Below are 57,671 nucleotides of genomic sequence, written 5' to 3' on the forward strand. Positions count from 1 at the left end.
AGGCGGGTGATCACGTGGCGCAGGTGCTGCGGGATCTGGAACGTGAACGTGAACCGGAACGGAACCCCGCATGACTGAGCCATCCACCCCCCTTTACGGCGACGAGGCCCGCATCGTCGCCATCGTGGTCACGCACAAACGCCGGGAACTGCTCGCCGAATCGCTGAAGGTGCTGAGCAGCCAGACCCGTCCGGTCGACCATCTGATCGTGGTCGACAACGGCAACGAGGCCGAGGTGGGCGAGCTGGTGAAGCAGCAGCCCATCGAATCCACCTACCTGGGTTCGGAACACAATCTGGGCGGCGCGGGCGGTTTCGCGCTCGGCATGCTGCACGCGCTCACCATGGGCGCGGACTGGGTGTGGCTGGCCGACGACGACGGCCGGCCCGAGGGCCCCGACGTGCTCGCCACCCTCTTCGACTGCGCCGAACGGCACTCGCTGGTCGAGGTGTCGCCGGTGGTCGCCGATATCGACGACCCGGACCGGCTGGCGTTCCCGCTGCGCCGCGGCGTGGTGTGGCGGCGACTGCGGTCCGAACTGGGCGACGAGGACTTCCTGCCCGGCATCGCCTCGCTGTTCAACGGCGCGCTGGTGTCCGCGACCGCCGTGGACAAGATCGGCGTCCCCGACCTGCGGCTGTTCGTGCGTGGTGACGAGGTGGAGGTGCACCGCCGGCTGGTGCGGTCCGGGCTGCCCTTCGGCACCTGCCTGCAGACCGCCTACCTGCACCCGAACGGGTCGGCCGAGTTCAAGCCGATCCTGGGCGGGCGCATGCACACCCAGTACCCGGACGATCCGGTCAAGCGGCACTTCACCTATCGCAACCGCGGCTACCTGATGGCTCAGCCGGGCATGCGCAAGCTGTTGCCGCAGGAGGTCGCCCGCTTCGGCTGGTTCTTCCTGGTGCAGCAGAAGGACCCGGCCGGGCTGATGGAGTGGCTACGCCTGCAGCGGATGGGCCGCCGGGAGCAGTTCGACAAGCCCTCGTCGTAGGGCTCGGAAAATACGTTGCGCGGACGGGGACGGCCTGACAAGGTTGTCCCCGTTCTTGTTGGGAGCCCTCGCCTCGGCGACGGCATGAGGAGAGATGGGAGGTGGAGTTACGTGACGACGGCTGTGCGGATTGCCGCGCCCGCGTTCACTCGCGCGGTGTGCGCCTCCACCTCGAATTCCCCTCGCTGAGTCCGTGATCCGGGCTCGGCCCGTCAAAGGACTCCCCCATGTCTTCGGTCGATCTCGACCTGCTCTCCCCCTACGGCTGGAACTCCGCTCTCGCCACCGACTACCGGCCGCTGCTGGGCGAAGGCCTGATTCCCGCCCGCGTGATCCGCATGGATCGCAGCGAATGCGATATCGCCGCGCCACTGCCCACCGCCGACTACCAGAGCCGTTTGACGGCCGCGGTGGTCCGCGCACAACTCCCGCGCTCGGATTCCGAGGTCAGCGGACTGTGCACCGGCGACTGGGTGGCCATCGATCGCACCCGGACCGTGCGGGCCCTGCTGCCGCGCCGGACCGCCATCGTCCGGGCGGCCGTCTCCGGACAGCCCGATTCGCGCGCCAAATCCGCGCATCAGGTGCTGGCCGCCAATGTGGACACGGTGCTGGTGTGCACCCCCGGTGACGGGGACGTCGACCTCGGGCGGATCGAGCGGCTGCTCGCGCTGGCCTGGGAATCCGGCGCTCAGCCGATCGTGGTGCTCACCAAAGCCGATCTGGCGCACGATATTCCGCTCGAGGACGTCCGGGCCGCCGCGCCCGGGGTGACCGTGCTGGCGGTCAGCGCCGCCGGTGGGGTCGGCATGGACGTGCTCGGTTCCCTGCTGACCGGCACCGTCGCGCTGATCGGGCCGTCGGGCGCGGGCAAGTCCACGCTCGCCAACGCGCTGCTCGGCGCGGAGGTCTTCGCCACCCAGGCGGTGCGCGAGGGCGACAAGCGCGGCCGGCACACCACCGTGCATCGCGAACTGCGACCGCTGCCCGGCGGCGGCACGCTCATCGATACGCCCGGACTGCGTTCGGTCGGTCTCTGGGATGCCGCGGAGGGGCTGGGCCGCGCCTTCAGCGATGTCGAATCCCTGTCCGCCGAATGCCGTTTCGCCGACTGCGAGCACCGGACCGAACCCGGTTGCGCGGTACTCGCGGCCATCGACTCGGGTGCGCTGCCGCAGCGCCGGCTCGACAGCTACCGCAAGCTGAGCCGCGAGAACGACTGGCTGGCCTCCCGCACCGACGCCCGGCTGCAGGCCGAGCGCAAGAAGGTGTGGAAGGACATCAACAAGAGCCAGCGGCGGATGTACAAGGAACGCGGCGGCAAGCAGCGCTGAGGATTCGCCCTGCCCGGCCACGACCGACATCGAGGCCGGGCGGCGCCCGCACGTCGGCTCTCGCGACCGACCTCATCGAGCCGGCATCCGGTCGATCAGTAGGTTGGTGGTGTGAGTGCCGACCCGTTGCCGACGCGCGGCCCGGCGGCCGTGCGCCGGTGGGCCGGAAGTCGGCTGCGGGCGCTCCCGGGGAGCATCGGCTATCTGCTGGTCGGTGGCGTTTCCGGGGCCGCGGCCACGGTGGCCCTGGTCGGCCTGGTGTTGGTCGCGGCAACCAGCCTCCTGGGCGTGGGCATTCCGGCGATCCCCGAATTCCTGCGACTGATCCGGCCGCTGACCGGATTCGAACGGCGGCGGGCGGGGAAACGGCTGGGCGAGCCGATCCGGGTGGCGTATCGGCCGATGACCGGCGGTTTGCGGGAGCGGCTGACGGCTGCCCTGCGGGATCCGGCGAACGGCCGGGATATCGCGTGGCTGTGGCTGCACGGGGTGCCCGGCATGGTGGTGGCGCTGCTGGCGGTCGGGCTGCCGTGGGGCGCACTGAATCAGCTCGCGATTCCGGTGTATTGGCGGATCGTGCCGCCGGGCACGGTCGAGAGCTTCGGTTTCGTCGTCGATTCGTGGCCGCTGGCGGCGCTCAGCGCCCTGATCGCGATTCCGCTGGCGGCCTTGGTTCTTCAGTTGCCGACCGTGGCCCGGTGGCAGGCGCTGCTGGCGCGGGCGCTGCTCGGACCGGCGCCGGGCGCCGAGCTCGCGGTCCGGGTGGCGGAACTGACCGCGACGCGCGCGGACGCGCTGGACGCCCACGGGGCCGAGCTGCGACGCATCGAACGGGATCTGCACGACGGCGCGCAGGCGCGGATCGCGGCGGTCATCATGCAGCTCGGTCTGGCCGATCAACTGCGGCAACGGGATCCGCACGCGGCGGACGAGCTGGTGCGCAAGGCCCAGGACACGGCCGAGGCCGCGCTCGCCGAATTGCGGGACGCGGTGCGCGGCATCTACCCGCCGGTGCTCGCGGATCGTGGCCTGACGAGCGCCATTTCGGCCCTGGCCGCCCGCTCGCCGATCCCGTGCACCCTCGATGTCGACGGGGAGGCGAGCGCCCCGATCGGGCGAAGGCCGGCGGCGGTGGAGGCGGCCGCGTATTTCGTGATCGCCGAAGCGCTGACCAATGCGACCAAACATTCCGGGGCGCGACAGCTTCGAGTCGGCCTCGGGGGTACCGCCGAGGTCCTGACCGTGGAAGTCCACGACGACGGTGTCGGAGCGGCGGTCGAAGCCGAGGGCGGCGGACTGGCCGGAATCCGGCGGCGGGCCCAAGCGCTGGACGGCCGGATGCTGCTCAGCAGCCCGCCCGGCGGACCTACCGTGGTGCGGGTGGAGCTGCCATGTTGATCATGAGGGAAGCGGTGAGCGGGTGATGGCGTCATGCGCGTGGTGATCGCCGAGGACGACGCGCTGCTGCGCGAGGGACTGGCGCTGCTGTTGAAGACCGCCGGTATCGACGTGGTCGCGGCGGTCGACAATGCCGACGACTTCCTGCGGGTGGTCACCGCCGACCGGCCCGACGCGGTGGTGGTGGATGTGCGAATGCCTCCCACCTACACCGACGACGGGCTACGGGCGGCGGTGCGCGCCAGGCAGATTCATCCCGGCTTGCCGGTGCTGGTGCTCTCGGCCTGGGTCGAGGACAGCTACGCCGCCGAACTGCTCGGCGACGGGGCGGGCGGGATCGGATATCTCCTCAAGGAGCGGGTCGGGAAGGTGGATCGCTTCCTGGATTCGCTGCGCCGGGTCGCCGAGGGCGGAACCGCCATGGATCCCGAGGTGATCTCGCAACTGCTGGTGCGGCGCAGGACCGACGATCCGCTGGCGGGCCTCACCCCGCGCGAGCGGGAGGTGCTGGCGCTCATGGCCGAGGGGCTCGACAATGCCACGATCGCCGAGCGCCTCGTGGTCACCGAAGGCGCTGTGCTCAAACACATTCGGAGCATCTTCGCCAAGCTGGGGCTGTTCGCCGACGAGGTGGGGCACCGGCGGGTGCTGGCCGTCCTCGCCTATCTGAACGCCGGCTGATCACTCGTCGCGGCAGGTGAGGTCGCCGGCGGGCAGGACGCCGTCCGCCAGGTAGGTGTTCACGGCGTCGTAGACGCAGGCGTTCGGGTAGCGGCCCAGGATCGAATGGATGCCGACGTCCTGCAGTGTCACCATGCGGGAGCCGGTCAGCGCCCGGTGCATGGCGAGCGCGCCGCCGTAGCTGGTGCGGGTATCGCCGGTGGCCTGGATGATCAGGCTGGGCACCGAATTGGCGATGGCCGTGGGTGATTCGGCGGGCGGGGCCCAGAACGCGCACGGCGTGATGTTGTCGGCCAGCGCCCCGAAGACCGGCTGGGTGGCGCGGGAGGCCTCGAGGTTGCGCCAGTACCAGGCCGGATCGCGGGGCGCGCCGACATCTCCGCAGAGCACCGCCATCGACGGGGACATGTCGCGCGGCTGGGCGCGCAGTATCACCGCCAGGCTGCCCGCCAGGTTCTCGTCCGGTTCGACCGGCTTCCCGTCGGCGGCGTCGGCCAGTTCCCGGATCTGTTGCGCGGCGCGGCCGTAGTTCCGCGGGGAGTCGAAGGCGATGTAGAGCACCAGGGGCAGAGAGTGCGCGTCGACGTCGAAGTCGCCGATCCGGATCGGTTGGGCGGCAGCGCGTTCGATGAGCCGCTGGACCAGGGCGCGGACGGCGGTCGCGGACGCGCCGAGGTGGTATTCACCGTCGCGTTCGGCGGTCCAGGCCGCCCAGGCGTCGAGCGCGGCCTCATTGGGCGCGCCCATGTCGTGCACCATGCCGACCACGCCGTAGCGGTCGGGGTCGACGCTGCTGTCGAGCACCATGCGGTCGGATCGGTCGGGGAACATCTGCATGTACACCGCACCCAGGTAGGTGCCGTACGAGGTGCCCAGGTAGCTGATCTTGTCCTCGCCGAGCACGGTGCGGATGACATCCATGTCCCTGGCGGTATTGCGAGTCGTCATGTGCGGCAGCCGATCTCCCTCCGAGGTCGCGCACCGCGCCGACAGGTCGGCCTGGGTGGCGACGGATTCGGCGAAACCCTTGGCGTCGACGCCCGCGAATTGCAGTCCGAAGCCGGTCGGCCAGTGGCAGTTCACGGCGGCGGACCGCCCGACGCCCCGGGGATCCATGCCGATGAGGTCGTAGCGGGCGCGGACCTCGGGCGTCATGGCCTTGCTGGTGTCCACGAAGTAGTCCAGGCCCGCGCCGCCGGGACCGCCCGGGTTGGAGAGCAGGACGCCGCGCCGGTGCGCCGAGTCGGCGGCGGGGATGCGGGAGATGGCGACGGTGGTCGTAAGGCCCTGCGGCTCAGCGTAATTCAGCGGCACGGTGATGTCGGCGCACTGCCCGCCCATACCGTCGAGTTCCGGAATGTCGCAGGAGTTCCAGTCGAGCTGCTGGTGGTAGTAGCGGTCCAGAGGCGCCGCGGCGGCGGGAGGCTCGGTGACGGCGGCCGTGGTGAGCGCGGCTCCCGCCGCCAGACCGGTCACCGCCAGCGCGGCCAAGCCCCGTCGAGTGCGGGCGATCTCGCGAAAACGCACGGAGGTTCCTCTCACGAGCAGAAGGCGGAGTCGAAGACCTTGGTCACGACCTCGGACGCGGCCCGGTCGGCCAGGAGCTGATTGACGGTGACCACCACGGCGGTGCCGTCGGCGGCCACACCGGTGTGGGTGCCGAAGCCGGGAATGCTGCCGCCGTGACCCCACACCTCCTTGCCGCACGAGCTCGCGTGGTGGATCAGTCCGAGCCCGTAGCCGGATCCGGGTTCGCCGCGATCCCAGGGGACCGTCCGCTTCATCTCCGCCAATTGGGCGGCGGGCAGCAGTTTCCCGGCGAGCAGGGCGGTGAAGAAGCGGTTCAGGTCGGCGGGGGTGGCGATCATCGCGCCCGCGGTGTCGGCCCAGGACGGGTCCAGCTCGGTGTAGTCCTCGCGGCGGCCGTCGATTTCATGGTATCCACGCGGATGCGGCCCCCGGATCCCGGTCTCGCGCGAGTTCGGGAAGTAGGTGTCGCGCAGGCCCAGCGGCTCCAGGATGCGGCGCTCGACCTCGGCGGCCGCCGGGCGGCCGGTGACCTGCTGGATCAACATGCCGAGCAGGATGTAGTTGGTGTTCGTGTAGACCGAACGCGCGCCGGGCTCGAATTGCGGTGGCATGGCCATGGCGATGCGGACCAGGTCCGCCGGTTCGTAGTGGGACCGGCGGAGTTGATCGGAATCGGCGGTCAACTGCCCGGAACCGGGCGCGGCGGGGTCGCGGCCCGCCAGGTATTCGGGCAGACCGCTGGTGTGCTGCAGCAGCTGCCGGACCGTGACGCGGTTGCCGTCATTGCCGTTACCGCGCACCACGCCCGGCAGATAGCGCTCGATCGGAGCGTCCAGTTCGATCTTGCCCTCGCCGACCAACTGCAGCACCACGGTGGCGACGAAGGTCTTGGTATTGCTGCCGATCCGCACCCGCGCATCCTCGGGGATGGGTGCGCCGGTGCTCAGGTCACCCACGCCCGCGGTGAGCACGTGATGACCGTCCGGTCCGTCGAACACGACCTGCGCGCCCGGGAAGCCGCCGCGGACCACGCCGTCGAGGGCCTGGGTGATGGTGCGGTAGAGCTCCTTGCGAGCGGGTTCGCCGCTCCCGGGGTCGGTGCCGCACGCCTGGGCCGCGAGGACGGCCAGAACCCCGACACCGGCCAGCAGAACCCGCCCGCGGGGCCGCCGCAATATGCTCATGGAAGACATTCCTCCTGTTCAGGCCGGGTTTTCCGGCCCTTTCGAGGGTAGGGACGCGCACGGCTGCGGCCCATGCCCCGAGCACCCGGATCGCGGTCGTGTCGGCGGCCGGGTGCTCGGTAGTGCCAGCGCTACTGCCCGGGATGCGAGAGTTCCGGCCCGCCGGCCCGGTGAGGCGCGGATGATCGGATTCAGGGCGACAACAGCAGAAGAGGAGTGGATCCATGACCGGAGCACAGAAGCCGCTGGCGGGTCGGACCATGATCATGTCGGGTGGCAGTCGCGGAATCGGGCTCGAGATCGCCAAGCGGGCGGCCGCGGACGGCGCGAACATCACCCTCATCGCGAAAACCGATGTGCCGCACCCGAAGCTGCCCGGCACTATTCACACCGCGGCCGCCGAGCTGGAGACCGTGGGCGGCACCGTCCTCAAATACCTCGGCGACGTGCGCGATGACGAGGCCGTCGCGGACGCGGTACGGCAGACGCGGGAGCGGTTCGGCGGCATCGACATGGTGGTGAACAACGCCTCGGCCATCGACATCTCCCCCACCGAGCTCCTGCCCATGAAGAAGTACGACCTCATGCAGGACATCAACTGCCGCGGCAGCTTCCTGCTGTCCAAGCTCAGCATCCCGGCGCTGAAGGACTCCGCCCAGTCCGGGCGCAATCCGCACATCCTGACGCTGTCCCCACCCCTGAACCTGGACCCCAAGTGGGCGGGCATGGCCCTGGGCTACACCATCGCCAAGTACGGAATGTCGCTCACCACACTGGGTTTGAGCGAGGAGCTACGCAAGTACGGCATCGGCGTGAACTCCCTGTGGCCGCGCACCACCATCGCCACCGCGGCCGTCAAGAACCTGCTCGGCGGCGAGGAGATGATCTCCACCTCCCGCACCCCCGACATCTACGCCGACGCCGCCTACCTGGTCCTCACCTCCCCGGCCAAGGACACCACCGGGAACTTCTTCATCGACGACGAAGTCCTTGCGGCACACGGCATCACCGACCTCGACAAGTACCGCGTCACTCCCGGCGACGGCCCCCTCACCACCGACCTGTTCCTCTGACCTCAGCCGAGCGCGACGGCCTCACGCTCGGCGAATTCCTTCAGCGTGAGCAATTGCTTGCGCATCATGAGGAAATCGCCGAAGACCGGTAGCGCCAGCAGCCAGGCGGGACCCCGGAATCGGACGCGCGCGTGCAGACGACTGCCCGCACCGGTTTCGGGGCGCACCGCGTAGGTGACCGCTACGCCCTTGGCCCGCAACGTGATCTGCTCGCCCCGTGTGAAATCGGCCAGTTCGAAGACCGACATGACACGCTGGCCGACCGCGAGGTCGGTGAGTTCCGGATCGCGCAGCCGCGGGCTGCGGCGGCCGAAGTTGTCGAGCAGGTCGTAGCTGTACGGGGCGGCGCGCAGCTGACAGAGCCAGGCGAAGACCAGGGGTGCGGGCGCGTCCACCGGAACGGCCCGATCACAGATCACCACGGAGCCGGAAAGCGCTGCGTCACAGGGCATGCGCGCGGACAGTTCGACGTCGGTCACGCCCCACCGCTGACCGGGGAGACTCATGCGGGCCTCCCCGCGGCGACCGAGATCCGGCGCAACATGTCGCGGACCACCAGGCGATGCATGCGGGAGTCGATGACCAGGGCCCGATAGATCCGGCCGTGGATGCCGGGGAAGGCGGCGTGACTGATCGCGGTGAGACGGGTGTGGGTGGGGTCGACCTCGTCGAGCACGAAGGTCAGGCGGTAGCGGGAGAACCAGTGGCGGCCCTTGGCGGCCAATCGGTGCGGCGGGTCGGCCTCGTCGAGCACGAAACCGCGGGGCAGTGTGTTGAGATCGTCAGGGTTTTCGCAGGTCGTGCGCAGTAGTGCGGTCCACGTTGCGGCGCGATCGGCATTGATTACCCTGGAATGCTCATCGATATAGGGCAAACGCTCCATATAGAAGGAACGTACTAGTTCATGGCGGCTCCCCGCAAGCACGACACCGACGTGATCCTCGACGCAGCGCGCGCACTGGTGCTGCGCGACGGCCCTCGCGCGGCGAGCGTCGCCGCCATCGCCGAGGCCAGCGGTGCCCCCGTGGGCACGCTCTACCACCGGTTCGGCAACCGCAACGGCGTGCTCACCGAGGCATGGATCCGGGCGCTGGACCGGTTCCAGTCCCGGGTGCTGGCCGCCGCGGCGGCGGAGGATCCGCTGGCGGCGGCGGTCGGTATGACCTCCGCCGCGGTGGGCTTCGGCCGGGACTGCCCCGACGACGCCAAGCTGCTGCTCAACCTGCGGCCCCGGGACCTGCTCGACGGCGCGCCCGACACCGAGTTCCGCGATCGCCTGGCCCGGATGAACGAACCCCTGTTCGCGCAGCTGGATCGCATCGCGAACGGCCTCTACGGCAGCGCCGGGCCCCGCGAGATCGACGCCGTCAGCCGCGCGGTCGTGGACCTCCCCTACGCCGCGCTGCGCCGCCACGCCCACGCCCCCGAACTCCCGGAGTGGCTGGAAGCCGACCTCGCCGCCGCCGCCCGCACACTGCTCACCGCGCCCTGACCGGCGAGCCGGATGGGCGGACAGGCGTAATACCCGCAGCAGAATGAAACATGGCCCGGGACAGGATGTCCCGGGCCATGTTCAGCCGAATATCAAGCAGTCTTGTCGATTCCGTAGAGGCGTTCCCAGTTCTCTCGACTGGTCAGCTCCGGCATCGCGCCCCGCCAGCGGCGCTGCAGGTCCGGCAGCTCCTTGCGGAGCTGACGCAGCACCCGGTAGGTGCGGATCAGCAGACGACGGGCGGTTTCCTTGTCGCGCACGCGAACTCGGACACCGGACTGCGAGGCGTCGGTGACGACCACGTGGTTGAACAGGCCGACGTGCCACCAGTGGGCGTCCTCGCGGGTGACCGCGACGGGGCCGGGGATGACGCGGCCGGTCCACTGGTTGAGCGCGCGCTTGTAGAGCACCATCAGCGGGTGGCTGGGCTCGCCGCCCGCACGGCGAACGTGCAGGTGGGCGTTGGGGATCCCGGAGGCGGTCGCCGCGTGCTTGGCGGTCTCCGGGTAGTCGGAGCGGGAGCCGCGGGCCTTGGCCAGCGCCTCGATGCCGCCGTCGCGCAGCGTCTCCGGGCCCTTCAGGTAGTCCTCGATGCCCTGCAGGGTGGTGTGCGCCAGGCCGTACTGCATGCCGACCAGGTACTCGGCGATCTCCCGGAACAGCTGGCGGGTGATCGCCTTGCCGTCCAGGTCGTGGTGCAGGGAGGACACGATGAGCGAGTTGCGCGAGGAGAAGTAACGCGCCCAGTCGTCGAAGTCCTTCCAGTAGAAGTCGGCGTGCCACACAGCGGCATTGGGCAGGGTGACGGTGACGAAACCGTTCTCCCGCGCGCGCAGGCCGTATTCCACGTCGTCCCACTGGAAGAAGATCGGCACCGGCAGCCCGATCTTCTTGACCACCTCGGCCGGGATCAGGCAGGTCCACCAGGCCTGGTAGCCGGCGTCGACGCGGCGTTCCTGGTGCTTCTTCAGCATGGAGGTGTTGCGCAGCGCCTTGGCCACCTTCTGGCCGTGGCGCAGCTTGCCCAGATTCGTCTCTTCCGCACCGACATTCAGATAGTCGGGGTTGAACAGGAACAGCATCTGCGCGCCCACCAGGGTGGGTTCCACGGTCAGATTGGCGAAGGCGTTGAGCCGCAACACCGTTTCCGGCTCGCACAGGATGTCGTCGTCCATGAGGATGACGTCGGCGTGCTCGTTGGCGCCCGACACCTCGTAGAGGCCGCGGGTGAAGCCACCCGCGCCGCCGAGGTTGGGCTGCCGGATGTAGCGCAGCTTGTCGCCGAACTTCGGCTGGGTCTCGGTGAACAGCGCCTGGTCCTGCACCAGGTCGGTGCCCTGGTCGACCACGTACACGGCGTCGATGAGCGACAGCACGGTGGCGTCGGAGGCCAGCGCCGCGACGGTGTTCGCGCAGTCCTGGGCCCGGTTGAAGGTGCAGATGGCGATGGCCACCGGGCGCACCTGCTCGGGCGCGGCGGTGGTCCACTCCAGATCGGTGATCACGGCCTCACCGCCGAGCGCCTCGATCTCCAGCCAGATCGCGCCGCCGTCGATATACATGTCCAGCGGGGCGACCAGCGTCACCCGGCCGGTCTCCTTCACCACGGCGGTGTCCACCACCCGGCGGTGTCCGGCGATGTCGGAGGCGGCCAGCCGCACCCGCACCTTGCCGGTCACCTCGAGGGTCAGGCCCACCTCGACCTCGGTGACCTTGGTCCAGCGCTGCCAGTAGGACGCGGCGAAGCGCCCGAAGTAGGTATTGGTATTGACCGACGCGCCCTTCTCCAGGCGCAGGGTCTGCCGTTCCCGGGTGACCTTGCCCTTGGCCACGGCGTACAGGTCGTCGCTGATCTTGGGGGCGGGACCGGTGAAGATGCCGCGGGCCAGCACCATCCGCTCCGGCGCGGCGTGTTCCGCGCGCAGGGTCGCGGGCGCTGCCACGCTCTCCTGGTCCTCGGTTTCGGTCACGGCCTGCCCAGCCGACGCATCCATGAATCCCTCGACATCCTTTGAATACTTAGACACCGGCTCATCCCGACGTGGTCGCACGGCCACTGTCACGCTCGGCGGCCCGACAATATCAGTGTCAGGCGTTATTCGTTCCCGAGGCCGGATTGGTGAAGACGAATTTCCCGTAGGCCCAGAATCGGAAGCCCATGGCCACGGCTTGGCCGATCAGCGTGCCGGAAACGTTGTCCGCCAACGGACTGTCCAGTCCCAGCACATAGCGCGAGAAGCCGAGACAGCTCAATTGCAGTCCGATGGCCATCACATTCAGCGCGGCATAGGTGAGGATGTGCCGGGCCCCGGTATCGCCGTCGTGATCGGAGTAGGTCCACCACTTGTTGCCGAAATAGGTGACCACCGTGGCCACCCCGATCGCGATGATCTTGGCGACCAGCGGGAGGCGGAACAACGGCCCCTCACCGCCCAGGAAGACCAGCAGGTTGTAGGTGCCCGCGTCGACGACGAAGCCGATCGCGCCGACCACCAGGAAGGCCCCGCCGCGCTGCAGCAGGGCCCGGACCTTCCCGGTCAGGGAAGTATTCGGCGACGATACGTTCACCGCCGTGGACTCGTTCGCAGACACCGGCCGACGGTACCCCAACCCCGCAGCACCCATATATCTGTGACGGTCGGGTACCCTCCCCCGTGTTCATATTCGCCTCCGATCAGAGGATTGACCGGGTGGACTCCACCGAGCTTCGTATAGCCGCCATCGTGCCGTGTCACAACGAAGAGGCCGCCGTCGCGAAGGTCGTCACCGACCTGCAGGCCGCCGTCCCGGGCATAGTCGTCTACGTCTACGACAACCTGAGCACCGACGCCACCGCCGACAAGGCGCGCGCGGCCGGGGCGATCGTGCGCACCGAGAACCGCAAGGGCAAGGGCAATGTGGTGCGCCGCGCTTTCGCCGATATCGAGGCCGATGTCTATCTGATGGTCGACGGCGACGACACCTACGACGCCGCCGCCGCGCCGGAGATGATCCGCACCCTGCTCGCGGGCCCCTACGACCACGTGCTGGGCGTGCGCCGCGAGGTCGAGGCCGGGTCGGCGTACCGGGCCGGGCACGAGACCGGCAACAAGGTGCTCAACGGCGTCGTCGGCAAGGTGTTCGGCGAGAACGTCGAGGACATGCTCAGCGGCTACCGGGTCTTCTCCCGCCGCTTCGTGAAGTCGTTCCCCGCGGTGTCGCGCGAGTTCGAGATCGAGACCGAACTGACCGTGCACTCGCAGCACCTGGGCGTCCCGCAGACCGCCGTGCCGGTCGGCTTCCGGGACCGGCCCGCGGGCAGCGAGTCCAAGCTGCGCACCTACAGCGACGGCTTCAAGATCCTGCGCCTGATCGTCGGCCTGGCGCGGCACGAGCGGCCGGTCGCCTTCTACGGCCTGTTCGGCACGCTGTCCTGGCTGGTCTCGCTGGTGCTCATCACGCCGATAGTGATCGAGTTCTACGAGACCCACCAGGTCCCGCGTTTCCCGACCCTGTTCCTCGGTTTCACGCTGCTGCTGCTCGGCAGCCTGGCCTGGACCGCCGGCCTGATCCTGGACGGCATCCGCCGCTCCCGGCACGAGGCGGCCCGCCTGATGTACCTGCGGTACGCGGCGGTCGGCGAGACCGAACCCGGCGGCCACTCCGGCGGTTCGGTTCGATGACGGAGAGCACCACCGTCGCGGCACCCGAGAAGATCCCGGCCGAACCCGAACCCACTGCCGCGCAGCCCGGCTCGAAGACCGCCGGGCTGCGTCGCGCCGCGATCGGCATCGAACGCCGATTCGGTTCGGCCGCCGTGGCTTTCGTGCTCATCGCGGGCGTCTTCGGCGCGGTGTGGTCGGTGCTCACGCCTCCGTTCTGGGGCCACGACGAGATCACCCAGTTCGGCCGCGCCTACCAGGTCGCGCACGGCGGCTTCCTGCCGCAGAAGATCCACGACGACCGCGGCCCGGCCTGGGGCGGCGACGTGCCCGTCAGCATCGACGCGCTGATGAGCTACGCCTTCGCCGACTACCAGGACAACCCGGACGAGCCGGAGCCCATGGTTCTGGACCCGCACGTCTACGACCAGCTCGGCGCGGCCGCCGTCTCGGCCGACACCACGCCGGTGTGGTTCACCAATACCGCGGCCTACTCCCCGATCCCGTACCTGCCGCCCGCGGCCGGGATCCGGATCGCCGAGGCCCTCGACCTGAACGTCGGCGGCATGGTGCTGGCCACCCGCTGGGCCGGACTGCTCGCCTACCTGCTGATCGTCGGATTCGCGCTGCGCGTGCTGCGCGGGCACCGGGTGCAGTGGCTGGCCTTCACCGTCGCGGTGCTGCCCATCGCGCTGTTCCAGGCGGGAACCGTCACCGCGGACACCGTCACCAACGCGCTCGCCCTGCTGGTGTCGGCGCTGGTGGTGAAGGGCCTGTTCCTCGGTGAGCGGCTGAGCAAGCCGGAGACGGTGGCCGCGCTGGCCACCACCGTGCTGCTGCCGGTCTGCAAGCCGACCTACGTGCTGATCGCCATGCTCACCGTGCTGATCCCGGCCCGCCGCTTCGGCTTCGGCGACGGCGAGCGGGTCGCGGTGTGGCAGCGGGTGCTGCCGTGGGCGGCCGCCGGGCTCGGCGCGGTGTCCTTCGCGGGCTGGATGAAGATCGCCGCCCCGACCGGTGACGGCATGAGCCTGATGCGGCCCGAGAAGCAGTGGGGCACGGTGCGCCCCGGCGACCAGCTGCACGGCATCCTCAGCGATCCGTTCCACTTCCTGCGGATCTTCGGCGACAGCATCGCCCGCCGCGACCAGCACTGGTTCACCCAGTTCTTCGGTGAGCTCGGCTTCTCCTACGTGGAGGTGCCCGCCCTCACCATCCTGGCGGCGCTGCTGGCCTTCGGCATGAGCCTCGGTGCGGCCGAGCGCTTCTCGCCGGCCGGCGCGGACCGCAAGCGGACCTGGCTGGTGCTGCTGACCATCGCGGCCAGCGTGGCCATGATCTACGTGACGCTGTACATGTCCTTCACGCCGGTCGGCTACTTCATCATCGACGGCGTACAGGGCCGCTACTTCGTGCCGCTGGCGGTGCTGGGCCTGGCGGTGCTGCTGCGCTGGGTGCCGCTGCGGCTCGCCGACGCCGCGGGCCGGGTGCCGGCGCGGGCGGCGGCGTTCACCGTGATGGCGGCGACCTCGGTGGCGCTGATCGCGGCCGTGGTGAAGTACTCCACTCTGGTCTGGGGCTGACCCGAAACATCCGTGACCTGCAACGATCAACGCCGGGGCGAATTGCCCCGGCGTTGCTGTTCAGGTCGGTCAGAACCGGTCTAGATCACCTTTTCGCCCGCGTCGGCGTACGCGGATTCGGTCGCGGCCTTCTGTGGCCGCCACCAGGATTCGTTGTCCCGATACCAGTCGACGGTGGCTGCCAGGCCCTTGCGGAAGTCCCGGTACTCGGGTTCCCAGCCCAGTTCGGTGCGTAGCAGCGAAGCGTCGATGGCGTAGCGCAGATCGTGACCCGGGCGATCGGTGACGTGGTCGAAATCGTCGGCGGCGCGGCCGAATGCCTCCAGGATCAACTCCACCACGGACTTGTTGTCGCGTTCGCCGTCGGCGCCGATCAGATAGGTCTGGCCGATTCGCCCGCGCTCCAGGATTTCCCAGACCGCGCTGTTGTGGTCGTCCACGTGGATCCAGTCCCGCACCTGATGTCCGGCGCCGTAGAGCCGGGGCCGGACGCCGTCGATCAGATTGGTGATCTGACGCGGGATGAACTTCTCCACATGCTGGTAGGGCCCATAGTTGTTGGAGCAGTTGGAGATTGTGGCCCGCACGCCGAAGGAACGCACCCAGGCGCGGACCAGCATGTCACTGGAGGCCTTGGTGGCCGAATAGGGACTCGACGGGTTGTACGGCGTGTTCTGATCGAATGCCGCCGGATCGTCGAGTTCCAGGTCGCCGTACACCTCGTCGGTCGAGATGTGGTGGTAGCGCACCTGGTGGCGGCGCACGGCCTGGAGCAGCGAATAGGTGCCGACGATATTGGTCTGGACAAAGGGCCACGGGTCGGCCAGCGAATTGTCGTTGTGTGATTCGGCGGCGAAATGCACCACCGCGTCCACACCCCCGACCAGGCGATCCACCAGAGCGGTATCGGCGATGTCGCCGTGCACGAACTCGATTCGGTCCGCGACCGGGTCGAGTGAGGCGCGGTTGCCCGCATAGGTGAGTTTGTCCAGCACGGTGACGTGGACACCCGCGCGCCGCGTCACCGTCTGGTGAACGAAGTTCGCGCCGATGAAGCCGGCCCCGCCGGTTACGAGCAATCGCACACCGAAACACTACGACGGCCGCGGCGAACCTCGGCGGTGGGTCCGGGAAGTTGCGATCCCATACACCTGTGGGGCGACCCGTGTGCGCGGAATCGGTCATCCAGTTGAAACAAATGCACTTAAATGAAAGGGGGCCGCTCGGTCTACATTTCGCAATTCGGTGCTCCGACCGTGACATTCGGGTGCGCAAGGTCACGACTTCGTCATTGGCGCGTGTGACCTTCGTCACAAGTATGCGGCGGAGTGACGGTTACGGCGATCGTATATCTGCGCGAAAACCTTTCCTACGCAGCACTTTTCCCCTACCTTACGAACCGCGCGATCGACTTGGTGAACAGAATTTGAACGAACGGTCACAACGGGTTCACCGCTCGTTAGCTGTCCTCCATTTCGATTCGTGTTGTCCCCCCGAGCTCTTCGATGAGGTTTCTACAAATGCTGATGAGGAAATTCGCCGCCACCGCGGCGCTGGTGTCCGCTGCCATGGCCGTCACCGCCGGCACCGTGAACGCCGCCCCCGCCGAGGAGGCCGGTGCGATCAACTACACCGCCACCACCTCCGAGACCAACACCGTCATCCGTACCGACGCGGGCTCGATGGTCGTCGAGAACGGCAACTTCGTTATCAAGGCCGCCAACGGCAACATCGTCGCCGGCATGCCGCTGAAGCTGCAGGTGGACGACTTCACCTTCCCGATCGCGGCGGAGATCTCCGACCACACCGCGACCCTCACCCCGCAGTACGACATGGACCACGCCACCTACACGCCGCAGAACGTGAAGGACGTCGCCCTGCCGTACGAGGACCAGGCTCCCTGGAAGTCGGACTACGACCGTGAGCAGGCCGCCTGGAACCGCATGAAGGACACCATCGCGCTGGGCGCCACCGTCGCGACCCTGGTCGGTGGCCTGGGCGCCGCGGCCGTCGGCTGCGCCCTCGGCTTCGGTGTCGCCGGTCTGGCCTCCGCCCCGCTGGCCGCCCTGTTCGGCGCCGGCCCGGTCATCGGCTGCCTCGTGGGCGCCGCCACCGTCGGCTTCCTGGGCACCATCGCGGGTCAGCTGCTGATCACCGCGCCGGTCGCCATCGCCGCCGCGATCCAGTACTTCACCACCATCAACGGCCCGCACATCTCCCCGGCTCCGGCCAAGTAATACTCCGGCTCCGGCCGAGTAACCGCGCGCTGTACGTCGAAACCCCCGCCCGGGTCATCCGGGCGGGGGTTTCGCGTTGTCCCGACTGTCGATGTGGGGCCCGAGGCCACGACCCCGAGCCCCACATCATCGAATCACGCTGTGCGGGCGATGCTTCCGGATTCGATGCGTTCGCGGACGAACCGCGCCACGTGCGCCAGGGCGGCCCGGCTCTCCGGCATGTTGGGGAAGATGGCCGGGAACGCGTGCACCTGGCCGCGCCAGATCTCCAGCGTGGCGGGCACACCCGACTGGGCCATCCGCTGCGCCATCACCTCGCTGTCGCGGCGCAGCACCTCGTCCTCGGCGATGATGAGCAGGGCGGGCGGCAGGCCCGCGAGCACATTGTTGACCGGCGACATCCGGGGATCCAGGCGGCCGTCGACCTCCGCGCCGATCTTCACCACGGATTCCAAGGCGGACAACGGGATCAGCGCGTCGCGATGGTAGTTGGGGTGGGCGCGCTTCTCGGCGCAGTCCAGGTCCAGCGCGGGGCTCAGCCCGACCAGACCGGCCGGGACCGGGAGTCCGGTGTCGCGGGCGCGCAGGGCGGTCGCGAAGGTCATGTAGCCGCCGGCGGAGTCGCCCGCGAACACCACGCGTCCGGCCGGAACCCCGTGTGCCAGCAGCCATTTGTAGGCGGTCAGGCAGTCGTCGACGGAGCCGGAGATGTCGGTCTTGGGCAGCTGCCGGTATTCCACGCTGACCACCGGCAGTCCGGTGCGCCGGGCGAGGGACGCGACCACCGGGCGGTGGGTGTCGAGGCCGCACAGGAAGAAGCCGCCGCCGTGCATGTACAGCACCGCGCCGTCGCGGAGTGACTTGCTGGCCCCGGCGGGCCGCACGATCTCGATGCGGAAGCCCTTGAGCCGCACTTCCTCCCGTTCCACGCCGCGCGGGTTGGGGCGCAGTTTGGCGAGGCTGTTGATCACGGTGCTGACGACCGGCATCGAGCCCACGGTGACCGTCGCGCGATCGCCGGCGGGCCGGATCACGGTTCGGGAGAAGGCGGTCAGGGTGCGCGCGGCGGCGCTGATTCGGTCCGGGTTCTCGACTTCGTCGCGGGCCACAGTCCCGTCATAGGGCAATGCCATCGCGCACCTACCTCGTTGTTGGCGCGCCGAGCCGTTCGACCGGAAGGGCCGATTGGTTGGCTCGGCACCCGGCGCGCGGAGAGTCGGCGCTGACATCTCACATAGCGTTATTTCAGAACACCATGGGAACGTGACCTACGCAACAGTTATCGCCGGATTCGTCCGCCGGTAAACGGGCGTGATCGATCTGAGGTCCAGTCGGAACCTGACCGCCACGGTTCGCGGCAGAACTGGCAGACTGTCGTGACATGCGCGGAATCATCCTGGCCGGGGGCACCGGATCGCGGTTGCACCCGATCACGCGCGGGGTGAGCAAACAGCTGGTCCCGGTGTACGACAAACCGATGGTGTACTACCCCCTGTCCACCCTCATGCTGGCGGGGATCCGGGACATCCTGGTGATCACCACCCCCGAGGACGCGGACGCCTTCACCCGGCTGCTCGGCGACGGCAGCCGCTTCGGGGTGAACATCTCCTACGTGGTGCAGCCCGAGCCCGACGGCCTGGCGCGCGCCTTCGTGCTCGGCGCCGATCACATCGGCAACGACAGCGCGGCGCTGGTGCTGGGCGACAACATCTTCCACGGCCCCGGCCTGGGCACCCAGTTGCAGACCTTCCACAACCTCGACGGCGGTGCGGTCTTCGCCTACCGGGTCTCCGACCCCACCGCCTACGGCGTGGTCGAGTTCGCCGACGGCCGGGCCATTTCCATCGAGGAGAAGCCGGCCCGCCCGCGCTCCAACTACGCCATTCCGGGGCTGTACTTCTACGACAACGACGTGCTCGCCATTGCCCGCGACCTGAAGCCCTCGGACCGCGGCGAATACGAGATCACCGACGTCAACCGCGCCTACCTGAAGCAGGGCCGCCTGCACGTGCAGGTGCTGGCCCGCGGCACCGCCTGGCTCGACACCGGCACCTTCGACTCCCTGCTGGACGCGGCCAACTACGTGCGCACCATCGAGGAACGCCAGGGCCTGAAGATCGGTGTGCCGGAAGAGGTGGCCTGGCGGCTCGGCTTCATCGACGACGATCAACTCGCCCGGCTGGCCGAACCCCTGGTGCGCTCGGGCTATGGAAAGTACCTGATGGACCTGCTGGGCCACGGGCGAACCTGGGAGTAGGCATGCGGATTCGGGAACTGTCGGTGCCGGGTGCGTGGGAGTTCACCCCCCGGCCGCACGGAGACGACCGCGGCGTCTTCTACGAGTCGTTCAAGGCCTCGGAGTTCGAGAAGGCGACGGGCCGGCCCTTCGATCTGCTGCAGGTCAATATCTCCACCTCGGCGGCGGGCGTGCTGCGCGGCATCCACTACACCGAGACCCCGCCCGGCCAGGCCAAATACGTGACCTGCGTGCGCGGCGCGTTCCTGGACGTGGTGGTGGACCTGCGTCGCGACTCCCCGACCTTCGGGACCTGGGACGCGGTGGTGATCGACGATGTGGAGCGCAAGTCGGTGTTCCTGGCCGAGGGCCTGGGGCACGCGCTGCTGTCGCTGGAGGACAACTCCACCGTGAACTACCTGTGCTCGCTGGAGTACTCCCCCGAATTCGACCGGGACCTGGACGCTTTCGACCCGGACCTGGCCATCGCCTGGCCGACCGTGGGCCGCGACGGCGAGCCGCTCACCTTCGTCCGCTCCGACAAGGACGCCGCGGCCCCGCGCCTCGCGGATCTGACACTGCCGCACTGACTTTCCGCCCGAAACGCCGAAGCCGAGGCGCACCGTGAGTAACGGTGCGCCTCGGCTGTTTTCGGGAAGCCGGCCGAGCCCGTGTGAGCGGCGGACCCGACCGGCGGGTGACTAGCCGACCAGCTCGACCTCCGCGTCGCGGTCCGCCGGGCGGGCCCGGACCTTCGGCAGGAAGGCCGTGAGCGCGACCAGGGCACCGACGATGGCGACGCCCGCGGCGAACTGCAGGCCCGGCCGGTAGGTGTCGAGCATGGTGGCCGGGGTCGGGTGGCTGGGCACCGACGAGGTGACGATGGCGGTGGTCACCGCGAGCACGATGGCCGCGCCGACCTGCATGGCGGTCTGCAGCACACCGGCCGCCAGACCCTGCTCGTCGTCGTCGATACCGCTGGTGGCCTGGATGTTGATGGCCGGGAAGCCGACCCAGCCGATGCCGACCAGCAGCACCGCGGGCAGCAGCACGGTGAGGTAGTCCGGCGCGGTGTCGATGCGCAGGTACAGCAGGTAACCGATGCCCATGATCACCATGGTGATCGCGATGATCGGGCCGGTGCCGAAACGGTCGACCAGCTTGTCGGAGACGAAGGCCGAGGCGACCACCAGCAGACCGACCGGCAGCAGCGCCAGCGCCAGCTTCAGCGGCGACCAGCCGAGGGTGTCCTGCAGGTACAGCGTGGTGATGAACTGCCAGCTGAAGTACGAGCCGCCGACCGCGATGATGGCCAGGCTGGCCCGGACCAGGGTGCCCTTGCGCAGGATGCCCAGGCGGACGAGCGGGTAGCGCACCTTGTTCTCGACGTAGACGAAGGCGGCGGCGAGCACGGCGACCGCGACGAACGAGCCGATGGTGCGGACCGAGGCCCAGCCCGCGGCGGGCGCGGAGACGACGGTGTAGACCAGCAGCAGCATGGTGGCGGTGGACAGCAGCGCGCCGAGCAGGTCGTGGCCGCCCTCTTCGGCGGGCTTGTCCTTGGGGACCAGGTAGTACGCGGCGGCCAGGGCGGCGAGCGCGATCGGGACGGGCAGCAGGAAGGTCCAGCGCCAGCCGAGCCCGGTCATCAGGCCGCCGAACAGCAGGCCCATGGAGTAGCCGCCCGCGCCGAAGACGGTGTAGATGGACAGCGCCTTGTTGCGGGCCGGCCCCTCCGGGAAGTTCGTGGTGATGATGGACAGGCCGGTGGGCGCGGTGAACGCGGCGGCCAGGCCCTTCACGAAGCGGGTCAGGATGAGCAGCGCCGGCGAGCTGACCAGCGCGCCGGCCAGCGAGGCCAGGGCGAAGACGGCGAGGGCGATCAGGAAGACCTTGCGGCGGCCGAGCAGGTCGGCGGTGCGGCCGCCGAGCAGCAGCAGGCCGCCGTAGCCGAGCACGTAACCGCTGACCAGCCACTGCAGGGTGGAGGTTTGGATGTCGAGTTCGGTGCCGATCGAGGGCAGCGCGACGCCGATCATCGAGACGTCGAGGCCGTCGAGGAACAGCACGATGCACAGGGTGATGAGCATGCCCCAGAGCCGGGCGGTCCACTGCGTGGTGTCGGCCGCGGTGCTCACTGCGGGGCGGATCTCGGTGGAAGTCACGAGAGAGGACGGTACATGCGTGCGCATCAAATGCACAAGCATTTAATGCGGTGGCATGATTTTGCCCGAGCGACTAAGATGACCCCCATGCCGAAGCCGACACTGCCCGTCGACCGGCCTGTGACAACGTCTTTCGAGACGTCGGGGCTGGTGGGTGAGTGGCGCGAGCTCCTGGCCCGGCACGCGTCCACCTCGTGCGCCCTGGAGAAGGAACTGCAGGGCCGCCACCACATCGGGCTCAGCGAATTCGAGACCCTGGACCGCCTCATCGAAACCGGCAGCGACAGCTACAAGATGAGCGATCTGGCCAATGACATCTACCTCAGCCAGAGCGCGCTCTCGCGCACCGTGGCGCGGCTGGAACGCGACGGCCTGGTGGATCGCACACTGTGCACCAACGATCGGCGCGCGATCTTCGTCTGCGTGACGGAAAAAGGGCGCGAACTGCACGAGCAGGCCGCGCCCACGCACCGTGCGGTGCTGGCCCAGACCCTGGGCCAGTGAACCGGCGCCCTACAGCGCCGCGCGCACCGACTCGATGATCGGAAGCGCGTCCACCGCAATGGAACTCACCGAGGCGAAGGCCTCGCGGTAGCGGGCCACCTCGGGCTCCTTGTCGAGATACGAGGAACCGGTCAGCGACTCCACGTACACCACCGGCGGTTCGGTGGGTTCGCCTGCGGCGGTGGGGAATTCGAGCAACACGAACCGGCCCGCGTCCATACCGTTGTGGTAGCCGCACTCGGCGCGCAACAGGCGCAGCCGGACATTGGGCAGCTCGCCGAGCTTGTGCAGCCGGTCGAGCTGGCCGCGGGTCACCTCGTCACCGCCGACGCGGTGCCACAGCACGGCCTCGGAGATCACCACGTCCAGCTGGAGCGGCGAATCGGCACGGGTGAGCAGGGATTGGCGCGCGGTGCGCACCCGGACCCGGCGGTCGAGCTGCTCGGGCGAGATGCCGGGGTAGGCCCCCGCCAGCACCGCGCGGTAGTACTGCTCGGTCTGCAGCAGCCCGGGGACCAGCTCGTTCTCGTAGCTGATCAGCTTTCCGGCGGCTTCCTCGAGCCCGATGTAGACCTCGTAGCCCTCGTCGATCACATCGCTGAACTCGGTCCACCAGCCGCGGGCCTTGGTCTCGCGGGCCAGCGCGGTGAGCGGTTCGATGGCGTCCTCCGGCGCACCGTAGATCCGGCACATGGCCTCGACATCCAGACTGCGCAACGACGTCTGACCGGTTTCGATGCGCCAGATCTTGGCCTCGGACCATTCCAGTCGCTGCGCCGCCACCCGGGTCGTCATGCGCGCGCGATTTCGCAGGTCGCGCAGGTGTCGGCCGAGCTGCCGGCGCGGCACGGTCGATCCGGTAATCCCCTGCGGTAGAGCCATTCGTCCCCCTATACCAGTGTTGCGATCGCATTGTTGCACAGGAAAACTCAGCGATCCATGGACGCGGGACACGCTCCCGGCGGAGACGTAACGGGCCGCTACCCAGGCTACTTCCGGGAAGACCGGCGGCGGAAGCGCCAGAATTGCACTGCCTGAACATCTTTGGACAGCTGATTGACCGGTTCCGCCACATCCGACAGCGCCTGGAACAGATCGTCGGCCATATCGGAAATATGCTCGACCCGCGCCGCCAGCCGGGACGCGTTGAGCACGAACTCCAGCAGCAGGCGCACCACCGCGGCGATCACCAGGCCCAGCGGCACCGCGAACACCACCGCGAACACGATTCCCAGCCAGGCCGAGATTCGCCACAACCCTACGGTTCCCACGATCGGGATGGTGAAAGCACCCGCCAAGCCCAGCAGATATGCCAGCGGCAGCAGCGTGCGGGTGGCGGCGTGGTGAAACTGCAGGTCCAGCAGGGCGCGGGCGGCATCCACGCTCCACGCGCCGAATGCTCCTGGGCTGGTGAAGGGTTCGACCGGTTCCTCTGGGTCTTCTTCCTCGGCGAGCCGCCGGGACATGCGGCGGGTGGCGGCCTCCTTGAAGGCGGCCCAGCGGCCTTCCTCGATGAGCTCCTCGAGCTTCTCGAGCTCCTCGAGTTCCGACTCCCCCGGCTGTTCGGCCATGCCGACGATCTCCTCTCCCGCAGACCCGTTCGGCCGATTCTGTGTCTCCGGTTTCGGCCGATTCAGTGTCTCCGGTAACGCCGGAGGCCCGCACGACGAGAGAGTGTGTTGTAGAACACGTCACGCCGGCGGGCTGATGACGGGCTCCGAACCGAGCGGTAGCGCCCTTGACGCGTCGTCGCAGGCGAGAGCCGGTCCGGTATCCGGGTGTCGCAGATGAGCCAAAGCCGCTTTTCGGTCGAAGCGGACTGGACACATGACGTTCTGCAAAGAATCCGGACTCGAGGTGAAAAAGGGTGTGTAACGCCGCGAACCCCCCGCTCCGATACGCCACCAGAGCAGGAACTAGATCTACCGGGGAATGGAGAAACCAGTGCGTACGACGTTTTCGTCAGCCGTTGCGGAATCTGCGCAGGACTACATCCAGCGCGGCTGGACGGTCGCCGAAACCGCCAATGGCGTCTGCCTGGTCACCGACGAGAACATCGCGGGCATCGAGGTCACCGGCGACACCGCCGCGTTCGTGCGCCGCTACCTGCGGGCCAACGACCTGACCGGCCCGGTCATCGAGATCCCGGGCGCCGAGCGCCGCGAGATCCACCTCGTCACCGGCCTGGCCAAGGCCGTGCGCGCCATCGAGGCGCTGCGCGACGCCGGCGTGGTCGTCTACTCCGACGGCGCGGGCATCCCGCTGCCGCCGAGCAAGCTGTCCGCCGGTGCGGCCTGCTGGGGCGTCGCCCCGCACGAGGCCCGCTGGATCCCGCCGGTGGTCGCCATCGCCGCGGGCGTCCGCGCCGCCGCCAAAGGAGCCCGGCCGCAGGCGACTCGTATCGCCTCCTGACACCGGCTCCACGAACGACTCGAAGCCCGCGAGTGCTCCCCGGCGCTCGCGGGTTTCACCGTATCCGGGTCCGAACGTTGCGAATTAAGAGATAACGGACATCAGCGCAGGCCTCGCGATTTCCTGCTCCCCCATCGCGATTCGTCCGCCGCAGGTGTTTCGCCCGATCCGCCGCCGGGCGATCATTGGGTATGACCCACGTCACGGACAGCCCCCGGACCGCCCCGAGTGATCATCGGACGGCTCAGGGTGATCATCGGACCGCGCTGCGCACCTGCCCGCTCTGCGAGGCGGTGTGCGGACTCGAACTCACCCTCGACGGCAGCGACCGCATCGTGTCGGTGCGCGGAGATCACGCCGACCCCTTCAGCAAAGGCTTCGTCTGCCCCAAGGGCGCGACTCTCGGCCACTTGGACGGCGACCCGGACCGGCTCACCCGGCCCATGATTCGCGATCGCGCCACCGATACCTGGCGGGCCGCGAGCTGGGACGAGGCCTTCGGGGTGATCCGGGAACGGCTGCCGCAGGTGTCGGCCGCGTACGGCAATCAGGCGGTGGGCCTGTATCTCGGCAACCCCAACGCACACACCGTGGCCGGTGCGCTGTACGTGCCGCTGCTGATCCGGGCCCTGGCCACCCGCAGCCTGTTCTCCGCCAGCACCGCCGACCAGATGCCCAAGCAGGTGTCGAGCGGGCTCATGTTCGGCGACCCGCTCACCGTGGCGGTGCCGGATCTGGACCGGACCGACTACCTGCTGATGCTGGGCGCGAATCCGCTGGAGTCCAACGGATCCCTGTGCACCGCACCGGATTTCCCGGGCCGATTGAAGGCGCTGCGGCAGCGCGGCGGCCGCTTCGTGGTGGTGGATCCGCGCCGCACCCGCACCGCCAAGCTGGCCGACGAGCACCTGTTCGTGCGGCCGGGCAGCGACGCCTACCTGCTGTTCGGGATCGTGCACACGCTGTTCGCGGAGGAGCTGACCGACATCCGGGTCGAGGTGAACGGGCTCGACGAGATCCGCGCCGCCGCGGCCGATTTCCCGCCGGAGCTGGTCGCCGCGCGCACCGGGGTGCCCGCCGGGACCATCGCGCGGCTGGCCCGGGAGCTGGCCGCCGCGCCCACCGCCGCCGTCTACGCCCGGATCGGCACCTGCACCGCCGAGTTCGGCACGGTCACGCAGTGGCTGGTGGACGTGGTCAATGTGCTGACCGGCAACCTGGACTCGCCCGGCGGGGCCATGTTCGCGACGGGCGCGGCGCTGGGCATCGTGCGGTCGCGGCCGTTCCGGACCGGGCGCTGGGGCAGCCGGGTGCGCGGGCTGCCCGAGGCCATGGGCGAACTGCCGGTGGCGACGCTGGCCGACGAGATCCTGACGCCCGGGGACGGGCAGATCCGGGCCATGGTGACGGTGGCCGGCAATCCGGTGCTGTCCGCGCCCAGCGGCGCACGCCTGGATGCCGCTTTCGAGGGCCTGGAATTCATGGTGAGCGTCGATCGGTACCTCAACGAGACCACCCGGCACGCGGACGTGATTCTGCCGCCTCCGCGCGTCACACAGTCCCCGCACTACGACTTCGCGCTGCTCAATTTCGCGGTGCGGAACTACGCCCGCTACTCGCCGCCGGTGACGGCGCTGGGCGAGGACGAGCTGTCCGAGGCCGAGGTGATGGCCCGGCTGGCGCTCGCGGTGTCCGGGCAGGAGCCGCAGCCGGGGCTGGATCCCCTCACCGTGGTCGACGAGATCGTGATCGCCGGGACCCTGCACAAGGCCGGGATGGCCGATCGGCGTGCGGAACTGCTCGGGTCGAACACCACCGAGCAGCGCCTGGACCTGATGCTGCGGCTGGGCCCGTTCGGCGAGTGGGCGGCAGCGGCGAAGGCTCCGACGGCGCCGTCCGCCGCGGGCGACGCCGATTCCGGGGACTCGACCGAGAATTGGGCGGGTCGGCTGAATCTGCAAGTACTGCTGGACAATCCGCACGGCATCGACCTCGGCCCGCTACGCCCGCGCCTGCCCGGCGCGCTGCGGACGGCCTCGCGGAAGGTGGAGCTGGCCCCCGCGCAGCTGCTGGCCGATGTGGCCCGGCTGCGGGCGCGCGCGGAGGACCGCCGGCCGGAGATGGTGCTGGTGGGCCGGCGCCAGCTTCGCTCCAACAACAGCTGGCTGCACAACGTTCCGCCCCTGGTGGGCGGGTCGAACCGGTGCACGCTGCACATCCATCCCGAGGACGCGACGCGGCTGGGGCTGGACGGGCGGGCCGTGGTGAAGTCGGCGGCGGGCACGGTGACCGTGGAACTGGAGCCGACCGAGGACATCATGCCGGGGGTGGTGAGCCTGCCGCACGGCTGGGGACACGAGGACAGCGCGCAGGCGGTCGCCCGGACCCATGCCGGGGTGAACGCCAATGTGCTGACCGATGATTCGCTGGTGGATGTCCCGTCGGGGAACGCGGTGTTCAACGGGGTGCCGGTGACGCTCACCCGAGCCTGATTCCGGAGCCGTCGCGAAAAGACCTTCCGGTATTTATGTTTCGAGTACCGAAGATCAGCACCAGCTAGGGGGATGAAAACGATCGAGCCGAGTGCGAAAGTCTGCAAAATGGACAAAACAGGTATGCGAAATCCCCGCGCCCCCTGGGGATCTCGCATACCCGCACCCTGAAATGAACCGGCAGCATCCCCACAGCTAAGGGACGAAGGTCCCTTGTGAGCGGTTTCATCCGGGAGGATCCTCGCATCGGGAAGGTTTGTCCGGCATCAGTCGAAGCGCCCTTACCAGGGCAGATATGCCGGTTCACGCATTCGCCACACGAAAATAGTTAAACCGTATAGGATTTCGGGTGGCCGTAGTTCGTGGCCGAGCCTCTTCCATCCGGTATTTCAGCTACCAAAGGGGGCGCACGATGCCCGGGGTCAGAAACGGCAGCGACGGCGAGCGGGAACTGCAGGATCGGTACGGCACCGAGGACCGAGCGGAGCGCTTCTACTCCGATCAGGTACGGGATCGGCTCAATACCCACATGATCGATTTCATCCGCCGGATGGATATGGCCTTCATCGCCACCGCCGACAAGCACGGCGAATGCGATGCCAGTTTCCGCGCCGGCAATCCCGGCTTCCTGCACGTGATCGACGAACGCACCGTCGCCTACCCCGAATACCGCGGTAACGGCGTGATGGCCAGCCTCGGCAATGTGCTCGAGAACCCGCACGTCGGCATTCTGATGATCGACTTCGTCCAGGACCTGATCGGCCTGCACGTCAACGGCACCGCCCGCATCGTGGACGACGCGCTCATGCGCCGCTGCGTCCCGGATCTGCCCGCCGAGTCCCGCGGCCGCATGCCCGAGCGCTGGGTGGTGGTGGATGTGGAGGAGGCCTACATCCACTGCCGCAAGCACATCCCGCACCTGGTGCCCGCGCAGCGGGAGGCCCGGCAGTGGGGCACCGACAATATGCGCGCCAAGGGCGGTGACTACTTCCGGGCCAAGGAAGAGACCAGCGCCCTCGTCGAATCCTGAACCGCGCCTATTTGATCTTGAAGATCACCGCGCGCTGGACGATGAAGTTGATCACGGTGGCGGTGCCCTGCGCCACACAGAACGCCAGGGCGATCCGCCACCAGGCGTCCGGCAGCGCGTAATAGCAGAGCTGGTTGATCCCCACCTGCAAGGCGAAGGTCAACGCGTACAGGGCGATCACCGCGAGGAACCGCTTGCGATTCGGCTCGGCCTGGAAGGTCCAGCGCCGGTTGATCAGGTACGCCGTCGTGGTGCCGGCGATGAAGCTGATCGACTTGGCCACCGGCAACGGCAGGCCCACCACCGTGAAAAGCAGGGTGTACAGGCCGAAGTCCACCACCGCGGAGAAGATGCCCGTCGCCAGGAAGCGAACGATCTGCGTCTTGAGATCGACATCCGTGCCACCCGGTTCGTCGACGAGGGGCAGCTCGGGAGGGAGGGGCAGATGGGGTTCCGCGGTCACAACGCAGAAGAGTAATGCCCGCGACATTGGACACAAGCCTCGGAACGGTTATGCCTGTAGCCTCTATGCCGATGTCCACGAAAGCTCAGACCACTACCGAGGCCGCCGCCGAGCCCAGCTCGAACGGTGACAGCCCCGTAGTCGGCAAAGAAAAAGAGGGCACCGTGTCACAGCAGGGTTCGTTCGACCTGCCGACGCAGACCCGGCGCTTGACCGGTTGGGGACGCACCGCGGCCACCACCTCGGAAGTGCTCTCCACCAGCGACCCGGAACTGATCGCCAAGGCGGTCGCCATGGTCGCGGAGGACAACGACTCGAAGCCCGCGCACCTGCGTCGCGGCGTCATCGCCCGCGGCCTGGGCCGCTCCTACGGCGATCACGCGCAGAACGCCGGCGGCCTGGTCGTCGACATGACCGCGCTCAACCGCATCCACCGCATCGACCGGGACTCCCGGCTGGTGGACGTGGACGCGGGCGTGTCCCTCGACCAGCTGATGAAGGCGGCGCTGCCGTTCGGCCTGTGGGTTCCGGTGCTCCCGGGCACCCGGCAGGTCACCGTCGGCGGCGCGATCGGCTCCGACATCCACGGCAAGAACCACCACAGCGCGGGCAGCTTCGGCAATCACGTGCGGTCCATCGATCTGCTCACCGCCGACGGCAAGGTGCAGACCATCGGGCCGAAGAAGAACGCCAAACTGTTCTGGGCGACCGTCGGCGGCAATGGCCTGACCGGCATCGTGCTGCGCGCCACCATCGAGATGACGCCGACCGAGACGGCCTACTTCATCTCCGACGGCATCAAGACCACCAGCCTGGAAGAGACCATCCGGGTCCACTCGGACGGGTCCGAGGAGAACTACACCTACTCCTCGACCTGGTTCGACGCGATCAGCGCGCCGCCGAAACTGGGTCGCGCCAATGTGTCTCGCGGCCGGCTGGCGAAACTCGACGAGCTGCCCAAGAAGCTGCGCAAGAATCCGCTGAAGTTCGATGCGCCGAATCTGCTGACGGTGCCGGATATCTTCCCGAGCTTCGCGGCCAACAAGTTCACGCTGGGCATGGTCGGCGAGGCGTATTACGCGCTCGGCGGCAATTACAGCGGCAAGATCATGAACTTGACGCAGTTCTACCACCTGCTCGACGTGGTGTCGGAGTGGAATCGGGCCTACGGTTCGGCCGGATTCATCCAGTACCAATTCGTGCTGCCGCCCGAGGCGCTGGACGAATTCACCAAGATCATCGTGGATATCCAGCGGTCGGGTCACCACTCGGCGCTCAATGTGCTGAAGTTCTTCGGTCCGGGCAACCCGGCGCCGCTGAGCTTCCCCATGGAGGGCTGGAACATCTGCGTCGACTTCCCGGTCCGCCCGGGTCTCAACGACTTCGTGCGTGAACTGGACCGCCGCGTCCTGGAATTCGGCGGTCGCCTCTACACTGCCAAGGATTCGCGCACCGACGCGGAGACCTTCCACAAGATGTACCCGCGGATCGACGAGTGGATCAAGATCCGCCGGAGCGTCGACCCCACAGGCGTTTTCATGTCCGATATGGCGAGAAGGCTGGAGCTTCAGTGATCAATGCGGTAGGCAACCCGCAGTCCATTCTGCTGCTGGGCGGCACCTCGGAGATCGGCTTGGCGATCTGCGCCGAGTACCTGAAGAAGGGCCCCGCGCGCATCGTCCTGGCGGCCCTGCCGGGTGACCCGCTGCGCGAGGACGCCGTGTCGCAGATGAAGGCGGCCGGGGCCTCCGAGGTCCAGGTCGTCGACTTCGACGCGCTCGACACCGGCAGCCACCCGGCCGTGATCGACGCGGCCTGGGCCACCAGCGATATCGACGTGGCCATCGTCGCGTTCGGCATCGACGGCGACGGCGAGATCTTCTGGCAGGACCAGCGCAAGGCCGTCATGATGGCCGAGATCAACTACACCGCCGCGGTGTCGGTGGGTGTGCTGCTCGGCGAGAAGATGAAGGCGCAGGGCTTCGGCCGCATTCTGGCCATGTCCTCGGTCGCCGGTGAGCGGGTGCGCCGCTTCAACTTCGTCTACGGCTCCACCAAGGCCGGCCTGGACGGCTTCTACCTGGGACTGGGCGAGGCCATCGCCAAGTTCGGCCCGCGCGTCACGGTCATCCGCCCCGGCATGGTGCGCACCCGGCTCTCCGCGCACGCCAAGGAGAACGGTCTCACCGTGAACAAGGAAGACGTCGCGCAGCTCGCGGTGTCCGCCTCGGAGAAGGGCAAGGAAATCGTCTGGGCCCCGGGCGTTTTCCGCTACGTCATGATGATCCTGCGGCACGTGCCGCGTCCGATCTTCCGCAAGCTGCCCATCTAGGCGAGTTTGCGATCAACGCCGCATTCCGGTCCCGGGGTGCGGCGTTTTTCATTTCCGGCGGGTCGGCCCCGGCGAGAGGTCCGCGCACGCGGCACTGGCTAGGCTGACCGGCGGTCCATGACATGAATGCGGAGGGCTGGTGCGGATGAGCGAGCGGGCGAGCGGGCGAGCGGCGGTGCTGGCGCGGCAGGCCGGTAATGCGGCCGGGGAGGCCGTGCTCGCCGCCGTGGTGGCGGCCGTGGTGGCCGCGATCGGGCTCGAGGCGTTCTCGGTCGTGCACTGGCCGGCGTTCAACTCCTCCAATGTGACCCGGGCGCTCACCACCGTCGGGCAGGTGGCCGCGCTGGCCATGCTGGTGGTCGCGGTCGTGTTGCTGCGCCTGCGCAAATGGGGGTGGGTCGCGAAACTGCTGTCCTGGGGCGGACTTTCGGCCTTCGTGACCGTGACGCTCGGCATGCCGCTGGCCGCGACCAAGCTGTACCTGTTCGGCATGTCCGTGGACCAGGAATTCCGGACGCAGTATCTGACGCGGCTGACCGACAGTGCGGCGCTGCGCGATATGAACTACGCCGAACTGCCGCCGTTCTATCCCGCGGGCTGGTTCTGGCTCGGCGGCCGGTTCGCGAGCCTGACCGGCATGGCCGGGTGGGAGGCGTTCAAGCCCTTCGCGATCATCGGTCTGGCGGTCGCGGCGACTGTCGCTCTGGTGCTGTGGTCCAAGTTGATTCGCGCGGATTGGGCGGTCGCTGTCGCCGCCGCGACCACCGCGGTGACCCTGGCCTATGGTGCCCCCGAGGCGTACAGCGCGGTGCTCACGCTGTTGCTGGGACCCGCACTGGTACTGGCCTGGGGCGCGCTCTATCGGCCCGCCGAGTCCGGCGAGGACACGGAGACCACCGCGGGCGGCTGGGGCGCTGTGGTGGGGACCGGGTTGTTCCTCGGCCTCGGCGCCACCTTCTACAGCCTCTACCTCGGTGTCGCCGTCTTCGCGGTGTGCCTGATGGCCGTCATCGCCGCGGGGCTCGCCATCCGATCGCAACACACCTGGCGGGCCATCTGGCCGATCCTGGTCCGGCTCATCGGAATCGGTGCCATCGCGGGCGTGCTGGCACTCGCCGTCTGGACCCCGTTCCTGCTGAAGTTCCTGTCGGGCAAGGCATCTTTGGGCTCCGGCTCCGCGTTCCACTACCTTCCCGAGACGGGTTCGCGGCTGCCGCTGCCGATGACCGAGTTCGATTTGCTGGGTGTGTTCTGCCTGGCCGGAACCATCTGGCTGGTGCTGCGTGCGGGCAGTTCACGGCGCGCACAGGCGCTGGGCATCGGCGTGGTGGCCATCTACCTGTGGTGCCTGCTGTCCATGGCGGCGACGGCGGCCGGAACCACCCTGCTGTCGTTCCGCCTGGAGTCGCCGCTGCTGGCGCTGCTGTCGGCGGCGGGCGTATTCGCCTTTGCCGAGGGTGCGCGGGCGGTCTACCAGGCGCTGAACGAGCCGAGCCGGTTCCGGGTCGCGGCGGCCGCGGTGGCGCTGGCCGGGGCGATCGGGTTCAGCCAGGGCATTCCGACGGTGCTGGCCACCGAGATCACCACGGCGTACACCGATACCGACGGCAATGGGGATCGCGCCGACCAGCGGGCTCCGTCGGCGGTCTCCTACTACCGCGAGATCGACGCGAAACTGCTGGAGCAGACCGGGCGGCCGCGCGACGGCAGCGTGGTGCTGACCGCGGACACCAGCTTCCTCGCGATCTACCCATACTTCGGATTCCAGGCGCTCACTTCGCATTACGCGAACCCGCTGGCGGATTTCGCGGCGCGCACCGCCGAGATCCAGCGCTGGGGCACACTGAAGACGCCGCAGGAGCTGACCGACGCGCTCGAGCACTGCCCGTGGCGGGCGCCGGACGCGTTCCTGTTCCGGCGTTCCGGTGACGGCTACACGCTGCGGCTGTCCCAGGACGTCTACCCGAACGATCCGAATGTGAAGCGCATCACGGTGACGCTGCCCAAGGCATTGTTCGATGACGGGCACTACCGCATCACCGATATCGGACCGTTCACCCTCGTCGTGCGTGTCTGAGGGATGGGGCGAGACAAGGATCACTTATCCCCAAAAGTGAGGCAGAATCTGGGGATAACTGTCCGATTCTGTGGATAACTTCTCGACTTGCCAGTGCAATCTCAGCGGGAAGCTGTAGCGTGGGCCGCTGATTGCAAGGCACAAGGAGTTATGCGTTGGCACAGGGGCGGGAAACCGATCGGGGGAACGAAACGGGCTCGGCGGTGGCGGTTCTCGACCGCGTCACGCCGAATACGGCCCGTCCCAACCTGACTCGCGCGCAGCGCACGGCCGCACGGCTACGCCTGGCACGAGCCGATCTGTTCGTCGCGGGCGCGTACCTGTCGCTGGCGGTGCTGGTGCTGTCCGGTCAGTGGCTGCACACCGACCGCGGCTACCTGATCAAGAGTGGCCAGGACCAGACCATGTGGGAGTGGTTCTTCGCGGTCACCGCCCACGATGTCTCGCATCTGCACAATCCGCTGGGCACCACGCTGCAGAACTATCCCGACGGCGTGAACATGATGGCCAATACCGCCATGTTCGGCGTCGGGGTGCCGCTCACCCCGGTCACGCTGCTGTTCGGGCCGACGGTCACCTTCGTGCTGGTGCTGACCCTGGGCCTGTGCGGCACCGCGTTCGCCTGGTACTGGCTGTTCTCCCGCGAACTGGTGTCGTCCAAATTCGCTGCGGCCGTGGGCGGCCTGTTCTGCGGGTTCGCGCCCGCCATGATCTCGCACGCCAATGCCCACCCGAATTTCGTGCTGCTGGCGCTGCTGCCGGTGATCGCCCTGAAGGTGATCCGGATGGCGCGCCGCGCCGCTGCGGGCACCGAGGTGACTCGCGGTCGCCGCAACAAGGACGCCTTCGTGCTGGGCCTGCTGGTGGCGACGCAGATCGCGCTCGGTGAGGAACCGCTGCTCATCTTCGCGCTCGCCTTCGGTCTCTTCGCGCTGGTCTATCACCTGCACGCCCCGAAGACCGGGCTGCGGATGGTGCGCGCTCTGGCCCCGCCGGTGCTGCTGGCGGCGCTGATCACGGTGGCGCTGACCGATATTCCGCTGTGGTGGCAGTTCTTCGGGCCGCAGTCCTACCGTTCCATCGACCACGGGCCGATGAAGAACGATCTGAAGGCGCTGTTCCAGTTCCCGTCCGAGTCCCTGGGCGGCATGTTCTCGCACGGCCAGAACGTGGCCATCAACGCCACCGAGGAGAACTCGTACTTCGGCTGGCCGCTGTGGATCGTGGTGTCGGTGGCCATCATCCTCATGTGGCGGGAACGCGCGGTGCGCGCCGCCGCCGCGGTGATCGCCCTGTTCACGATCCTGTCGCTGGGCGCCTCGGCCACCATCGGCCTCGGCGACACCGGCATCGTGCTGCCGTGGAAGTGGCTCGACCATGTGCCGCTGCTGAATTCGGTGCTGGAGTCCCGCTTCACCATGGCCGCCATCCCCGCCATCGCGGTGGTGCTGGTCCTGGCCACCCAGCGCGCCCTGGACTACTGGAGCGTCTCCGCCACCGACTGGCGCCCACTGGCCCTGTTCGCCGCCCTGGTCTTCGCGCTGCTGCCGCTCACCCCCACCGTCCTGCCGGTGGTCCAGCGCGCCCCCACACCCGCGTTCTTCACCGACGGCACGGTGCGCCAATACGTTTCGGGCGGCTCCGTCGTCATCGCCCCGCCGCCCACCGCCCCCGACGCCCGCGCCCTGCGCTGGCAGGTGGACTCCGGCTTCGAATTCCCCCTCGCCGGAGGCTATTTCGTCGGCCCCACCGGCTCCTCCAAGAAGGGCCGCTACGGCCCCGACGACCGCCCCACCGCAACCCTGCTGACCAAAGCCCAGCAGTCCAACAAGATCCCGGCGATCGACGAGTCCGACCGCATCCGCGCCCTGGTCGACCTCCGCTACTGGCAGGCCGACGTCGTCGTCCTCCCGCCCACCGACAACGCCGACACCCTGCGCCTGACCCTGGACCAGCTCCTCGGCTTCCCCGCCAAGTACGTCGACGGCGTCTGGCTGTGGGACGTCCGCACCCTCCTGCACTGACCCCGCGTCAGCGCGCCGGCGGCGTGCTCACCTTGGTGTAGGTCGCTCCGGGGTAATTCGCACCGGAGCGAACCAGCGTGCCGCCCCGGAACTCGACATCGGTCCGGGGTGCGGACACCGGGCAGCCGTGATCGCTGCCGGTGGTTTCGAGCCGGGACTCCCCGACCGAGATGCGGGTCGACAGATTGCTGGACTCCAGCAGCGCGGTGTACGAGCAGATGCCCTGGCCGCCGCCGGGCAGCGTGATCTTCTCGGTGAGGGTGAAGACCTGGTCGCCGATATTGCCGCCGTTGATGGTCAGCGCGTAGTCGCCGTCGCCCGAGGGGCCGGTCTTCGCCGACCAGCGGCCCAGCACGGACCCGGGCACCTGCCCATCGGTCGCCGGGCGACCGGCGGAGGTGGGGCTGACGGTCGAGACCGGCGAGAACGCCTGGGTGCTGGACGCGTTCGTCACCTCCGCCGCCGAACCGAGGTAGCGGAACAAGCCGTAGCCCAGGCCGCCGGCGGTGACCACGAACAGCACGCCGAGGGCGGCCACGAGGACGCCGCGCCGCGGGCGGGTCGGACCGGCAACGGGTGCCGCGGGCGGCGCGGGTTCCGGTGGCGCGGGCCGGACGGCGTTCGGCGGTGGATTCGACGGCGCGCCGCCCGGCAGCGGCGGTGTCACGAAATAGGTTGTCGGCGTTCGGGACTCCGCGGCGTCGCGCGCGGCGTTCATGAAGTCGGTGCAGGTCGGGTAGCGCTGCGCCGGATCCTTGGCGAGCGCGCGGCTCAGCACGTCGTCGAGCGCCCGCGGCAGATCGGGCCGCACCTGGCTCAGCCGCAGCGGCGCGACCGCCGTGTGCGCGTGCACCCAGCCCAGCGGATTATCGGCGTCGAAGGGGCGGCGGTCGGTCAGCAGCACGAAAAGCGTGCAGGCCAAGGAGTATTGGTCCGACTGCGGTCCGATGGGCGCTCCCGACACCTGTTCGGGTGAGGCGAAGGCGAAGGTGGCGGAGATGACGCCGGTCGCGGTCAGTTTGGTGGATTCGTCGCGCAGCCGGGCGATGCCGAAGTCGGTCAGCAGCGCGCGCTCGGTGCGACCGTTGTCGGCGGGCGCGAGCAGCAGGTTGGAGGGCTTCACATCCCGGTGCAGGACGCCCTTGCCGTGCGCGTAGTCCAGGGCGCCGGCGATCTCGGTCCCGATGCGCAGGGCCCGCGCGGGCGCCACGGCCCGCAGCAGTCCGGCGTCCGGGCCGTCGACGTACTGCATGGAGATCCACAGCAGGTCCTCGGCGACGCCGCGGTCGTAGACGGACACGATGTGCGGATGGTCGAAGCGGGCGGTGAGGTCGGCTTCGCGCTGGAAGCGCCGCCAGGTGTCCGCCTCGGTCATCAGCGCGCTCTGGTGCATGATCTTGAGCGCCACCATGCGGGGTAATCGGGGATGTCGCGCCACGTAGACCGATCCCGACCCCCCGGTCCCGATCCTCCGCTGAATCACATGCCCGGCCACGATCTCACCGGGACGGAGTTCCGCCATGCCCCCGCTTCTCCATTCCTCGCCGACACCGCGCGCCGACGACCTGTCGATCTTCGCCGAAGCGCGCGTGTCGTGGGAACCCTATCGAATTCCGGCCGGTTGAAGGACTTTTCGGTTCTCAGTTGGTGCGGGTGTAGGTGACGGCGCCGCTGCGGGAGAGGGCTCGGGTGATGCGGCCGTCGGTGAGGACGAGTTCGTGGGTGCCTTGGACGAGGCAGCCGTCGGCGTCGCCGGTGACCAGATTGCCCGCGCCCACGGTGATGTCGGCGGTGCCGGGGACGCCGAGGAGGCGGTAGTCGAAGACGCAGATGGGGCGGCTGTCCCGGAGGACGGTGGAGGTGACGACCACGTCGTTGAGGTTGCCCTGGCGGATGGAGAGGCGGTAGCGGTCGGCGTTGGCGGTGCTGGTGCCGGACCAGTCGCCGACGAAGGCGGAGGGGACGCGGCCCGCGGGGGCCGGTGGGGTGGTGGCGGCGACCGTGGTGACGGCGGTGGGGGCTGCCGAGGCGACGGTCGGGACCGCGGCGGACAGCGGTGTGCCGGAGGATCTTCCGTGGCTCTCGAGGTTCATGGTGACGACGATGGCGCTGCCGCCGATCACGGCGGCGGCCAGCACGGCCAGCAGGCCGGTGACCACGCCACGGCTCACACCCGTCGACACCGGGACGGGTTCGGGGGCTCGATGCCGGTGGGGCGGCGCGTCTTCGAAGGATCCGGTGCGCGCGCCGTAGGCGACGCCATAGGCCGGTGCGCCGGGGTTGGTGCGGTAGCCGCCGGCGAGGGCGGTGGGGTCGGTGCGGGAGGAGCGGAGCAGGGTCGGGTCGGTGCGGGGGGAGCGTAGGACGGACGGGTCGGTGACGAAACCGGGCGGCGGGGTGCTCGGGGCCGCGGCGGCCGGGTTCAGGATGGTTTGCGCGGAACCTGTTTGCCAGGCGTGCCAGGCGGCGTCGGCGAAATCGGTGCAGCTGGGGAATCTTTCGTCCGGATGTTTGGCCAGGGCGCGGTCGAAGACCGGGTCGAAGGCGGCGGACAGGTCCGGGCGGAGCTGGGTGACGTGCAGGGGCGGGGTGCTGGTGTGGGCGTAGATCCAGCCCGCGAGGTCGGTGGCCAGGAACGGGCGGGTGCCGGTGAGGAGCACGAAAAGGGTGCAGGCCAAGGAGTATTGGTCGGTGCGGGGGTCGAGGTAGCGGCCCGAGACCTGTTCGGGGGAGGCGAAGGCGAAGGTGGCGGAGATATCGCCGGTCTTGGTGACGTGGGTGGTCTCGTCGCGCAGGCGCGCGATGCCGAAATCGGTGAGCAGGGCGCGTTCGGGGCGGCCGTCGGCGGCCGGGGAGAGCAGGATGTTGGAGGGCTTCACATCCCGGTGCAGCACGCCCTGGCCGTGCGCGTAGTCGAGGGCCGAGGCGATGCCGCCCCCGATGCGCAGCGCCCGTTCGGGGGCCAGGCCGGTGACGCCGTCGGCGTCGGGGCCGGCCACGAATTGCATGGCGATCCACAATCTTCCGGCGTCCATGCCGCGGTCGTAGACCGACACGATGTTCGGATGGTCGAAGCGGGCGGTGATGTCGGCCTCGCGTTCGAAGCGCCGCCAGCCCTCGGTGTCGGCGTCCACCTCGTCGCGGTTGAATACCTTGAGGGCGGCCAGGCGGGGTAGCCGGGGATGGTGGGCGGCGTAGACGGTGCCCGATCCCCCGGCCCCGATCCAGCGTTCGATGACATATCCGGCGATCTCCTCGCCCGGCTTCGGATCGGCCATGATCGCGCACCTACCTACGTCAGTGGAACCCTGCTACTTCAGTGGAGCCCTGTCGAGCCAGTCGGTCAGGAGGTTGTTCACCGTGTGCCCCGGCCAGTGCAGCACCATGACGAAGCGCGACCGCGGATCACCGTCGGGGAAGGAGACCGCGGCCAGCGCGCGCTGGGTCTCGCTGTCCCGGGTGACGGCCGGATCCACCGTGGCCGCCGTGGTGACGGTGAGATCGCCCGCCACGTCCTGATGCGTGACCGGGGTGACCCGGGCATTGCCGCCGAAGAACAGCGCGGCCACCGATTTGCCCGGGCGGGTGTCGAAGTCGAGGAAGTCGAAGCGCGGCTGACCGGTGGCGTCGTCGGCATTGCAGCGCACCCGGTGCGCGCCCTGGACCGCCTCGTCCGGGCCGGGATCCTTGGGACGGCAGGACCCGCCCTGCCAGCCGACCGCGGTGCCGTTGGCGGCGAGCTGACCGATCAGGCTGGGGAAGGCACGGGCGATGGCGGCGTCCTCACGGCCCCACGAGGAGATCACGGTGTCGGCGCTGGTGTACGTGATCAGGCCGCTCACATCGGTTTTGCGGCTGACCCGCCCGTCGGGCAGCAGGGTGAGGGTGGTGGGCCCGTTGGCGCGGCAGGCATTGGACGGCTCGCGCACCACGATCTCGGAGGTGCCGATGATGAGCCGGTCGCCGTCGCCGGGCACCTGATCGAGCGGGGCGGAGAATTCGCAGTGGAACGGAAACCCGTTGGGCAGCACGCCGTCCACCCGGTTGGACAGCACCGGATCACCGATCTTGGCCTGCTGCACGGTGAGCCGGTAGTTGGTCTGGCCCTCGGTGGCCAGCCAGGTGCCCACGAACCGGTCGGGCACCATCCCCCGCGCGGTCGGCGGGGACGGCGAGTTGCCCTGGTCGAGAGCGAATCCCACACCCGCCGCGGTCACCGCCGCCACGGCCGCCGGGATCAGCACGCGTCGCTGTAACCGCCCTTGCCACAGCGGTTTCCGTCTTCGCCTGCCGACGCTCCGAGGCGGGGGATGCGGCAGGCGGGCGCGGGCGGTGACGGCCAGGGCCGGATCGGAGTAGTACGCCTCGGTGGCGGCGTAGGCGAAATCCACGCAGCTGTCGAAGCGGTCCTCCGGGTCCTTGGCCAGGGCGCGCTCGAACACGTCGTCCAGGGCGTCCGGGAGCGCCGGGTTCAGTTCGCTCAGCCGGCGCGGCTTCTCCTGGGTATGAGCGTGCACCCAGGCGAGTGGATTGTCGGCGGTGAAGGGCCGCTGGTCGGTGAGCAGCACGAACAGCGTGCAGGCCAGCGAGTATTGATCAGATCGCGGACCGACCGGTTTCCCGCTCACCTGCTCCGGTGATGCGAAAGCGAAAGTGGCGGAGATATTTCCGGTATGGGTGAGCTTCGTGGTCTCGTCGCGCAGCCGCGCGATGCCGAAGTCGGTGAGCAGCGCCCGCTCCGGGCGGCCGCTCTCGGGATCGGCGATGAGGATGTTGGACGGCTTCACATCCCGGTGCAGCACACCCTTGCCGTGCGCGTAATCCAGCGCGGCCCCGATCTCACCGCCGATGCTCAACGCCCGTTCGGGCGAAACATGGTGCAGTTCACCGGCATCCGCGCCGTCCACGAACTGCATGGAGATCCAGAACCGGTCCTCGGCGACGCCGCGGTCGTAGATCTGCACGATATTGGGATGGTCGAAATGCGCCGCGATATCGGCCTCACGCTCGAAACGCCGCCACACCTCGTCGTCTTCGGCGACCTCGTCACGTTTCAAGACCTTCAGAGCCGTGAGCCGGGGTAACCGCGGATGCCGGGCCGCATAGACCACGCCCGATCCCCCGGCCCCGACCCGCCGCGCGATCACATACCCGGCGAGAACTTCGCCAGGTCGCAGCTCGGTCATGATTCCTCTTGTCCTCCGGCCCGGCCCCACGCCCAGTTCGGATAACAACCATCATAGAGTCGTTCTTCGTGCGCGCAGACTCCCGAGCGTTCCACCGCATCCGCATCCTCGCCCTGGTGTCCGGTCTTCTCGGATTCCTGCTGGCGGTGATCACACCGATCCTGCCGGTGCAGCAGGACCGGCCCACTCTGCATTGGCCACAAGGGGATACGGCCGATGTGGCCGCGCCCCTGGTCTCCTATGTGCCGTTGAGCCTGGACGTCACGCTGCCGTGCCAGGTGCTGCGGGAGCTGCCGAGCGGGACGCTGTTCTCGACGGTGCCCGCCGCCTCCGGGCAGGCCGAGACCAAGGGCCTGGTCGTCAAGGTCACCGACGAACCCGGCAAGGGACCCGTCCTCTCGGTGCTGGTGCGGTTGATTCCGCTGCTGTCCGCGCCCGTCGCCGAGATCGGCGACTGCGGTGCCGTGACCGTGCACTCCGACGCCACCCAGACCCGGGTGGAATTCGCCGGGGTCGCGCGCAAGGACGGGACGCCGTTCGTCGGCACCGTCGGCGGCGACACCCGCCCGCAGGTGGTGGGCCTGTTCACCGATCTGAAGCGGGAGCAGCTCGGGAACGCCTCCGCCACCGTGCAGATCGACGCGCGCTTCACCTCCAGCCCGACCTGGCTCAAGCGGCTGGCGACCATCGGCGCGGTGCTGTTCACCCTGCTGTCGCTGTACGCGCTGCACCTGCTCGACACCGCCGATGGCCGCAAGCCCCGCCGCTTCCTGCCCGCGCACTGGTGGCGGGTGCGGCTCGCCGATGTCGCGGTGCTGGGCACGCTGGTGGTGTGGCACTTCATCGGAGCCAACACCTCCGACGACGGCTACATCCTGAATATGGCTCGGGCCTCGAAGTATTCGGGCTATATGGCCAACTACTACCGCTGGTTCGGGGTCGCCGAGGCGCCCTTCGGGTGGCCGTACGAGGTACTGGCCTGGATGACCCGGATCAGCGATTCCAGCCCGTGGATGCGGTTGCCCGCGCTGCTGGCCGGCATCGTGTGCTGGCTGGTGATCAGCCGGGAAGTGCTGCCGCGCTTGGGCTCCCGGGTGCGCCGCGACCAGGTCGCGATCTGGACCGCCGGCCTGGTGTTCCTGGCCGCCTGGATGCCCTACGACAACGGCCTGCGACCGGAACCGCTGATCGCGGCGGGCGCGCTGCTGACCTGGTGCTCCATCGAACGCGCGATCGCCACCGGGCGGCTGCTGCCCGCGGCCGTCGGCGTGCTGATCGCGGCCTTCTCGCTGGCCGCCGGGCCGACCGGCCTGATCTGCATCGCCGCCCTGATCGCGGGCGCGCGGCCGGTGCTCATGGTGATCATCAAACGCGCCGGGCAGCAGCGCGGTTCGTGGCTGCTGCGCTACGGCGCGCTGCTCGCGCCCGGCATCGCGGCCGGAGCCCTGGTGCTGGTGGTCGTTTTCGGTGATCAGACCCTGGCCTCGGTCATGGAGGCCACCCGGGTGCGCACCCTGATCGGCCCCAATGTGGCCTGGTTCGACGAGCGCACTCGCTGGGACGCGCTGCTCATGCTCTCCCCCGACGGCTCACTGGCCCGCCGGTTCGGCATCCTCGCCATGCTGCTGAGCCTGGGCGTGTGCGTGATGGTGATGCTGCGCAAGAACGGCCGCATCCCGGGCACCTCGCGGGGTCCGTCGGCGCGGGTGCTGGGCATCGTGTTCATGTCGCTGTTCCTGATGATGTTCACGCCCACCAAGTGGACCCACCACTTCGGCGTGTACGCGGGCCTGGCGGGATCGCTGGCGGCGCTGGCCGCGGTCGCGGTGGGGGTCAACGGGATTCGCTCGCCGCGCAACCGGACGCTGTTCACGGCGGCGGTGTTCTTCCTGCTGGCCATGACCTTCACCGGATCCAACGGCTGGTGGTACGTGTCCAGCTACGGCGTGCCGTGGTTCGACAAAGCCCCGCTCGTCGCGGGCAAGGGGTTCTCGACCCTGTTCCTGGGGCTGGCGGTGCTGTGCCTGCTGATCGCGGCCTACCAGCACTTCCGGGAGCCGTATATGACGCCGCGGCCGGTGCGCGGCTTCGACAAGTTCGCCAGCATGCCGCTCACCATCGCGGCGGCGGTCCTGGTGCTGTTCGAGGTGTTGTCGCTGGCCAAGGCGGCCGTCGGCCAGTACCCGGCCTACTCCATCGCCCAGTCGAATCTGCGCGCGCTGAAGGGTGATTCGTGCGCCCTGGCCAACGAGGTGCTGGTGGAGACCGATACCGCGGGGTCGCTGCTGCACCCGTGGACCGGCTCCGACGCCGACGGCCTGGCCGCGCAGAACACCGGGTTCACCCCCAACGGCGTGGCCACCGACCTCACCGCGGACGCCGAGGAGACCGTCACCGGCGGCGCCAACTCGGTGAACGACAAGTCCGGCAACAAGACCTCCAAGACCACCGGGGCCGGCACCGGCGGCGGCAAGAGCGAGCAGGCCGGTATCAACGGCAGCTCGGTCGCCCTGCCCTTCGGTCTGGATCCGGCCAAGACCCCGGTGCTGGGCAGCTACACCGATGGCGAGCAGCAGGTTTCGAAGCTCACCACCCAGTGGTACAACGCCGAGAAGCTGAACTCGGTGCGCGACAACCCGGCCTACCAGGTGCTGGTGGTGACCGCGGCGGGCCGCATCAAGTCCTTCGACAAGGACGGCGTCCAGACCTATGGACAGGATCTGATCGTCGAGTACGGCACCCGCGACGCCGCGGGCGAGGTCCGCGATGTCGGCCAGATCCGGCCCATCGACATCGGCCCGAACCCGTCCTGGCGCAATCTGCGTATCCCGCTGGACCAGATTCCCGCGGGCGCGAACGCGATTCGCCTGGTCCTGAACGACGCCGACATCACACCACGCCAGTGGCTGGCGGTCACCCCGCCCCGGCTGCCCGAGCTGCGGACGCTGAATTCCCTTGTCGGCGACCAGGCCCCCGTGCTCGAGGACTGGCACGTGGGCCTCGCGTTCCCGTGCCAGCGCCCGTTCGACCACCACGACGGCGTGGCCGAGGTGCCCGAATGGCGCATCCTGCCCGACCGCGTGGGCCAGGACGCCTCCAATGCCTGGCAGGACGACATCGGCGGCGGCCCGCTCGGCTGGACCGGTCTGCTGCTGCAGTCCGAGACCCGGCCGTCGTACCTGAACCACGACTGGCGACGGGACTGGGGCGGCCTCGAGAAGTTCACCCCGTATGCCCCGAACGCGAATTCACGCCCCACCTTGGACGTGACCGTGGAGACCCGATCGGGCCTGGCCAAGGACTCGCCGATCAAGGCCAAGTAGAAGCCGCGAAAAGCCCGCTCGGAACGCTGTTCCGGGCGGGCTTTCGGGTTTATTCACACCATGCCCGCGACGGCGCGGCAGTGAACACCGCCACTCTCAGAGAGGACAGATACGATCAGCAACCGTGCCAGACGCCTCCGCAGTGCTCACGAAGCCGAACCCTCCGGCGACCGACCCCGCGAACCCGCGTGATTACCGGGTAGCGAAGCTGATAGCGATCGTCGCGGGCCTGCTCGGGGCGCTGTTCGCGCTGGCGACGCCGTTCCTGCCGGTGCAGCAGACCCAGGCGGAGGTGAGCTGGCCGCAGCGCGGTTCGCTCGATCCGGTGCAGGCGGCACTGGTGTCACAGGTGCCGATCGACGTGAACGTCACCATCCCCTGTTCCGCGGTCGGGCAATTGGATCCGCGCGGCGGCATCCTGCTGGCAACGGCGCCGCCGCAGGGCAAGGGCGCGGACCTGGAGGCCATGTTCGTCCGCGTCTCGGGCGACAGCGTGGACGTGCTGGACCGGAATGCCGTGGTGGCCACCGCCACCCGCGCGGAGATGAACGAGTGCTCGAAGCTCGTCATCACCTCCGACAGCAAGGAGACCTACGCCGGCTTCGAGGGCGTCACCCGCACGGTCGAGAAGACCACCCCCGACGGCGGCCGGGAACTGGTCACCGTGCCGATCGAGGGCCGGCTGCTGGGCGACCTGCGGCCGCAGGTGGTGGGCGTCTTCACCGATATGAAAGGCGGCGTCCCGGAGGGCCTTTCGTTCCACATGACGGTGGACTCGCGGTACTCGTCCTCGCCGACGCTGATCAAGCTGGTCGCGATCATCGCCGCCGTGCTGCTCACCCTGCTGGCCATGGGCGCGCTCGCGGTGCTGGACACCAGCGACGGCCGCGGGCACCGGCGCATCCTGCCCGCGCACTGGCTGAAGCCGACCTGGGCGGACGGCGGCATCATCGGCACCCTGCTGCTGTGGCATTTCGTGGGCGCCAACACCTCCGACGACGGCTACATCCTGACCATGGTGCGGGTCGCCCCGCACGCGGGCTACCTGGCCAACTACTTCCGCTGGTTCGGCGTGCCGGAAGCGCCGTTCGGCTGGTACTACTACGTCATCCAGGCCTTCGCCGAGGTCTCCACCGCCAGCCCGTGGGTGCGAATTCCCGCGCTGCTCTGCGGAATCCTGTGCTGGCTGGTGATCAGCCGCGAGGTGGTGCCGCGCCTGGGCAATGCGGTGGCGCGGTCCAAGGTCGCGCTGTGGACCGGCGGCCTGGTGTTCCTGGCCTTCTGGCTGCCCTACGACAACGGCCTGCGCTCGGAGCCGATCGTGGCCCTGGGCGCACTGCTGACCTGGGTCTCCATCGAGCGGGCCATCGCGACCTCGCGACTGCTGCCCGCCGCGGTCGCGGTGCTGGTGGCGGCGTTCACGCTGGCGGCGGCGCCGACCGGTCTGATGTGTGTCGCGGCTCTGCTCGCGGGCATCCGGCCGCTGGTCGCCATCGTGGTGCGGCGGCGCAAGCAGTTCGGTGACGTGGCGCTGCTGGCCCCCATCACGGCCGCCGGAACCCTGGTGCTGGTGGCGGTTTTCGCCGATCAGACCTTCGCCGGGATCATGGAGGCCAACCGGGTGCGGCAGGTGACCGGGCCGAACCTGGCCTGGTACAAGGACTATCTGCGCTACTACTACCTGTTCGTCGAGACGGTGGACGGCTCGCTGGCCCGCCGCTTCGCGTTCCTGCTCATGATCCTGTGCCTGATGACCACCATGCTGGTGCTGCTGCGCCGGCGACAGGTGCCGGGCATCGCGAGCGCGCCGACCTGGCGCCTCATGGGCGTGGTCTTCGGAACCATCTTCTTCATGATGTTCAACCCGACCAAGTGGACCCACCACTTCGGTTCGTACGCCGGCATCGCGGGCTCGCTGGCCGCGGTGACCGCCGTCGCGGTGTCCGCCACCGCGCTGCGGTCCCGCAAGAACCGCTCGGTCTTCCTGGCCGGGCTGCTGTTCACCCTCGCCGTCGCCTTCTCCGGCATCAACGGCTACTGGTACGTCTCCAGCTACGGCGTGCCGTGGTACGACAAGACCGTCTCCCTGCACGGCTTCCAGTCCAACACCCTGATGCTCATGCTGTTCGGGCTGGCGCTGGCCGTGGTGGCCTGGCAGTCGCTGCGCGAGGGCTACGCCAAGCCGATGGAGAACGGGAAGACCCGGCGCGGCAAGCGGATCCGCCGGTTCGCCGCGATTCCGCTCACCGTGGTCGCCGCGCTCATGGTGATCTTCGAGGTGGTGTCGCTGCTCAAGGGCGCGGTGCAGCAGTACCCGGCCTATTCGCTGGCCCGCTCGAACATCGACGCGGTCACCGGCAAGACCTGCGGCCTGGCCAATGACGTGCTGGTCGAGGGCAATGTCAACAGCGGCAACCTGACCCCGATCATCGACCCCGCCCACCCGCCGCTGAACGGCGACCCGCTGGCCGGGGAGAACCCGGTCGGCTTCTCCCCCAACGGGGTCGCCACCAAGCTCGACGCGGACGCCGTCGAGGTGAAGCCGGGTACCGGCAACACCTCCACCCAGACCGTCGGCCCGGCCTTCGAGGAGGGCCAGAACGCGGGCACCGGCGGCGGCAAGGGCGCGCAGGGCGTCAACGGGTCGACCGTGGCGCTGCCGTTCGGCCTGGACCCGGCCACCACCCCGGTGATGGGCAGCTACCAGGACGGCGTGCAGCAGCCCGCCTCGCTCACCTCGAGCTGGTACCAGCTGCCGCAGCGTTCGGACGACTCCCCGCTGATCGTCATCTCGGCGGCCGGGCGCGCGATGTCGTTCGACGACACCGGCAATATGACCTACGGCCAGGACATCTTCCTGGAGTACGCGCACCGGAATCCGGACGGCAGCCTCGGTGAGATCCGGGCCTACCGACCGCTGGACATCGGCCCCGCGCCGTCCTGGCGGAACCTGCGCATCCCGTTCTCGGCGCTGTCCGACGACGCCAATGTGGTGCGCATCCGGGCCAACGACCCGATCCTGATCGGTGATCAGTGGCTGGCGTTCACGCCGCCGCGGGTGCCGAAGCTGGTGTCGCTCGACAGCTACCTGGGCCGGACGCAGCCGATCCTGCTGGACTGGGCGGTGGGCCTGCAGTTCCCGTGCCAGCACCCGTTCGACCACCACAACGGTGTGGTCGACGCGGCTCCCGGGTACCGCATCCTGCCCGATCGCCCGCTGGCGATCAGTTCCACCAACACCTGGCAGGCGCAGGAATTCGGTGGCCCGCTGGGCTGGGCGCAGATGCTGGCGTCGTCGAAGACGGTCCCGACGTATCTGAAGGACAACTACGACCGCGACTGGGGTTCGCTGGAGCAGTACGTGCCGTACTACTCGAATCCGGCCGATCCGGGCAAGGGCGACTTCCCCAAGCCGGCGCAGATCGACACCCACGTGGTGAACCGCTCCGGGTTCTGGTCACCGGGCAAGATGCGGGTCTTCTGACCCGAGGCGTCAGGCATTCGGTGGCCGCCCGCGACGAAGCGGGCGGCCACTGCCATGATGCGGGCCGATCGAATTCCGGGGGCGGCTACTTCTCGGCGTCCACGTGGGCGAACCACTCGTAGACGGGCAAACTGCCGTCCGGAGTGTCCTGCCACCGTGACGTCACTTTGAAACGCTCGTACCCGTTCCCGTACGCGACCCGCAGTTCGACGCCCGGTGGAGTGATCCGAACGATCCGTGTTTCGAGGCCTTCCGGCCCGCCTTCGAGTAGCGCCAGCGGTGAGGTACTCATAGCTGAAGGCTCTCACATTCGTGCCTTACAGCCCATAGATTCAGCCCAATCGGCGAGCCGCCTAGACCAGGCCCATCAGCTTCATCAAGGTCACCAGCGGTCCGCCGATGACCGGGATCGCACTGAAGCTGCCGGTGCCGCCCATGCTGCCCTCGGGCACCGCGGTGGCCTGGATGCTGAGCGTCGAGCCGCCGTTGGCGCCGACAGTGAGATCGTCATTGGCGGTGAAGGTGTACTGCCCGGCTGCCGACGGGGACCAGGTCACACTCGCGTTGCCCGAGGCGTCGACCGGAACGGCGCCGAGGCTGACCACGGTGCTGCTACCCGGGTTCACGACCCAGAAGCCCACCTGCGTCCCCGCGTTCGTGCCGCCGACATGGGTGCTGAGGGTATACGTCGTGCCGACGTGCGCCAGGCCGTTGACACCCGTGATTCCGAAGGTCACCGCGGACGCGGTCGGTGCGGAGACGACCGCCAGAGCGGTGGCGGCGGTGGCCGCGCCACCGATGATGAGTTGCCGAATTCGACGGGTAGCCATTAGCGCTTCGCTCCCAAGGCTCGCATTTCAAAATGAAATGCGAGCTTTTCACAACTGAGAGCGACCCGCAATGGTTTCGGAATCTACAACGGAAGCAGGTGATGCTTGCGCGGGTTGCGAGGAATTCTCTTGTCCTTGAGCAAGTGCAGCGCCCGCCGGATTTCCAGGCGAGTACTCGACGGCTCGATGACCGCGTCGATATAGCCGCGCTCGGCCGCCACCCACGGCGTCGCCACCGTCGCGTTGTAGAAATCGATCATCTGCTTGCGCATGTCGGCACGCTGATCCTCCGGCGCCGCCGCCAAGGTCTTCGCCCCGATCAGCGACACCGCGCTCTCCGCGCCCATGACCGCGATCCGCGCCGTCGGCCAGGCCAGATTCACATCCGCGCCCAGCTGCTTGGAGCCCATCACCGCGTAACCGCCGCCGTAGGACTTGCGGATCACCACGGTCACCTTCGGGACCGTCGCCTCCACGAACGAGAAGATGAACCGGCCACCCCGCTTGATGACGCCGATCTTCTCCTGCTCCACGCCGGGTAGGAAGCCGGGCGTGTCCACGACGAAGACCAGCGGAATCTCGAAGGCGTCGCAGAGTCGCACGAAGTGTGCGGCCTTGTCCGAGGCCCGGGCGTCGAGCGCGCCCGCGTAGACCAGGGGCTGATTGGCGACCACGCCGACACTGCACCCGTCCACCCGCGCGAAACCGCAGATCACATTGCGGCCCGCGGATTCACCGAACTCGTGGAAGTCGCCGTCGTCGAAGATGCGCAGCAGGACCTCGTGCATGTCGTAGCCGGCATTGTCGGCGTCGGGCACGATGGCCTCGAGTTCCCGGTCCGACTCCGTGATCTCCGGTTCCAGACCGGGATTCACCACCGGCGGAAACTCCTGGCAGCTGGAGGGCAGGTAGCCGAGGTAGTCGCGCACCCACTCGAACGCGGCCTTCTCGTCCCGGGCCACGTGGTGGATATTGCCGTACTGCGCTTGGGAATTCGCGCCGCCCAGCTCCTCGAGACTGACATCCTCGCCGGTGACCTCGCGAATCACCTTGGGACCGGTGACGAACATGTACGCCTCTTCGGTGGCGACCACGACGTCGGTATTGATCGGCGCGTACACCGCGCCGCCCGCGCAGCTGCCCAGGATCATCGAGATCTGGGGCACCAAGCCGGACAACGGTTCCTGGCGTCTGCCCAGCTCGGCGTACCAGGCCAGCGAGGTCACCGCCTCCTGCACGCGGGCGCCGCCGGAGTCGTTGATGCCGACCACCGGGCAGCCCACCTTGGCCGCGAATTCCATGATGCCGGCGACCTTGCGGCCGAACATCTCGCCGACCGAACCGCCGTACACGGTCTGGTCGTGCGAGAAGACCGCCACCGGGCGGCCCTCCACCAAACCGTGCCCGGTGACCACGCCGTCGCCGTAGAGCGCCTTCTTGTCGCCCGGATTGCGCACCAGCGCACCGATTTCCACGAAGGTTCCGGCGTCCAGCAGCATGTCGATGCGGTCGCGGGCGGACGGAATGGACTTCCGCGCCCGCTTGGCGATGCCTGCCTCCCCCGCCGGTTCCCTCGCGATGTCGAGCTTGCTTCGAAGGTCGGCGAGTTTATCGGCGGTGGTGCTCACTGGACTCCTTTCGGCAAAAACCTACTTTCGCAGAACCCGTGACGCGGTGGTGCTATTTCCCGGTGGTGTCGATCTCCCCGAGTTTCTTGGTGAGGTCGGCACCGATGGCCGCGATCCGCGGTTCATCGATGATCTGGAGATGGTCACCCGGAATATGGATGACCTCGAGCGCCGGAATGTGCTCCGACCAACCACCATTCGGGCGACGATCGCCGAAGCGGGGCTCCAGCTCGATGATTCCGTCGTGGTAGCGGTCGGCGAGGTAGAGCGTCACATCGCCGTCGTAGTTCGAGAGCTCGACCTTCTGAAGTTCTCGCCCCTCGATGAACGAGGTGCGCTGGTGCTCCATCACACCACCCGGAATGTTCGCACCCGCGAACTTCACGAGCTCCATGATGATCTGGATCTGGTCCTCGTCCGACGCCGCAGCCAGTTCCTCCAGCTGCTCATCGTCGAGTTCACCGGCGAAGCCGTAGGTCTTCTGCGCGAAGGACTGGTACCGGCGCATGCGCTCCACCCGCGCCTCGAGCGTATCCACCTCCGGCTCAACTGGAATCGCCAGATCGATCAGACCGACCAGGCGAACGTCCGCGCCCTCAGCACGCATGATCTGCGCGACTGTCAGTGCGAACACCGCGCCCAGCGACCAGCCGTAGAGAACATACGGCCCCTCCGGCTGACGCTTGCGAATCTCCGGAATGTACTGACGCGCACGCTCATCGATGGTGCCGTCGACCCGTTCGAAACCGAACATCGGCGTTCCGGCCGGAAGCCGCTTCAGCAGCGGCTCGTACACCAGGGTGTTACCGCCCGACGGGTGGAACACGAAGACCGGCACGGCGTTCGATCCGACTTCCTTCGCACGCAGGGTACGGACGAAGCCCTCGACGTCGTCACTGTGCTCCTGGTACTCCGCGACCACGTCCGACATCTGCTCGATGGTGTCGCAGGCGCGGATCCGCTCGGCATCGATCTGCGCCTTGGCACGTTCCGACAGCCGAGCCACCAGCTTGCCGAAGGACTCGTCGTCGAGCTTCGGCAACGGGTTGAAGATGCCGCCTGCCGACTTGCCCGTCACCAGTGCCCAGGTCGCGAACACCAGTCGCTCGGGCGCGTTGCGCGGCGGGACGTTGTCGGCGTCGGTCTCGGCCACCGGCGCGGACGCCTCGTAGTCTGCGACAACAGGTTCGGAGACGATCGCCTCGGCCTCGGCCACCGGAGAGGTGGTCTCGACCTTCGGCAGCAGCGCCGCCGGATCCTTGCCCTCGGCCATCGCGGTCCGCGCGGCGGTGATGAAGTCGGCGTCGACGGCGATGTCCTCGCCGGCGGCCTGGCGGGCGGCGATGTCCGCGAGCTGCTCGCGGTTCTCCAGCGCGTAGCGCAGCACCTTGCCGACCTCGAGCAGGCTGGCGTCGCGCACGGCCTGCAACTGCAGCTGCGGGATGTCGAACTCGTACTCGACGCGGTTCTTGATGCGCATGGCCATCAGCGAATCCAGGCCCAGCTCCATGAGCGGGATCTCCATGGGCAGGTCCTCGACCGCGTAACCCATGGACTCGGCCACGATGATGGCCAGGCGCGCCTCGATGGTCTGGGTGCCGTTGGGATCCCAGCGCTCACCGGCAGCCTCGGCAACCTCGACTGCCGGAGCCGACTCGACGGCCACGGCCGGCTGCGCCACAGCCGATTCCGGCAGCGGGGCGCCGGAGGTGACGACGGCGTCGAAGAGCGGACGGAAGGCGTTGCCGGCCTTGGCGTGCACCGACACCGACGCGCCGCCCGGATGCGGGGTGAGCGTCGTGGTCAGGGTGCCATCGGCCGGAATCGCCTCGTGTGCGAGCGAGGCGCCGACGGTGACATCCGAGAGCACCTGCGCGGCAGCGGCATTCACCAGCGCCGCCAGATCGGTGACGGCCGAGGCCTGCACCTCCCAGACGTGGCGGCCGTCCGGCAGCGACACGTGCGCACCCGGGACCCCGGCGTTGCCCGAGCCGCCGAAGCCGCCGGTCACCCTGGGCCAGTACTCCTTACGCAGGAACGCGGTGCGCGGTACGGCGGCGAAATCACCGGCGGGCAGCAGCGAGGCCAGGTCCACCTTGTGACCCTGCACGTACAGCTGCGCCAGCGCGGAGACCACACCGGCGACCTCGTCCTCCTTACGCTTGAGCGTCGGGATGAGCGCGGCGTTGTGCACGCCCGCCGCGAAGGTGGTGCCCATCACCTGCATGAGCGCCACCGAGTTCGGGGCCAGCTCGAGGTAGGTGGTGATGCCGTTGTCCACGGCCTGGCGGATGGCATTGGTGAAGTACACCGAGCCACGCATGTTCATGACCCAGTAGTCGACGTCGTGCACCGGCGGGTTGCCGCCGCGGTAGACGGCCGCCGCGTGCACGGTGGAGTACAGGTCGCGCTTGAGCTTGGTGGGCTCGATGCCGGCCAGTTCCGCGGCGAGCTCACCCAGCAGCATGTCCATCTGCGAGGTGTGACCCGCGCCGCGGGTCTGCAGCACGCGGGCGAACTTGCCCTCCGACTCGGCGCGCGCCACGATCGCGTGCACCTGGTCCGGCATGCCGCCGATCACCGTGTTGGTGGGGGCGGCGTAGACCGCGACCTCGATGTCGGGGAACTCGGGCTCCTGCAGCCTGGCGATGTCCTCGGCGGAGTACTCCACCAGGGCCATGTTGCGGACCTGATCGTCGGTGATCATGGCCTCGCCCTCGGCCATCAGCCGCGAACGCGCGCAGATCACCCGGACCGCGTCCTCGAGCGGCAGACCGCCCGAAATGTACGCTCCCGCAACCTCACCCTGCGAGTGACCGACCACGCCCTCGGGCTCGGCGCCGTGCGCGCGCAGCACCGAGGCCAGACCCACCTGAATGGCGAAGGTGCCGACCTGACCGGTGCCGATGTCCCAGTCCTGCTCGTCGTCCAGGATCATCTCCCGAACCGAGTACCCGGCCTCGTCCACGACCAGCTCGTCCACCTGGTCGACAGCCTTGCGGAAGATCGAGTTCTCCAGGTAGAGCTGCTTGCCCATCTTCCGGTGCTGCGCACCGAAACCGGCCATCACCCACAGCGCGCCCCGAGCGGCGGGGGAATCGGCGGTGTAGACGCTGTTGCCCGGCTTGCCCTCGGCGATGGCCCGCAGGCCCGCGATGGCTTCCTCGTGCGTCTTGGCGACGACCACGCCGCGCGAACGACCGTGGTTGCGCTTGGCCAGCACGCGGGCCACATCGGCGAGCGGAGTGGCCTGTCCGGCTTCGGATTCCAGCCAGTCGGCCAGATCCTTGGCGGCACGCTTGCGGCGCGAAGGCAGGTAGCCCGACACCGGGATGATCAGCGGCATCGGCTCTTCGCGATGGCCCCACTCCGGCTCCGGCACAGCGGCTTCCGCGATGGCCTCGGCCTCGGCGACCACATCGGTGCTCTCGACGTCCTGATCCGCGGGCGCCTCGTCGGCCGCGGCGGGCGCGGCCGCGACCGGCACGTACTCCTGGACCACGACGTGCGCGTTGGTGCCACCGAAGCCGAAGCCGTTGATGCCGATGGTGGCCTTACCGCTGTAGCGCGGGAATTCCGTCGACTGATCGGTGATCTTCAGGTGCGCCTGGTCGAACGGAATGAAGGGGCTCGGACCGGCGTAGTTGATGTGCGGCGGAATGACGTTGTGCTGCAACGCCATGATCACCTTGGCGAGGCTCGCCGCGCCCGCGGCGGCCTCGAGGTGACCGAAATTGGTCTTGGCGGAACCCAGCAGCAAGGGCTTGTCCGCCTCGCGGCCCCGGCCCAGGACCCGGCCGAGCGCATCCGCCTCGATCGGGTCACCGATCGGAGTACCGGTGCCGTGCGCCTCGAGGTAATCGACCATGGACGGCAGGATCCCGGCATCGCGGTAGGCCCGGCGCAGCACCTCGGCCTGGGCGTCCGGGTTGGGAGCCAGCAGGCCGTTGGAACGGCCGTCGCTGTTGATCGCGGAGCCCTTGACGACCGCGTAGATGGTGTCGCCGTCGCGCTCGGCGTCAGCCAGGCGCTTGAGGACCACGAGACCGGCTCCCTCGGAACGCACCATGCCATCGGCGTCCGACGAGAACGCCTTGATGTGACCGTCTTTCGACACACCGCCATTGGCGTCGAAAGCGAGCGTCGCGGCCGGGGACAGCAGCACGTTCACGCCGCCGGCCAGCGCCACATCGGCCTCACCACCGCGGAGCGCCCGGACCGCCTGATGCACCGCGACCAGCGACGACGAGCACGCGGTGTCGACGGCCACCGACGGGCCACGGAAGTCGAAGAAGTAGGAGACGCGGTTCGGGATGATGGCCGAAACCGCACCCATGATGACGTAGCCCTCAGCGGAGAGCGGCGTGCCCGGATCGACGTTCCCGGCCGCCATGCCGGCGATGATGCCGAACTCGTTGCCGGTGGAGCCGATGAAGACGCCGACCTGCTCACCCTTGAGCGTGTTGGCGGGAATCCTGGCGTGCTCGAGCGCCTCCCAGGTCAGCTCGAGCGCGAGCCGCTGCTGCGGATCCATCCGCTCGACCTCGACCGGCGACGTGGCGAAGAACTCGGCGTCGAAGCTCTTGAGAACGGACTGGTCGAGGTAACCACCCTTGACGTTCGAGTTGGCGACCTGCTCCGCGACGCGGGGATCGGTCAGGAACTCCGACCAGCGGCCCTCGGGTAGGTCGCGGATGGCGTCGCCGCGGTTGATCAGGAATTCCCAGGTGGATTCGGGTGTATCACCCGCACCCGGCAGACGGGTGGACAAGCCGACGATCGCGATGTCGTGCGCTTCGCCGGGCTGGAAGCCCTGGGTGTAGAACGAGTCGTCGGCCGCGTCGGCCGGAAGGTCGGGCTCCCCGTTGATGATTCGTTCCGCCAACGAACCGATGGTCGGGTGCTGGTACACGATGGTCGCGTTCAGCACGACCCCGGTGAGCTCCTCGATGTCGCCGCCCAGCGCGAGAGCGTCACGGGACGCCAGGCCGAATTCCTCCATCGGCCGGTCCACGGTGATGTTGTCGATCGGCTGCCCGGTCGCGTCGGCGACCCAGCGGCGCAACCACTCCCGCAGGTCCGCCACCGACATGTCGGTCACCGCGGGTTTCTTCGCGGCATCCGGGGTCGACGCTTCACCGGTCGTCTGGGTGGGGTCCGTGCCCTCGTTCTCAGCCATCAGTTCCTCAAGCTACCTGTCTGCTTACGGTGCGCGGCGGTGTTTTCATGCATGAATGGCGCGAACCTTATCGGCTCGCGCCATCCAACTATGAGACTGTCGTCTCACTCCTCGTCTGGTGCATCGGGGAATGCCTGCTGTTTGTAACCACCCCGCAGCGTCCCGCCGATGTACTCCGCCTTGCAGGCCCGACGCGCGATCTTGCCGCTGGAGGTACGCGGAATCGACCCGGCGGGCACGAGGAGGATGTCACGTGCGGTGACACCGTGCCGGGTGGAGATGGCCGCGCGGACCGCGTCCGCGATCGGACCCGGATCGGCCTTGCCCGCACCCGGGCCGCGCTCGGCCACGATCACCAGCTGTTCGCTGGCATCGTCGGCGTCGTAGCTCAGACCGGAGTGGCTGTCCTGCGCGAAGACCTCGGCGGGCAGCTGGTTGGCCGGCACCGCGAAGGCGGCGATGAAACCGGCACGCAGCATGGTCGAGGCCTCCTCGGCGGAGTACTCGAGATCCTGCGGGTAGTGGTTGCGGCCGTCCACGATGACCAGGTCCTTGACGCGGCCGGTGATGTACAGCTCGCCGTCCACGTAGACGCCGTAGTCACCGGTGCGCAGCCAGTTGCCGTCCAGCGGGACGTCGCCGGCGTTGCTGCCCTCGGGCAGGCGGTTGGTGAGGCGGTTCCGGAAGGTCTTCTGGGTCTCCTCGGCGCGGCCCCAGTAGCCGATGCCGATGTTGTTGCCGTGCAACCAGATCTCGCCGACCTGACCCTCGGGGAGCTCACGCGCGCCCTCGGGATCGTCGACGGTCTCCGGGTCCACGATGGCGCCCCACTGCGACAGCGAGACGTAACCACAGGAGACCTGGGCGATGGCGTTCTCGGTGCCCTGCTCGACCTTCACCACGCGACCGGCGTTGAGCTCGGTGCGGTCCACGTAGATGACCTTGGCCTCGTCCTCGTGCCGGGTGGCCGACACGAACAGGGTGGCCTCGGCCATGCCGTAGCACGGCTTGATGGCGGTCTTGGGCAGGCCGTACGGGGCGAACGCCTCGTTGAACTTCTTCATCGAAGTGGTGGTCACCGGCTCGGAGCCGTTGATCAGGCCGAGCACGTTGGACAGGTCCAGCGACTCGCCCGCCTTGGGCAGACCGCGCACGGCGGCGTGCTCGAACGCGAAGTTCGGTGCGGCGGCGAAGGTTCCGGCGCCGTCGGAGACCGCGGCCAGCTCGTTGATCCAGCGCGAGGGGCGGCGCACGAAGGAGGCCGGGGACATGATGGTGATGTACTTGCCGCCCACGGCGGGCAGGATCACCGTCAGCAGACCCATGTCGTGGTAGAGCGGCAGCCAGGTCACACCGCGCGAGTTCTCGTTCAGATCAAGCGCGTTCACCATCTGCAGCACATTGGTGCCGACACCGCGGTGGGTGATCTCGACACCGGCCGGCACGCGGGTGGAGCCGGAGGTGTACTGCAGGTAGGCGATGTCGTCCACGCGGATGTCGGGGCGGATCCAGGACTCACCGACACTATCGGGGATGGCGTCGACCGCGATGATGCGCGGGCGCTGGGCCGCGGGCAACGCGCGGAAGAACTGCCGCACACCGGCGGCGGAGGAGCTCGCGGTGAGGATCGCCGACGGCGTGCAGTCACCGAGCACGGCGTGCAGCCGGTCGGTGTGGCCCGGCTCGTCCGGATCGAACAGCGGCACCGAGATGGTGCCCGCGTAGATCGCCGCGAAGAAGGAGATGACGTAATCCAGGCCCTGCGGGGCCAGGATCGCGACCCGATCGCCCCGCTTGGTCACCTGCTGCAGTCGGGCGGCCACCGCGCGCAGCCGGGTGCCGAACTGGCTCCAAGTGAGGTCCTGATACTCACCGTCGCGCTCGCGTGAGTAGTCGATGTAGCGGTAGGCAAGGTCGTTCGCGTCATTGCCCGCAGTGTGCATCTCGACGTAGTCGACGAGGGTACGTCCCTCGGGAATCGTGATGTTCCCCGTTTCGTCGAGGTAATCGTCGAAAGTCTCGTCCATTCCTTCTTCTCCTCCGAGGCACACGCGGCATGGAACGGCTGCTTGCCGCTGTTACCTGTGAGGCCCCGACTGTGTTCGCCCGCGGGAGCTCCATGAGAGACAACCTGCAGAATTTCGTTGCGGTCTGCGCGGTGACCGTCTATTGGCTAGATGTTCTCGAGCCAGGGACATGTTACAGAGGAGCGATCCGGCCATGCTTCGGAGCGGCCGAACATCTCCCAGCTCACACCACTGGACTATGGCTTCACCGGCGCGAATGCCTCCAAATGGGTGGGGAGCGCCCCGGATAGGACACAACTAGGACAGGGATGTGAGTTGCCGCACCCACCGGGTCTCGGCAGTGTCGCAACCCGGAGCACTTTACCGGGTGACCCCCAAACTGGGGGGTTGGTCGGTGGGGGTCACCATTCACTCACGTATGCGCTGGGTGCGGGGCGTTTTCGATGAGACCGGAGGCCCAGTTCACCGTCCACTGGGTGGCGGTGGTCCCGTTGTCGTCCACCTGGTAGCCGTTGTACAGGCTGTGGACCGGGTTGCCCGCGGCTTTGACCAGGATGTTCAGGCTGCCGAGGATGTTCCCGGGGTTGAGCGCCTGCCGGGGCGAATCACAGATCAAATCGCCTGCGGCGCAGATGGTGAAGGCCCGGTCGGACAGCTTGCCGAAGCCGCCGCGCGGTCCGGTCATGGTGATGCCCGGCACGTTCAGCCCCCGCAGCGCGATCTCCGCGCCGACGCCCGCCGGGGACGGTCCGATGGCCGTGGCCTCGCCCGGGTCGCCGATATCGCGGCGGCCGTCGGCGATGGTGGTCACACCCAGCACCAGGTCCTCGGGCACCGGGCCCTTGCCCGCGCCGATCTGCGCGGCCACGTCACCCGCGATCACCGCGCCCTGCGAGAAGCCCGCCAGCACGAAGGTGGTGAGCGGGCAGTCGGCGTGGGTCTTGGCCAGCTTCTCCGAAGCCCGCTTGGCGCCCTCGGACCGGCTGTTGTTGTACGACGCCTGCCCGTCCGGCGGAATGGCGACCGGATTCGAGAACTGGGCGACGTAGGGAACGGTGTAGACCTCGAGCCGTTCGTTCGGGAACTTGGCCCGAATCGGGTTGGAGATGTTCAACATCAGCGACGCCGGGTT

At 68.6% G+C, this 57,671-nt stretch carries 43 protein-coding genes (2 of these 43 running past the window's edge); 22 read left to right on the plus strand and 21 right to left on the minus strand.

Annotated elements, in window-relative coordinates; translation table 11 throughout:
* The 5 genes from wzt to ACWEOI_RS04570 form a co-directional block, all read left to right on the plus strand.
* Positions 1-74: the 3' portion of a galactan export ABC transporter ATP-binding subunit Wzt/RfbE gene (gene wzt, locus ACWEOI_RS04550; RefSeq protein ID WP_433669787.1), read on the plus strand. Its footprint begins 748 nt before the window's first position; only the last 74 of its 822 coding nucleotides appear in the window; its start codon lies beyond the left edge, outside the window; it ends in the stop codon at positions 72-74.
* Entirely contained in the window at positions 71-994 is a 924-nt protein-coding gene (gene glfT1, locus ACWEOI_RS04555) for a galactofuranosyltransferase GlfT1 (RefSeq protein ID WP_433669785.1), read from the plus strand. Before wzt ends, glfT1 begins: the two co-directional genes overlap by 4 nt.
* A 227-nt stretch (positions 995-1,221) precedes the next feature.
* Entirely contained in the window at positions 1,222-2,328 is a 1,107-nt protein-coding gene (gene rsgA, locus ACWEOI_RS04560) for a ribosome small subunit-dependent GTPase A (RefSeq protein WP_433669783.1), read from the plus strand.
* Between the two features lie 111 nt (positions 2,329-2,439).
* A complete protein-coding gene (locus tag ACWEOI_RS04565) occupies positions 2,440-3,726 on the plus strand; it encodes a sensor domain-containing protein (RefSeq protein WP_433669781.1) in 1,287 nt (428 codons plus the stop codon).
* A 33-nt stretch (positions 3,727-3,759) separates the two neighbouring features.
* A complete protein-coding gene (locus tag ACWEOI_RS04570; RefSeq protein WP_379275808.1) occupies positions 3,760-4,407 on the plus strand; it encodes a response regulator in 648 nt (215 codons plus the stop codon).
* Here the strand turns inward: ACWEOI_RS04570 and ACWEOI_RS04575 are convergent, their stop codons facing one another.
* Both ACWEOI_RS04575 and ACWEOI_RS04580 read right to left on the minus strand, forming a co-directional pair.
* A complete protein-coding gene (locus tag ACWEOI_RS04575; protein WP_452358938.1) occupies positions 4,408-5,934 on the minus strand; it encodes an alpha/beta hydrolase in 1,527 nt (508 codons plus the stop codon). It abuts the gene before it with no gap.
* An 11-nt stretch (positions 5,935-5,945) separates the two neighbouring features.
* Positions 5,946-7,121 carry a serine hydrolase domain-containing protein gene (locus tag ACWEOI_RS04580; RefSeq protein ID WP_452358939.1) on the minus strand — a complete coding sequence of 392 codons (1,176 nt, stop codon included), beginning with the start codon at positions 7,119-7,121 and terminating at the stop codon, positions 5,946-5,948.
* 224 nt (positions 7,122-7,345) lie between these two features.
* On the opposite strand from ACWEOI_RS04580, the gene ACWEOI_RS04585 reads away from it, so the two are divergent.
* On the plus strand, positions 7,346-8,194 hold the full coding sequence (locus ACWEOI_RS04585; protein ID WP_433669776.1) for an SDR family oxidoreductase: 849 nt from the start codon (positions 7,346-7,348) through the stop codon (positions 8,192-8,194).
* Positions 8,195-8,196: 2 nt separating this feature from the next.
* Here the strand turns inward: ACWEOI_RS04585 and ACWEOI_RS04590 are convergent, their stop codons facing one another.
* Both ACWEOI_RS04590 and ACWEOI_RS04595 read right to left on the minus strand, forming a co-directional pair.
* Positions 8,197-8,700 carry a hypothetical protein gene (locus ACWEOI_RS04590; RefSeq protein ID WP_452358940.1) on the minus strand — a complete coding sequence of 168 codons (504 nt, stop codon included), beginning with the start codon at positions 8,698-8,700 and terminating at the stop codon, positions 8,197-8,199.
* Positions 8,697-9,077: a hypothetical protein gene (locus ACWEOI_RS04595; RefSeq protein WP_452358941.1), complete on the minus strand. Its 381-nt coding sequence runs from the start codon at positions 9,075-9,077 to the stop codon at positions 8,697-8,699. Before ACWEOI_RS04595 ends, ACWEOI_RS04590 begins: the two co-directional genes overlap by 4 nt.
* Before the next feature lie 21 nt (positions 9,078-9,098).
* Between ACWEOI_RS04595 and ACWEOI_RS04600 the strand changes: the two genes are divergently transcribed.
* Positions 9,099-9,686, plus strand: a complete 588-nt coding sequence (locus ACWEOI_RS04600; protein ID WP_433669770.1) for a TetR family transcriptional regulator — start codon at positions 9,099-9,101, stop codon at positions 9,684-9,686.
* A gap of 92 nt (positions 9,687-9,778) precedes the next feature.
* On the opposite strand, the gene ACWEOI_RS04605 is transcribed toward ACWEOI_RS04600, so the two are convergent.
* Both ACWEOI_RS04605 and ACWEOI_RS04610 read right to left on the minus strand, forming a co-directional pair.
* On the minus strand, positions 9,779-11,680 hold the full coding sequence (locus tag ACWEOI_RS04605) for a glycosyltransferase (protein WP_452358942.1): 1,902 nt from the start codon (positions 11,678-11,680) through the stop codon (positions 9,779-9,781).
* 94 nt (positions 11,681-11,774) lie between these two features.
* Positions 11,775-12,278: a GtrA family protein gene (locus ACWEOI_RS04610; protein ID WP_357088106.1), complete on the minus strand. Its 504-nt coding sequence runs from the start codon at positions 12,276-12,278 to the stop codon at positions 11,775-11,777.
* A 98-nt stretch (positions 12,279-12,376) separates the two neighbouring features.
* On the opposite strand from ACWEOI_RS04610, the gene ACWEOI_RS04615 reads away from it, so the two are divergent.
* Together ACWEOI_RS04615 and ACWEOI_RS04620 are read left to right on the plus strand one after the other, a co-directional pair.
* A complete protein-coding gene (locus ACWEOI_RS04615) occupies positions 12,377-13,348 on the plus strand; it encodes a glycosyltransferase (protein ID WP_433669766.1) in 972 nt (323 codons plus the stop codon).
* Positions 13,345-14,910: a DUF2142 domain-containing protein gene (locus tag ACWEOI_RS04620; protein WP_433669764.1), complete on the plus strand. Its 1,566-nt coding sequence runs from the start codon at positions 13,345-13,347 to the stop codon at positions 14,908-14,910. Before ACWEOI_RS04615 ends, ACWEOI_RS04620 begins: the two co-directional genes overlap by 4 nt.
* A gap of 80 nt (positions 14,911-14,990) precedes the next feature.
* On the opposite strand, the gene rfbB is transcribed toward ACWEOI_RS04620, so the two are convergent.
* Complete coding sequence (gene rfbB / locus ACWEOI_RS04625; RefSeq protein ID WP_433669763.1) at positions 14,991-15,995, minus strand: dTDP-glucose 4,6-dehydratase; 1,005 nt, start codon at positions 15,993-15,995, stop codon at positions 14,991-14,993.
* Between the two features lie 435 nt (positions 15,996-16,430).
* Here rfbB and ACWEOI_RS04630 point away from each other — a divergent pair, with 435 nt between their 5' ends.
* On the plus strand, positions 16,431-17,147 hold the full coding sequence (locus ACWEOI_RS04630; RefSeq protein ID WP_452358943.1) for a hypothetical protein: 717 nt from the start codon (positions 16,431-16,433) through the stop codon (positions 17,145-17,147).
* 134 nt (positions 17,148-17,281) lie between these two features.
* Here the strand turns inward: ACWEOI_RS04630 and ACWEOI_RS04635 are convergent, their stop codons facing one another.
* Complete coding sequence (locus ACWEOI_RS04635; protein ID WP_433669760.1) at positions 17,282-18,280, minus strand: alpha/beta hydrolase fold domain-containing protein; 999 nt, start codon at positions 18,278-18,280, stop codon at positions 17,282-17,284.
* 248 nt (positions 18,281-18,528) lie between these two features.
* Between ACWEOI_RS04635 and rfbA the strand changes: the two genes are divergently transcribed.
* Positions 18,529-19,404 carry a glucose-1-phosphate thymidylyltransferase RfbA gene (gene rfbA / locus ACWEOI_RS04640; RefSeq protein WP_452358944.1) on the plus strand — a complete coding sequence of 292 codons (876 nt, stop codon included), beginning with the start codon at positions 18,529-18,531 and terminating at the stop codon, positions 19,402-19,404.
* Between the two features lie 2 nt (positions 19,405-19,406).
* Positions 19,407-19,973, plus strand: coding sequence for a dTDP-4-dehydrorhamnose 3,5-epimerase family protein (locus ACWEOI_RS04645; RefSeq protein ID WP_452358945.1), 567 nt, complete (start codon positions 19,407-19,409; stop codon positions 19,971-19,973).
* 111 nt (positions 19,974-20,084) lie between these two features.
* On the opposite strand, the gene ACWEOI_RS04650 is transcribed toward ACWEOI_RS04645, so the two are convergent.
* Positions 20,085-21,575: an MFS transporter gene (locus ACWEOI_RS04650; RefSeq protein WP_452358946.1), complete on the minus strand. Its 1,491-nt coding sequence runs from the start codon at positions 21,573-21,575 to the stop codon at positions 20,085-20,087.
* Positions 21,576-21,635: 60 nt separating this feature from the next.
* On the opposite strand from ACWEOI_RS04650, the gene ACWEOI_RS04655 reads away from it, so the two are divergent.
* Positions 21,636-22,052 (plus strand): MarR family transcriptional regulator, encoded by a 417-nt coding sequence (locus ACWEOI_RS04655; RefSeq protein ID WP_433669754.1) that lies wholly within the window; start codon positions 21,636-21,638, stop codon positions 22,050-22,052.
* A 9-nt stretch (positions 22,053-22,061) separates the two neighbouring features.
* Here ACWEOI_RS04655 and ACWEOI_RS04660 read toward each other — a convergent pair whose 3' ends face one another.
* Positions 22,062-22,934, minus strand: a complete 873-nt coding sequence (locus ACWEOI_RS04660) for a helix-turn-helix domain-containing protein (protein ID WP_357275186.1) — start codon at positions 22,932-22,934, stop codon at positions 22,062-22,064.
* Between the two features lie 107 nt (positions 22,935-23,041).
* Entirely contained in the window at positions 23,042-23,623 is a 582-nt protein-coding gene (locus ACWEOI_RS04665) for a DUF4282 domain-containing protein (RefSeq protein ID WP_433669752.1), read from the minus strand.
* 373 nt (positions 23,624-23,996) lie between these two features.
* Here ACWEOI_RS04665 and ACWEOI_RS04670 point away from each other — a divergent pair, with 373 nt between their 5' ends.
* From ACWEOI_RS04670 to ACWEOI_RS04680, 3 genes are all read left to right on the plus strand, one after another.
* Positions 23,997-24,464, plus strand: a complete 468-nt coding sequence (locus ACWEOI_RS04670) for a hypothetical protein (protein WP_433669750.1) — start codon at positions 23,997-23,999, stop codon at positions 24,462-24,464.
* A 191-nt stretch (positions 24,465-24,655) separates the two neighbouring features.
* Positions 24,656-26,956 carry a molybdopterin-dependent oxidoreductase gene (locus ACWEOI_RS04675; protein WP_452358947.1) on the plus strand — a complete coding sequence of 767 codons (2,301 nt, stop codon included), beginning with the start codon at positions 24,656-24,658 and terminating at the stop codon, positions 26,954-26,956.
* 412 nt (positions 26,957-27,368) lie between these two features.
* Entirely contained in the window at positions 27,369-27,986 is a 618-nt protein-coding gene (locus ACWEOI_RS04680; protein WP_379277964.1) for a pyridoxamine 5'-phosphate oxidase family protein, read from the plus strand.
* 7 nt (positions 27,987-27,993) lie between these two features.
* Here the strand turns inward: ACWEOI_RS04680 and ACWEOI_RS04685 are convergent, their stop codons facing one another.
* On the minus strand, positions 27,994-28,449 hold the full coding sequence (locus ACWEOI_RS04685) for a GtrA family protein (RefSeq protein WP_452358948.1): 456 nt from the start codon (positions 28,447-28,449) through the stop codon (positions 27,994-27,996).
* Between the two features lie 71 nt (positions 28,450-28,520).
* On the opposite strand from ACWEOI_RS04685, the gene ACWEOI_RS04690 reads away from it, so the two are divergent.
* The 4 genes from ACWEOI_RS04690 to ACWEOI_RS04705 all read left to right on the plus strand — a co-directional run bounded on the left by ACWEOI_RS04690 (position 28,521) and on the right by ACWEOI_RS04705 (position 34,882).
* On the plus strand, positions 28,521-30,023 hold the full coding sequence (locus ACWEOI_RS04690; RefSeq protein WP_433669747.1) for an FAD-binding protein: 1,503 nt from the start codon (positions 28,521-28,523) through the stop codon (positions 30,021-30,023).
* Positions 30,020-30,781 carry a decaprenylphospho-beta-D-erythro-pentofuranosid-2-ulose 2-reductase gene (locus tag ACWEOI_RS04695; RefSeq protein ID WP_379277959.1) on the plus strand — a complete coding sequence of 254 codons (762 nt, stop codon included), beginning with the start codon at positions 30,020-30,022 and terminating at the stop codon, positions 30,779-30,781. The genes ACWEOI_RS04690 and ACWEOI_RS04695 overlap by 4 nt, the downstream gene beginning before the upstream one ends.
* Before the next feature lie 145 nt (positions 30,782-30,926).
* On the plus strand, positions 30,927-32,858 hold the full coding sequence (locus ACWEOI_RS04700; protein WP_452358949.1) for a galactan 5-O-arabinofuranosyltransferase: 1,932 nt from the start codon (positions 30,927-30,929) through the stop codon (positions 32,856-32,858).
* A gap of 203 nt (positions 32,859-33,061) precedes the next feature.
* The gene (locus ACWEOI_RS04705) at positions 33,062-34,882 is read left to right on the plus strand and encodes a glycosyl transferase (RefSeq protein ID WP_433673539.1); all 1,821 of its coding nucleotides are present in this window, start codon (positions 33,062-33,064) and stop codon (positions 34,880-34,882) included.
* Between the two features lie 7 nt (positions 34,883-34,889).
* Here ACWEOI_RS04705 and ACWEOI_RS04710 read toward each other — a convergent pair whose 3' ends face one another.
* The 3 genes from ACWEOI_RS04710 to ACWEOI_RS04720 form a co-directional block, all read right to left on the minus strand.
* Positions 34,890-36,404 carry a serine/threonine-protein kinase gene (locus ACWEOI_RS04710; protein ID WP_452358950.1) on the minus strand — a complete coding sequence of 505 codons (1,515 nt, stop codon included), beginning with the start codon at positions 36,402-36,404 and terminating at the stop codon, positions 34,890-34,892.
* A gap of 118 nt (positions 36,405-36,522) precedes the next feature.
* Positions 36,523-38,160: a serine/threonine-protein kinase gene (locus tag ACWEOI_RS04715; RefSeq protein ID WP_452358951.1), complete on the minus strand. Its 1,638-nt coding sequence runs from the start codon at positions 38,158-38,160 to the stop codon at positions 36,523-36,525.
* Between the two features lie 33 nt (positions 38,161-38,193).
* Positions 38,194-40,068, minus strand: a complete 1,875-nt coding sequence (locus tag ACWEOI_RS04720; protein WP_452358952.1) for a serine/threonine-protein kinase — start codon at positions 40,066-40,068, stop codon at positions 38,194-38,196.
* 68 nt (positions 40,069-40,136) lie between these two features.
* On the opposite strand from ACWEOI_RS04720, the gene ACWEOI_RS04725 reads away from it, so the two are divergent.
* Positions 40,137-43,391: an arabinosyltransferase domain-containing protein gene (locus ACWEOI_RS04725; protein WP_452358953.1), complete on the plus strand. Its 3,255-nt coding sequence runs from the start codon at positions 40,137-40,139 to the stop codon at positions 43,389-43,391.
* Between the two features lie 124 nt (positions 43,392-43,515).
* A complete protein-coding gene (locus ACWEOI_RS04730; RefSeq protein WP_433669736.1) occupies positions 43,516-46,875 on the plus strand; it encodes an arabinosyltransferase domain-containing protein in 3,360 nt (1,119 codons plus the stop codon).
* 85 nt (positions 46,876-46,960) lie between these two features.
* Here the strand turns inward: ACWEOI_RS04730 and ACWEOI_RS04735 are convergent, their stop codons facing one another.
* The 6 genes from ACWEOI_RS04735 to ACWEOI_RS04760 form a co-directional block, all read right to left on the minus strand.
* Positions 46,961-47,167, minus strand: a complete 207-nt coding sequence (locus ACWEOI_RS04735; RefSeq protein WP_433669734.1) for a DUF5988 family protein — start codon at positions 47,165-47,167, stop codon at positions 46,961-46,963.
* Positions 47,168-47,228: 61 nt separating this feature from the next.
* Positions 47,229-47,705, minus strand: coding sequence for a hypothetical protein (locus ACWEOI_RS04740; protein WP_433669732.1), 477 nt, complete (start codon positions 47,703-47,705; stop codon positions 47,229-47,231).
* Between the two features lie 83 nt (positions 47,706-47,788).
* Positions 47,789-49,333 (minus strand): acyl-CoA carboxylase subunit beta, encoded by a 1,545-nt coding sequence (locus ACWEOI_RS04745; RefSeq protein WP_452358954.1) that lies wholly within the window; start codon positions 49,331-49,333, stop codon positions 47,789-47,791.
* Positions 49,334-49,385: 52 nt separating this feature from the next.
* Positions 49,386-54,512, minus strand: coding sequence for a polyketide synthase Pks13 (gene pks13 / locus ACWEOI_RS04750; protein WP_452358955.1), 5,127 nt, complete (start codon positions 54,510-54,512; stop codon positions 49,386-49,388).
* A 104-nt stretch (positions 54,513-54,616) separates the two neighbouring features.
* Complete coding sequence (gene fadD32 / locus ACWEOI_RS04755) at positions 54,617-56,539, minus strand: long-chain-fatty-acid--AMP ligase FadD32 (protein WP_433592407.1); 1,923 nt, start codon at positions 56,537-56,539, stop codon at positions 54,617-54,619.
* A gap of 412 nt (positions 56,540-56,951) precedes the next feature.
* A protein-coding gene (locus ACWEOI_RS04760; protein WP_433592406.1) for a cutinase family protein crosses the window boundary here: on the minus strand, positions 56,952-57,671 show its 3' portion. Its footprint extends 264 nt past the window's final position; the window shows 720 of its 984 coding nt (coding positions 265-984); its start codon lies beyond the right edge, outside the window — the gene reads right to left on this strand; the stop codon is at positions 56,952-56,954.

It is taken from the genome of Nocardia sp. NPDC004340, assembly GCF_053602575.1.

Coding starts and splice junctions, on each gene's coding strand:
- ACWEOI_RS04645 (WP_452358945.1), top strand. CDS start 19,407: ATGCGGATTCGGGAACTGTCGGTGCCGGGTGCGTGGGAGTTCACCCCC.
- ACWEOI_RS04585 (WP_433669776.1), top strand. CDS start 7,346: ATGACCGGAGCACAGAAGCCGCTGGCGGGTCGGACCATGATCATGTCG.
- ACWEOI_RS04570 (WP_379275808.1), top strand. CDS start 3,760: ATGCGCGTGGTGATCGCCGAGGACGACGCGCTGCTGCGCGAGGGACTG.
- ACWEOI_RS04700 (WP_452358949.1), top strand. CDS start 30,927: ATGAGCGAGCGGGCGAGCGGGCGAGCGGCGGTGCTGGCGCGGCAGGCC.
- ACWEOI_RS04665 (WP_433669752.1), bottom strand. CDS start 23,623: ATGGCCGAACAGCCGGGGGAGTCGGAACTCGAGGAGCTCGAGAAGCTC.
- ACWEOI_RS04590 (WP_452358940.1), bottom strand. CDS start 8,700: ATGAGTCTCCCCGGTCAGCGGTGGGGCGTGACCGACGTCGAACTGTCC.
- ACWEOI_RS04605 (WP_452358942.1), bottom strand. CDS start 11,680: ATGGATGCGTCGGCTGGGCAGGCCGTGACCGAAACCGAGGACCAGGAG.
- ACWEOI_RS04735 (WP_433669734.1), bottom strand. CDS start 47,167: ATGAGTACCTCACCGCTGGCGCTACTCGAAGGCGGGCCGGAAGGCCTC.
- rfbA (WP_452358944.1), top strand. CDS start 18,529: ATGCGCGGAATCATCCTGGCCGGGGGCACCGGATCGCGGTTGCACCCG.
- ACWEOI_RS04655 (WP_433669754.1), top strand. CDS start 21,636: ATGCCGAAGCCGACACTGCCCGTCGACCGGCCTGTGACAACGTCTTTC.
- ACWEOI_RS04675 (WP_452358947.1), top strand. CDS start 24,656: ATGACCCACGTCACGGACAGCCCCCGGACCGCCCCGAGTGATCATCGG.
- ACWEOI_RS04715 (WP_452358951.1), bottom strand. CDS start 38,160: ATGGCCGATCCGAAGCCGGGCGAGGAGATCGCCGGATATGTCATCGAA.
- ACWEOI_RS04660 (WP_357275186.1), bottom strand. CDS start 22,934: ATGGCTCTACCGCAGGGGATTACCGGATCGACCGTGCCGCGCCGGCAG.
- ACWEOI_RS04740 (WP_433669732.1), bottom strand. CDS start 47,705: ATGGCTACCCGTCGAATTCGGCAACTCATCATCGGTGGCGCGGCCACC.
- ACWEOI_RS04690 (WP_433669747.1), top strand. CDS start 28,521: ATGTCCACGAAAGCTCAGACCACTACCGAGGCCGCCGCCGAGCCCAGC.
- rsgA (WP_433669783.1), top strand. CDS start 1,222: ATGTCTTCGGTCGATCTCGACCTGCTCTCCCCCTACGGCTGGAACTCC.
- ACWEOI_RS04680 (WP_379277964.1), top strand. CDS start 27,369: ATGCCCGGGGTCAGAAACGGCAGCGACGGCGAGCGGGAACTGCAGGAT.
- ACWEOI_RS04620 (WP_433669764.1), top strand. CDS start 13,345: ATGACGGAGAGCACCACCGTCGCGGCACCCGAGAAGATCCCGGCCGAA.
- ACWEOI_RS04720 (WP_452358952.1), bottom strand. CDS start 40,068: ATGACCGAGCTGCGACCTGGCGAAGTTCTCGCCGGGTATGTGATCGCG.
- glfT1 (WP_433669785.1), top strand. CDS start 71: ATGACTGAGCCATCCACCCCCCTTTACGGCGACGAGGCCCGCATCGTC.
- ACWEOI_RS04580 (WP_452358939.1), bottom strand. CDS start 7,121: ATGAGCATATTGCGGCGGCCCCGCGGGCGGGTTCTGCTGGCCGGTGTC.
- ACWEOI_RS04635 (WP_433669760.1), bottom strand. CDS start 18,280: ATGGCATTGCCCTATGACGGGACTGTGGCCCGCGACGAAGTCGAGAAC.
- ACWEOI_RS04710 (WP_452358950.1), bottom strand. CDS start 36,404: ATGGCGGAACTCCGTCCCGGTGAGATCGTGGCCGGGCATGTGATTCAG.
- pks13 (WP_452358955.1), bottom strand. CDS start 54,512: ATGGCTGAGAACGAGGGCACGGACCCCACCCAGACGACCGGTGAAGCG.
- ACWEOI_RS04630 (WP_452358943.1), top strand. CDS start 16,431: ATGCTGATGAGGAAATTCGCCGCCACCGCGGCGCTGGTGTCCGCTGCC.
- ACWEOI_RS04600 (WP_433669770.1), top strand. CDS start 9,099: ATGGCGGCTCCCCGCAAGCACGACACCGACGTGATCCTCGACGCAGCG.
- ACWEOI_RS04595 (WP_452358941.1), bottom strand. CDS start 9,077: ATGGAGCGTTTGCCCTATATCGATGAGCATTCCAGGGTAATCAATGCC.
- ACWEOI_RS04650 (WP_452358946.1), bottom strand. CDS start 21,575: ATGCGCACGCATGTACCGTCCTCTCTCGTGACTTCCACCGAGATCCGC.
- fadD32 (WP_433592407.1), bottom strand. CDS start 56,539: ATGGACGAGACTTTCGACGATTACCTCGACGAAACGGGGAACATCACG.